We start from the raw sequence: 46901 nt of genomic DNA on the forward strand, positions 1-46901 counted from the left end.
CATGATGCCGATGGTCAGGCTTCTGCGACGGCGGAGCGATCGCGCCGAGGCATCCGGACGGTAGCCAAGCCGCTTCGACGTCTCCTTGATCAGCAACTTCGTCTTCGCCGCGACGTAACGAGAAAGCGGCGCTTCATTGAGAACGATGGATACCGTAGAGGAGGAGAATCCGCACTCGCGGGCTACATCGGCGAGCGTAATTCTTCCAGTATTTGTTGTTCTGCGCATAAACCAATGAGTCGTTACGTTAAGATGCTGAAGTTATAGCACACTGCTTTTGCATTGATCGAAAGTCGCTTACTGTTGCGCTGCACTCTGTGCATCGGCAGACTGGTCTCCCGAGGGATCCTGTTGCAGCCTGTCGTTGAAGGATTTGAGCAGTTGCGCAGCGTTGTCAAACTCCTTTCGCGATTGGTCACGTTGTCCAAGATGGCTTAAAACCTGGCCTCTGGCATAGTGCACGCTCGCACTCTGCGGCGCAAGCGCTTCGGCATGGTCCAGCATCTCCAGCGCGTCACTGTAACGCGCAGCGTCTCTGTATAACCTGGCAAGTCCGAAGTAGGAGTTCACCAACTCGTAGTTGAGTTCGACTGCCTTGCGAAGATATGTCTCGGCCTTCTCCATCTGCCCGAGCTTGAGGTAGAGAAGGCCTAGCTCTTCGTAGTTATAGGCAAACTCCGGTTCAATGGCGGCGTCTTTCTTCAGCTCTGCCTCCGCTTCGGGATAGGCATAGCGTTCGAGATAAGTCCGACCGAGAAAATAATGCACCAGAGGAAGCTCCGGCTTTGCCGCGGCAGCCATTCGAAACTCTTCGAGCGCCTGATCGGTACTATGTCCTGCCAGCCACGCCTTTCCCACGTACAAATGAAACTCCGGCGTGTTCTGTCCTATGGCGATCATTCGATCGAATGCTTGTTTTTGCAGCGGCGCATTGGACGATTTGCTGGCCGCAATGCTGAGGGCGTAAAGATAGTTGAGGTTAGTCGACTCGTGCTCCCATAGCGGAGCCAGAGTGTCTGCGGCAAGCTTGTATCGATTCGTAAAAAAGTAGCACAACCCCAGGAGATAGCTTGCCTGCAAAGAATCTGGTTGCAACCGCAAAGCCTTTGAAAAGGGCTCGATCGCTGCGTCGAAATCACTTTTGCGATAGTAAGTCAGTCCGATGTTGAGCGCGATGCCTGAGACATTGGGCGACAGAGCCTCTGCCTTATGCAGTTCCTTCAGGGCATCCTCCCATCGTCGCTCGCGCATGTACGTCACGCCGAGGTTGATGTGTGCCGCGCCTGACTTCGGATCCAGCGCCACGACCTGTTGAAACAACTTCTCCGCTTTGCTGAACTCTCCTGCCTTCATCGCCTGCACCGCCTGCGAGAAGAGAGTTGCCGCATCCTGCCGGGAGTTCGCGGCACTCTGCGCGTTGCCAGGCACCATCGTGCTGAAGGCACCTCTGGCTGTCGGTGTGGCCGCGCAAATGATTCTTCCGCTCCCTGCGATCAGCGGACAGAACAATACGGCACAGCGAGATAGATTGTCGAATCGCACGGTAATTTCAGTCCAAGATATCCCGGCAGGAGAAGCTATCGCCAAAATCGGAGATTTTTATGCAAATAAAACTTTTTCTTGACAGACTATTCAAACGTTCTAATATGAGCACACCGAAGAACGAGAATCATTCATCTGGGCCGCGTAGCCTGTTGCAACAGTGTTCTAGAACTGCCAGCTTCGTCATCTCCTGCGTCGTTACGGAGGCATACTCTGATGCGTTTCCCTCGTTCTCTCTCATTGCCGAAGCCGTGGGCCTCCGCCTTCGCAAACACTGTCGCTGGCCAGTCTACTGACCTCTCACCCCGCCACATCGTCTGCTATCTGGTTGCTGTTCTCGTTCTTTTGATTCCAGCCACCGTCGTAGCGCAACAGTCCAGCGCGATCAATGGCGCGGTCACAGATCCAAGCGGAGCAGCGATCCAAAATGCCAAGGTAACGCTCGCCAACACGGCGCAGGGAACGAGCCTCACCGCGATCACCAACACTGCAGGGGAGTACTCTCTTCCCGGCCTCGAAGCAGGAACCTACAACCTTGAAATCACTGCGACAGGGTTCCAGAAGTTCGCAGCAACTGGCATTATCGTGCGCGTCTCCCGCAAGGAGAGAGTGGACGCACAACTCACAGTCGGCAGCACCACCACCGAAGTTCAGGTAAGCGGCAGCGACCTCGGCGTCGTACAGACAGAGTCGCCTGAAGTCTCATTCACCATCACCGGAAAGCAGATCACGCAGCTGGTTCTGAACGGCCGTAACTTCAGCCAGCTCGTCACGCTCTCTCCCGGTGTCGTCAACCAAACCGGACAGGACGAAGGCGAGACGGGTGTCGCGGGTAGCGTCGAATACAGCATGAACGGCGGTCGCCCGCAGTACAACAACTGGGAGCTCGACGGCGCGAGCATCATGGACAACGGCAGCAACACCACCCTCAACGTCTATCCCAACGTTGACGCCATCGCCGAGACTCAGGTACTCACCTCTAACTACGGCGCGCAATACGGACGCAACGCATCCGGCACCGTGCAGGCGCAGACGAAGTCCGGAACCGACCGTCTTCATGGCGATGTGTTCGAGTTTCTTCGTAACGATGCCTTCAACGCAAGAAACTACTTCGCGCAGTCCGTCCCTACCTACAAAAAACATGACTACGGCTTCACCATCGGCGGCCCCGTTTACATCCCCAACTTCTACACTCCCGCGGTGCGCAAGACCTTCTTCTTCTACTCGCAGGAGTTTCGTCACGAAAACGTACCGGGCACTTACTTCAACCAACAGGTCCCTTCCGACGCCGAACGGACGGGAAATTTTTCTGATCTTTGTCCCGCCGCCGGCAGTGCTGTAGACACGGCAGACTTCCCTGACTGTCCAGTCAATCAGGCCACTGCTTCGTACTTCGCGAACAATCAAGTCCCAGTCGATCCCAACGGTCAAGCTCTACTCGTCCTCATCCCCGCGGCGAATACAGGCTCCGGAACCTCATCCTTCTACGTAGCCTCTCCGTCGCAACTGACGACCAACCGCGAGGAGCTCTTCCGCATCGATCAGGTCGTCAGCGAAAAACTACGCGGCTTCTATCGCTTCATCTACGATTCGTGGTCGACCGTCAGCACCCCTCCCACCTTCCAATCCGGCTCTTTCCCCACCGTTCAAAACAGCTTTGCCGGTCCCGGCATCGACATGGTGGCCAGCCTCACTTACGCCGCTTCTCCATCGCTGGTCAACGAGTTTGTGGCCGACTACACCACCGACCACATCACTCTCACCAACACCACGAAGAACATCGACCGTAGCAGCTTCGGTGGAAACGGATTCTTCGACAATGGCTACGGCAACGTTCTGCCGTCCATCGCCGTCACGGGAAATGCTGCCTACGGTGGCGGATTCAACGTCAGCACCGGATACTTCCCCTGGCAGAACTCGAACCCGACCTACAGCTATCGTGACGATCTCACCAAGACACTGAAGCGGCACACTCTCATCTTCGGTGCCAGCATGATTGCGGCGCAGAAGAACGAACCCTCAACAGGCAACAACCAGGGAACCTTCAACTTCAGCAACTCTTCGGCCGTCACAACCGGCAACGCCTTCGCAGATCTGCTCACGGGACAAGTCGCAAAGTTCTCACAGACCTCCGCCCAGCCCAAGTACTACAACCGGTACAAGATCGTAGAGCCTTACATTCAGGACAACTGGCGCATCACGCAGAAGCTGACTCTCAACATGGGCCTTCGCCTCAGCCTCTTCGGCACCTATCACGACATCAGCAACCAGTCCGGCAACTTTGAACCAGGCACGTGGCAGGCCTCTGCCGCGCCCACCATCGACGTAGATGGATCCATCACAGGACAGCAAGGAGCCCTGGTCCCAGGATCAGGAAATATCTTCAACGGCGTTGTCTCCTGTGGTCTCAACGGCGTCTACGCCGGTTGCATGACAGGCCATCTCTTCAATCCCGCCCCTCGTCTCGGCTTCGCGTATGACGTCTTCGGTAATGGAAAACTCTCAGTCCGCGGCGGCTATGGCATCTACTTCGAACACACGAATGGAAACGAGAGCAACTCCGAAGCGTTGGAAGGCTCAGCACCCGTCGTGCAGACCCCGAGTAAGTACAACTTCACCGGCTACGACAACGCAGGTGGTACCCAATTGGAGTTCCCACTTCAGGTATTCGCAATACCAACGCATGCAGTCTGGCCTTATGTGCAGCAATATAATCTTGCCGTTCAGGGCGAGCTCCCAAGCCACACCGTCTTGCAGGTTGCATACGTTGGCAGCGTCGGCAGGCATCTCCCGACCTGGTACGACCTCAACCAACTCAGACCGCTTACCTCGACACAGAACCCATACGGCCCGGGCCAGTCGATATCAGCGAATGACTGTAGCACGAGCACTGTGAATGGACAGGCGGTTACGGGAGATGTTCTAAACCGTCTTAGCGTCGCCTGCGGCAACTCCGCCGATCCATTCAGGCCATTCATCGGTCTCGATGGAATCAACAACGCCACCAACGTCGCCACCTCACACTACGACGCATTGCAGATCGGGCTCAGCCGCTACTTCGGCGGCCTGAATGGTAGCGCGGCCTACACCTACGGTCACTCGATCGACGATGGTTCAAGCGGCGGCTATGGCTCCACTGAAGTCGTCAATAGTTACAATCTCAGACAGAGCAAAGCGAGTTCGGTCTTCGATGAGCGTCATATCTTCGAGGGCAGCCTCGTATACGATCTCCCCATCTTCATCAAGCCGGGTCTTATGCACTCGCTCCTCGGCGGATGGCAGATCTCTGACCTGACCACCTTTCAAACCGGCACGCCCTTCAGCGTGATCAACTTGATCAACGCCGACAATGCCGGAACCGGAAATTCTTTTGCAACCTCGCAGGGCAATTCGGTGCAGTCATATCCAGATATCGTTGGAAATATCCACGGTAAAGTCGATATCAGGCATCCCGCCGGACAGCAGGGGCCAAGGCTTTACAGTGTCGATGCCTTCACTGCGCCGCAGGGACTTACCTACGGCAACGCCGGAAGAAACGTGCTCAATCTTCCCTCTCGCACGAACTTCGATATGGGCGTCTTCAAAAACTTTGCCGTACGCGAAGGGATGCACTTCGAGTTCCGCACCGAGGCATTCAACGTCTTCAACCACACCCAATGGAGCACGATCAACTCCACCGCCGACTGCTACGGCTCCTCTGCTTGTTCCGCCGATGGCTTCCTGACCGCGACTGCAGCGCACAACGCGCGTATTCTGCAACTGGCAGGAAAGTTCGTCTTCTAACCCGTACGGTGTCTTGGAAAGCAGCCGCCGAACGACATCAGAGTAATCCCGTTATTGGAGGCGATTCAGAATGCCGTCTGTCCGCACATTGCCCGCTGTCTTCACCTTTGCTCTGCTCTTTGCAAACGTACTTCTACCGGCCCAGACTCCGCTAGACATCATGCCGCTCCCGGCCCACGCAATCGTCGGGACAGGCAGCCTGACCCTCGACGGTAGTTTTCAGATTGCAATCGAGGGCTACACGGAGCCGCGTCTCGAACGTGCGCGGGATCGCTTTCTCACGAACCTCAACAGCAAGACCGGTATTCCGTTTCGACTCGCTCCAGCAGGGCGACCAACACTCATCATAAAAACCGGCGGCCCATCAAAGCCGGTCCAGCAACTCGGGGAAGACGAGTCCTACCATCTTGAGATTTCAACTTCTCAGGCAATCCTCACTGCGCCAACCCCGCTTGGCACCCTGCACGGCCTGCAGACCTTTCTTCAACTGGTAAAGCCAAAGCCGCAGGGCTTTGCTGTTGTCTCGGCTACCATCGACGACACTCCTCGATTCCCCTGGCGGGGGCTCATGATCGACGTAGGCCGTCACTTCATGCCACTCGGCGTCATCCGTCAAACCCTCGATGGAATGGAGGCTGTGAAGTTGAATGTCTTTCACTGGCATCTCTCGGAAGACCAGGGCTTTCGCGTTGAAAGCAAGCTTTACCCGTTTCTGCAGCAGAAGGGATCAGACGGAAACTACTACACGCAGGACCAGGTTCGGGACATCATCGCCTACGCACGCGACCGCGGCATCCGGGTCATTCCGGAGTTCGACATGCCGGGCCACGCCACGTCGTGGTTCGTCGGCTACCCTAACCTCGCCAGCGGCAAAGGGCCATACTCCATCGAACGGAAGTGGGGTGTATTCGACCCTGCGATGGATCCGACCCGCGAAAGCACCTACGAGTTCCTTGATCGCCTTTTAGGAGAGATGACGGCGCTCTTTCCCGATCCCTACTTCCATATCGGCGGCGACGAGTGTAACGGAAAAGAGTGGGACGCGAACCCACGCATCCAGCAGTACATGCACCAGCACGGCCTCAAGGATGACGCAGCCCTGCAAGCCTACTTTACAGGCCGCGTTCAACGACTGGTGACGAAACGCGGCAAGGTCACCGTTGGCTGGGATGAAGTGCTGCAGCCTGACACTCCGAAGGACGTTGTCATTCAATCATGGAGAGGCGCGGACTCACTCGCGCAAGCAGCACAGCGCGGTAACCGCGGCATCCTCTCCGCCGGTTATTACATTGACCTCAATCAACCCGCATCCCAGCACTACGCCGTCGACCCGCTCGCCGATGCTGCTGCAAAACTGACCCCTGAGCAGCAAAGCAATATCCTCGGCGGAGAGGCGACCATGTGGTCGGAGTACGTCACGCCCGAAAGTATCGGTGGCCGCATCTGGCCACGCACCGCAGCTATCGCGGAGCGGCTATGGTCTCCAAAGCAAGTAGCTGATGTCGACTCGATGTATCGAAGGCTGGCAATTGTCTCGAACGATCTCGAATACAGCGGTCAGACCTATGAAGCGATGAGAGAACAGATGCTGCGCCGCATGGTCGAAACTCCTGAGATCACCCCACTGAAGGTTCTCGCAAGTGTCGTCGAGCCGCCCAAGGAATACGCGCGCGAGTCGTTGGCCAGCTACGACAGCTTCACTCCACTCAATAAGATGGTCGACGCAGTGCCCGCCGAAAGTGATCGCGCTCGAGAGTTCCATCATCTGGCCCAGGCGATTGCAGAAGGAAAGGCTACCTCGGAGCAGTGGCAACAGGCTCGCGAGTGGCTCATCCTCTGGCGTGACAATGATGCAACGCTGCAACAGGTCTTGCCACTGTCTTCAATCACCTCAGAGCTGGAGCCGGTCTCACACTCCCTCTCCCTGACTGCAACCATTGGCCTGTCGAGCCTGGACTCTCTTCAGACTCACAAACCAGTAAGCGCCTCCGTCCGGCAGGAACAACTCACCTTCTTGAAATCTGCGGAGGCTCCGCAAGCCGTTCTTCTGGACATGGTCGTGCCATCGGTCGAACTGCTGTTACAGGCAACGAAGACCGAATGACACGCGCCGTAAAATAAATCCAGAAACGGTGGCGTATCTTTCACACCTCAAAAATGCGTTGTCAACGCACCATCTTTACCACGCATTCCACCACGTTCACACCAGCAAAAAACCACGTCCAAACACTCGTTTTTCGCAAAATCCCCTGCAAAAAACCACAAACGCCTTCGCAAAAAAAAGTATGACGCAAGTTTCAGCGTCACAGAAAACGAATTACTCGTTAGCGATGATCTCGCGGAGTTCGGCGATGTGCTGCTTGAGTTTAGAGATCCTGCTGGGCCACGCGCCTTCAATAGGATCGGGATAGGGCTCTCCCGCAGCGTATCTCTTCTCGGCTTCGGCAAGTCCCATGGTCAAGTGGTCCAGTCGCTCCTGGAGGGTAGGGCCATTCATGATCAAAAGCCTATCACTATGCACGGCGGCCTGAAAGAGGATGCTCTTATCTTGAAATTATGAAGGATTTGAGGTGGGTGCCGTCGTAGTAGAACTGACTGGCTGGGCCCGCAAGCTTCTCATAAATAAAGGACTCGCGGGAGATGGAAGCTTTGGTACCGTCGATGCCCATGTAGTGGCCGGGATGAATCTTCCAGACGACCATTGGAGAGGTGATTTGCGTGGGTGGAACGACTATTTCGCTGGCCGGCGCGTCTTTTCTGAGGTAGACGAGGGTTAGCTTTTCGGTGAGGTTTTGATCTGTGCCGTTTCGTTGGATAAGTGCCACTAAATAGGAGGGTTTGCCTTTGGGGTAGAAGTCGCCGGAGGTGATTCCGGGGCACTCGCCGGGGTGCTTTACCTTCCAGGATTGAAGGTCGGCGGCTGGTAAGTCGTTTGGTTGGAGGATGTTCCAGTTGTCTTGTTCTACGGTGGAGCGGAGGGATTGGGGTAGGTTGCTAAAGCATTCCTGGGCATGACTTAGTGACGGGAGGGAGAGGGTTAGTGCGAGGAGGGTCCCTTTGGTAAGGCTCATAGGACTAGCTTTACCTCTCGCGGGTGGTTTAGCGATACGACGTTTAGGGGATTATTTATTTGATGGTGAAGGTGGTGTTTTTGCTGGGGATTTTGCGAAAAGTGCGTGTTTCGACATGGTTTTTTGCTGGTGGGAACGTGGTGGAATGCGTGGCTGACGTGGTGTTTAGGCAGCGCTTATTTTGGAGCTAAAAATGTGCCACGTTTTGACTATTTATTTTTGACGCCTTCTTGTTTCGGGAGATGAGGGACGGCGGGGCGGAAGTTGAGGACGTTAGCCGAAGAGGCTGGACGGTTACGTCCCCCGATCTAGACGACAAGGCGAAGATGTACCCGTGGACCTACTTTCAACTCCTGCGCGTCCACGATGGCAAGATAGTGGAGCATTGGGATCAGGAGAGGAATGGGTACACCTGTTCGACTGTCACGCTCTTACGAGGGTTGTGAGGTCGATCCACATTGGCGGAGGCGCACGGAGGGTTTTTACGGAAGAGGGAAGATGGTTCGCGCCTTCGCGCGAATGCCCACATCTCAAAATCGAGATATGGGGCACCCAGTAGCTAGATGGGGCCACCCGCAGGTAGAGAGAGGTTCGTGCTTTCGCACGCGATTTTGTATCGATGGGAAGTGGAAGGCTGCCCGAGCTATCTTGGACGTGCTTCCGCATGGGGTTGCGGCTGCCGTTGTTGTAGTTGCTGTTGCTGCTGGGTATGGCGTTGTTCCATCTGCTGAGTCTGCTGCTGGTGTTGCTGTTCGACCTGCTGTTTTCTCGCATCGCTCGCGTTCTTTTGTGCGAGCTGTTGATGTTGTGCTTCCTGCTTTTGCTGAAGCTGCTGGTGTTCCTGGTTCTGCTTTGCGATCAGCTTAGCCTGCTGTTGCTGATACTTTTGATCGAGTTTGGCATTGCCTGTATTGGGTGGTGCAGGTGCCTGGTGGGGTTGTAGCTCGCTCGCGTGCGCTGGATTCACGGAACGAGAGTCGGGGGTTGCGGGCCGAGCTTCTGCGTTAGGACGGTTGGCTGGCGGGTGATAGGGGGCGCCGGCTTCGTGAGCTGCGACGACTCCCTGTCCGCTGAACTGCGTGGGCCTGGCGGTCGCGGCGATGGGCGGCTTGCCCTGATTGACCGAGGCGCGAAGCTGCGGATTGGAGCGCGCGGTCTGGACGTGCTGCACCTGAGCCTGCACGGGTGGGATGTGCCGCTCCTGCGCTATCGCTTCCTGTTGTGAGGTAGCACGTGCCTCGATGCCGCCATTGCCGCCGTTGTAGCTGACGCGGTTGATGATGGTGGTGTTGTGAACGATGGTGGTGTTGTAGGTGTTGTGAATGTTTACGATGTTCACGTTATTGACGGTGCGGTTGTAGAAGAAGTGTCCGCCATCCCATCGGCCGCCCTCATAGCCGTCGCCGAAGTAGCCGAAGCCGTAGCTGATGCCTCCGTAGAAGCCAACGTGGGGACCCCAGTACCCGGTATGAAAGAGGTATGCTCCGTCGCCCCATCCCCAGTAGCCGGGGGTCCAGAGATAGCCGACCTCGGGGGCCTCGACCCAGGTGCCGGGTACCCAGTAGTAGTCGCCGTTGTCGTTGTCCCAGGCCCAGTAGCCGGGGGTCCAAATATATCCATCGCCGGGGCAGAGTGGCTGCTCGTAGACGGGGAGCGCTGGTGGCCCAAAGGAGACGGAGATGTCGACCTGCGCGAGTGCGGAAGAGGAGACGACCATCAAGAGAAGGGCTAGTAACAGATGCCGAATGGAAGGTTTCGTGCACATGATGTTTGCTCCTGTGAGACTAGCGTTGCCTTTATGAACAGACGGATCGAGTTTTAGTTGTTGCTTCTTTTCGCTGGAATAGAAGTTGGAGGAGGGATGTGGTGCGGAGGTGGGCGGCGGATGGTTCCTCTGGGTACTCCTCAGCGGATTGCTATCTGGCCCGGGGAGGAGTTTAGCACGGTGGGGTGGGGTTCGCGCCTCGCACGAATGCCCACATCTCAAGATCGAGATACGGGCACCAAGGGCCAGAGGTGGCCATGCGCCTACTCGTAGTTCCCTTTGCTGTGCCCTTGACATCCTCCCGCACGCTTGATACGAAAGTATCGTCGATACCATTGTCCGATTGTTTTCCTCCCTCCCCTCTGGCTTAATTGCAATCGTTCCAGACGCACGTTAGACCGGGCCTGAAACTTTCTTTGTGAAGGAGAACGCATCATGCCTGAACTGATAGGGGAATCTGTGGGTCGGTCGTGGATTGGCGGGTGGGGCGGAGGTGATCGCAGCGTGGCGCTAAAACGCAAGCTGGTGCTTGGAGTGATGCTCGGCGCTATGCTTCAGGGTTGCACAGCGGGCAAACCTCCTTCTCAGGGAGAGACCAGTCTGGCCGATGCTGCGAAAGACGTTGCGATTCCATTGGAGGCGGGAAAGATGAAGAACCCGCTGCCTGAGACTAGTGAGGTCGTGAGCCAGGGCCAGGAGATATTTCTTGGGTCTTGCGCCCAATGCCACGGAGCGGATGCGCGCGGAGACAGTGACCTCGGGCGCAACATGACACCGCCTGCCATGGACCTGACCTCAGCCCACGTGCAGCATTGGAGCGACGCAGAGCTGTTTTGGATCGTACAGAACGGAGTTCGCCTTACGGGCATGCCTGCCTGGAAGTCGAGCATCTCAGAAAACGACACCTGGAAGCTTGCACGTTACATCCATAGCCTTCCTCGCGTCGGGGCTGCCTCCGCCTCAGCAACTGTCCCGTCGCAGGCACCAGCTGCTGCTTCCGCTCAGGACAAGTACACCCTCAAAGTACCGAATGGCCTCGCGTTCGCTGAGTTCAGAGGATACGAAGGCTGGCCGGTGATCGCCATCAGCCATAACGGAGGTGCGGTCGCTGCGATCCTCGGGAATGCTGAGATGATCAACGCCTATAAGGCGGGCATTCCCGGGAACGGCAAGCCGTTTCCGGATGGTGCCAAGATGGCGAAGGTCCATTGGGTCGCGAAGGTGGATGCCGGTGAGCCCGGTGCGCCGACAGTGCCAGGAGTCCAGCATGACGTTGACTTCATGGTGAAGGACAGTAAGAGGTTCGCCGACAGCGGAGGATGGGGTTACGGCGTCTTCGAGTTCGACGCCGCGGCGGGTAAGTTCAGGCTCGGCAACTTAGGTGATAAGCCGCCGCAAGGGAGCGACGCCAAGTGCGGGTTCGCTTGCCATACGGCGGTGAAGACAAAAGACTACGTATTCACTGCTTATGGGCAGAGGTGATGCGGAATCGCCAGGGGAGTGCTATTCCGTTTGTAACTTTGGGAGTGCAGATGGTGGGTTAGATGCGGGTCGTTTTGCGAAAGCTATCGGAGGTTTTTTTGTACGGGGAGTTGTGGTGTTTTTCAGGGAGTTTTGCGAAAAAAGGTGTTTTTTGTGGTGGTTTTTTGATGGTGAGAACGTGGTGGAATGCGTGGTGAACGTGGTGTTTTGGCAGTCAGTTTTTCGGGGTGAAAAAATGCGCCAGGTTTTTGGGATTTATTTTTGAGGGTTCCTGTTTTGGGAATAAGTGGGGTCTGGGAAATCGGTGCGATGGGGCGCCCGAGGTTTTGTGTCTGGTTTGGAAGTGGAAGGGTGGGCCACCCGCCCAGATGGTTAGGTTAGATGCGGTTTGTGCTTTTCGCACGAAATGCTCACAGCTCAGAATCGAGATATGGGGCTCCTGACTGCTCAGGCTTCGGCGATGGCTGCGATGGAGATCTTCATGCCGGGGATGCGGACCGGTAGTTTTGCGCCTTGGCGCGCGGGCGGGTTTTCCGGAAACCATTTGATCCACTCTTCGTTCATTCCGGCGAAGTCTGTCTCTTCGAGGAGGATGACGGTGGCACTGACGATGCGGTCGAGGGAGGTGCCTGCGGCTTTGAGGATGGCAGAGATGTTCTCCAGGCACTGTCTGGTTTGCTCCTGAATGGTCTCGCCGACGATCTTGCCGGTGTGTGGATGGTGCGGCCCGGTGCCTGAGACGAAGACCAGACCCGCTGCCCGTACCGCCTGGCTGTAGGTCGGCGGGGGAGATGGGGCGTTGGGGGTTTGGATGATGTCTCTGGCCATACTTCTCCATGGATGGTTGCGGGGACAGTTTACATCCCACCCTTCGCAAGTGCGCGAAGGATGGGGCACCCGCCCACTCGTGGTTGGGAGAAGAGTTATTGATTGCAGGTTCGGATATATTTCACACGGCGTCGCAACATGCCTGCCACTCCAACTAACCCAGTGCCTAGCAGGACGAAACTCGATGGCTCTGGAGCGATGTTTACTGCATCCTGAGTTATTGTAAAAGTGCCGCCATTCGGGTTTAGGTCCTGAACTGCAAGATAGATGTCGACCTCGTCTAGGCCGGCGGTGTTGTAAGGCAACGAGACATTAGCGTAGTTGCTGCCGCTACTTCCTGTCAGATCTTGATCGAACGAGTAACAGTAGTTTCCAGTGTTTGGATTATCTGCAGGGCACGAGGAAAGTCCCGAAGACGGCGGTATCCCAATATCCGGAATGCCTTGCGGTGCCCCGGCGAGATACAGCGATGCGCCCGTAATTCCCAGATTTAAGACTAAGCCTTGGGGTTGAAGCATGTATCTGAGGATCAGACGATCGCCCGGGCCAGTTGATGAGTAGTCGAAATCGAAGTCGGGGCCGTAGGTGAACGTAACGTTGGATGAGCTGGCGTCCTCGAATATCGTGATCGGAACGATCGAAGCGCCAACGATGCAAGGGCTTACTCCGCCGCAGCCACCCGGGTTCCAATTTGTGAAATTTACAAGACCGTTTGTTACTGGTCCTGCCACGTAGGAATCATGTCCTGGGCTAGTCACGGAGATGATGTCTGCCTTACAGGAGTTAGCTACAAGTAAGGTGAAGCCAAGGCAAAAAAGAGCTTGCAGCGATCTTTTGGTAGTAATCATCTAGTTCTCCGAAATTTGGGTAGCCGCGACACAGTTCTGGAATAAGAAGTGGGACGGATCAAAGTTACGTCTATGCAATCCAACAGCCAAATGGCTTATGCTAAAAACCGGAGATTATTGAGAGTATTTCTTGATTTTGAACTCGCTGCTGCATTAACTTGCGGCAAAAGACGAACGGATTTGCTCTTTAGGTGAATGGCCAGAGAATCTGGAGTCAAGTTCTCTTAAGTAGCCTGGTTATGTTTTGGGAAGCGGAGGCGGTTCGTGCTTTCGCACGAATGCCCACTCATGCGGTGAGACTGCATGAATGGGGCACCCGAGGTTTGGTTGGTTTTATGTATGGGCCACCCACCGCCGAGGCTTAGGACGGGTCTGGAGGGGGTGAATCGAACAAATAGAGGGTGTTGACGTCTGGTAATCCGAACTCACCAAGAACTCCCTCAAGGTCGGAGAGTTCTAAGCCCACTAATCTGCCTTGCCTTTGCCTGAGAGTCACTGAGACTAGATGGCCTTCGACCTTTCCGATTAGATCGACCAACATGTGGTCGTGCGGCGACGTTACGATCTTGTCGTCTCCCTCGACATGCAGTGAGATGCTTGGGCATCCGCAGGGACACCATTGTTTAGCGAGGATCCCCTCTAGTTGAGGAAGAAATGCGTTTGAGCCAGTAGCACCGTGCCCAAGAAGCCAAGTCAGGAACGAGTGCTCTTCGGGGTTGAGAGCGCGATACTCGGAGAGATCGGTTGTGACTGGGGCCGTTTGTGTGGCATCCGTTGAAGCTGGGCGATCCTTCGTCGGAATTGCCCTGCGTACTTCTGCCAGATACTCTGAGAGGCTTCGCTGCATTGTGTCCTACGTTATACCTCATGATGAAAGAAAAGCGGTTCGTGCTTTCGCACGAATGCCCACATCTCAGAATCGAGATATGGGGCACCCGCCCAACAATCCAGATAAATTCCGTGATACATTCTCTCCACTATGTTGAGTTGGTTGATGTTATTTGAGGTCTTGCAAGTTACTGAGGGACCGCTGAAGTGGACTTACGTTCTCACGACATTTGCCGTTGCTGTAATTCCCTTGCTTCTCGCTGGAATCGGAGGGCATTTGGCTACGTTAGCATTGCCCGGAAACGACAGATCCAGACGCAGATGGAAACTTGGGATTTGGATTCTGGCTATTGTCGGCATCCTCGTGTTTGCTTTTACGCAAGTGCTGGCATATCAAGCAGACCGGGAGAGAGAAGCTTTCCAAACGTCAGTATTAGATCAACTGAAGATAATCGCCAATGAGCCCAATAAGGCGAAACGTCAAGAGGCTGTTGACAAGTTGGCTTCATCTTTCCCGGGAGCTGTAAACCCAAAGACCTCAGCGCGAACTCAGTCAAAAGCGTCATTGCCAAATACTCCTGCCCAAAATGTTCAACCGACAACGCAGCCTACTCCTGCACCCACCACAGCCACTGGTACCAAGCCGGACTTACCAATAGCTTGTCCGCCAGAGGGAACTCTAGCATACGGATGGGTTGCGACTCCGACAGGGCCTAATGAGGGTATTAACTTTACCTACTTGCCCAAACCTTTGAATCCAACGCTGGACATAGAACGGTGGGTTAAGCTACCTGCAAATCAACAACAACAAGCTCAGGACCTTTATGCCGAGTTGCTGACACATCTCGAAAAACCAAAATCGCTCGATACAAGTGCTGGAGCGATTGCAACAGAAAATGTAATCAAGTCGATCTCAGTACTTTTTTCTAACGATGGGTTCTTATCTGTAGGTTATGAAGTACACACGCACAGCGGAACATCAGTGACAGCTAAATCATCCGATATTCCAGTAAGTAGTCTTTCCAAGTCTGGCCGTTTAGCCATCGCCGATTTTCGCTCGTTCACTAATTCAGCGGCTGATAACGCATGTAATGAAGCCCTGCATAAGCTAACAGAAACTCCTAAATGACCAGGTCGCTTAGCGGAGTTACTAGCTTCAGTAGGCACTTACCCAAAGCTTGACCTCAAAAAAATGTGGACTTAGTCAAAAAAAATAGCAATTCCAAGAGCAGTCTGATTCTCAGCACAAGCTAGAAGTACTCACAACCCCGAGTAAAACGAGCGGGATGTTTTGATCATTCGACAGTAACTGACTTGGCTAAGTTTCTGGGTTGGTCTACGTCGCAGCCTCGGCGGACGGCGATGTGGTAGGCGAGGAGTTGGAGGGGGACTACTTCGAGGATGGGTAGGAGTAGTTCGGGGGCCTGGGGGATGTAGATGGTCTGCTCGACGAGCTGGCTGATCTCGGTGTCGCCTTCGATGGCGATGGCGATGACGCGGCCAGAGCGGGCGGTGACCTCTTGAATGTTGCTGAGGGTTTTTTCGTACTTGAGGACGCTGGAGGGATCGTTGGGGTCCTTGGTGGCGATGCAGACGACGGGGAGGGATTCGTCGATGAGGGCGTTGGGGCCGTGCTTCATCTCGCCGGCGGGGTAGCCTTCGGCATGGATGTAGGAGATCTCCTTGAGCTTGAGTGCGCCTTCGAGGGCGATGGGGTAGTGGATGCCGCGGCCGAGGAAGAGGAAGTCGTCGGAGGTGTGGAAGAGGCGGGCGAGCTCTTCGCACTGGGCTGAGAGGGGCCGGCGGGTGGTGGCGCGGCGGTCGTAGCCTGCCCAGCTTGAGTTCAGTTCGGTGGGGTGAGTGGGTAGAGAAGCGGGTTTCTCCACTCCGGCGCTTTGCGCCTCCGGTCGAAATGACGAATTTTTGTTATGCCCGGGATTTCGGGTGGGAGCTGTGGGGGCGGCGACGCCTTCGGAGGCGCCGGGGGAGTCGGGGGAGGTGATGTTGAGCATGGAGGCGAGCTTGCCGGGGAGCTTGGAGAGCTCGGTGACGAGGTGGAGGGATTCGGCGTCGGAGATGGTGCCGCGGACCTGGGCGAGGTGGAGGGCGAGGACGAAGAGGGCGGTGAGCTGGGCGGTGAAGGCCTTGGTGGAGGCGACGCCGATCTCGGGGCCGGCGTTGGTGGTGAGGGTGCCCTGGGCTTTGCGGGTGATGGCGGCGCCGACGACGTTGCAGATGGCGAGGGTTTTGGAGCCTTTGGCGGCGAGCTCGGCCTGGGCGGCGAGGGTGTCGGCGGTTTCGCCGGACTGGGTGATGAGGAGGCCGATGGCGCGAGGGTCGGCGATGGGGTCGCGGTAGCGGTACTCGGAGGCGTAGTCGACTTCGACGGGGAGGCGGGCGAGGCGCTCGATCATGAACTTGCCGGCGAGGCCAGCGTGCCAGGAGGTTCCGCAGGCGGCGATGGTGATCTGGCTGGCGTTGCGGAGGTCGTCGTCGGAGATCTGCATGGCTTCGAGGAAGACTTTTCCTGTTTCTAGGGAGACGCGGCCGAGGGTGGTGTCGCGGATGGCGCGGGGCTGCTCGTTTATTTCCTTGAGCATGAAGTGCTTGTAGCCGGCCTTTTCGGCCTGGATGGGGTCCCAGGTGATGCGCTGGACTTTCAACGGAAGCGGCTGGGCGTTGAAGTCGGTGAGGGTGACGCCCTCTTTGGTGAGGATGGCGACTTCGCCGTCGGCGAGGAAGTGGATGTTGCGGGTGTGGTGGAGGATGCCGGGGACGTCGGAGGCGAGGAAGAACTCGCCGTCGCCGATGCCGATGACGGCGGGCGGGCCCATGCGGGCGGCGACGAGCTTGTTGGGCTCGTGCGCGGAGAGGACACCGATGGCAAAGGCTCCGGTGATGCGCTTGACGGCGCGGCGGACGGCCTCTTCGAGTGGGATGGTGGGCTTATTGGGGAGGGTGAGGACGGCTTCAGACTCGTTGGCCTCCGTGGGTGCTTGCCGCACGGGCGCTGAGCCTTCGGCGTGGCTGTGCTTGCCGCTCCCGTTGGTCGCTGTTTTGGCGGCGAGGTTGAACTCGTCTTCGATGAGGTGGGCGATGATCTCGGTGTCGGTCTCGGAGACGAACTTGTGGCCCTTAGCGACGAGGGCGCTCTTGAGGGAGAGGTAGTTTTCGACGATGCCGTTGTGGACGACGACGAGGGTGCCGGTGCCGTCGCGATGGGGATGGGCGTTCTCTTCGGTGGGGCGGCCGTGCGTGGCCCACCGGGTGTGTCCGATGCCGAAGGTGCCGTCGATGGGGGAGTCGTGGATGACGGTTTCGAGGTTGCGGAGCTTGCCGGGAGCGCGGCGCAGCTCGAGGCCGCTGGGACCTCCCGCTACGGCTATGCCGGCGGAGTCATAACCGCGGTACTCAAGACGGCGGAGGCCTTCAATGATGACGGGGACGACGGACTGGGGGCCAATGTATCCAACGATTCCACACATGGAAAGAGTTTAGATGGCGGCGGAGGATTTTGCGCGGGAGAAGGTGTGTGACTTTTGGGGGAGGGTGCGATTTGGGACGGCTGCCGGTTAGAGGTTGTCGGTACGGACGAAGATGCCGTCTACCTGGAGAAGCCTTCCCGTAGCGGAGTCGCGGAAGGAGGGCTCAAGGTCCCACAGCTGAAAGCCGTGGCTAGACATGATGGCGGACATCTCCGGCATGAGGGTTTCACCTTGATAGAGGGGTATGAGGGACATCTCCAACTGAACGGCGAGGGCCTTCGAGAGGAGCTTCGGGGCTCCGCTGAGTACCTGGAGCTCGAAGCCCTGGACGTCGAGTTTCAGGAAGGCGCGGCTCTTGAAGGCAGCAGGAGGGAGGACGTCGTCGAGGCGGCGGATAGAGACTTTTTCCTTGTGAAGGTATCCGGAGTGAGGGGCTGCGGCGAGATGGGAGTCAAGCATGGGGAGGATGGAGCTGCAGAAGGAGTCCGCGGAGATATTGATCTGCGCTTCGCCAGATTCCGCTCCGAGGGCGATTCCGGCTACGGTCCATAGGGAATCGGACGCGGAGGCGTGAAGGAGTTTCTGATAGGCGGTGTTGCTGGGTTCGAAGGAGAGAATGGGGCCATGGTGGCCGAGAGCGCGACAGAGTTTTGCGAACTGACCTGCGTTCGCGCCTACATCGAGAATGATGTCGAGATTGAGCAGGGAGAAGAGTCGACGGTAGCGGAGTTCCTGGGAGCTGTAGACGCTGGTCCTGCGGATCTGGTGGCCGGTAGCTTCTACTGCGGATCGGATGGAGTGCTTTAGCAACTGAGTCATGTGGTCGAAGTCTCCAGATGTAGCGCCTCTGCCGGCTGTGAGGAGTGAGTGCGGACCGAGAGCAGAATGGAGAGCATCGTCAAAAGCCAGAGAGGATAGGAGAGGTCGATGATCTGGGTGTCGGTCAAGCCATGGACGAGAGCGAAGAGTAGGAGGGTGCCCGTCAACGTTTTGAGGGAGGAGGAAGGAGCGCGACGAATCTGCCGGAAGAGAGACCAATAGAGACCGATGATGAGGATGACTCCAACGATCCCAAAGGAGAAGAACTGTTGAAGGAGCTCATTGTGGGCTTGCTGGGCTTCGAACTTTCCTAGAGGAGGGATGATGAAACGATAGGAGTAGAAGCCATATCCGAGGAGAGGTTTCTTGATCGCGTACTCGAAAGAGACGGCCCAGATGAAGGTTCGTCCAGTGAGGGTTTCGGGATCGGTTCCTGCGGTGTAGCTGGTGAAGTACGCCTGTAGAAGGCCAGAGAGAAAGGCCAGAATGATACCGGCGGCGATGCCGATTCTGGTTTTGATTTTGCGGGTCAAGGTGGAGTCCCAAAGGAGATAGAACCCGAAGGCGACAAGGAACCCGAAGATGGAGCTCTTGCTGATGGTGCGCAAGAGGGTTGTGGCGAGGAAGAAGGCAGGCCATCGCCAAAACGTGGTTTGGTGAGCAAGATGTATCGCGAGAAGCGTCGCTATGCTGAAGAGGAAGCCGAGCGCGTTTGGATGCAGGAAGTCTTCATTGCCGAGGCGTAGATCGTCCATTGCCGGGATGATCCAGGCGATGATTGCCACGAGAACCGCTCCGCAGACGAAGCCTTTCATGATTGCCGTGGCCTGAACTTCAGCATTCCTTTCACGCAACAAAAGCCATACGGCGGCGACATCAGCGGTCCAGGAGAACCAGTAGCCAACCGATGCGTCGAGTGGCGCCTCTGACCAGAGGAGACTGATGAGACTGAGGGCGAGGATCGCGATGGACCAGCGAACGGGGGGTGTAAAGAGTGAGGAGGAGGATACGCTGGATACGCTGCCGATAGAGGACATTGCCGCAAGGGTAAGAAGAGAAAGGCTGAGTGCAACGAAGGCGACGGTTCCGTGAAGGGGCTCGTCTTGAAACCAAAGGAAGGTCAAAGAGATTCGGAAGGCGAAGATGAAGCCAGTCAGAATGGGCAAGAAGAAAAAGCCGCCACGGGATTTATTGACTGTCGATTCCATAAGCTGCTGCGTATCTCGATACAGCGGAGGGCGATGTCTTTGGACTCTGCTGGGCCGTCGTCCTGATGTGAGTTTAGGTCGTGCAGGACGTTGTGAGCTGGTGGCTGGGTTGATGCGGCAATCTTTTTACAACTGCGAGACAAATGCAGGACACTCCGTGGTTATTTCAAGAACGAGGAGCTTTTCGAGGGGTTTCCTGGGGATTTATGGGTCTTTCTCTTTAGACAAGGAGCGAGGTGTAACGTAGGCGACAGATGTTTTGAGATAGGGGTGTCATGCGCGTACTTGTGATTAATAGTGGATCTTCTTCTATCAAGTTTTCCCTATTTGAAGCAGAGCATGATGAGGCTCGATCGCTGTTTGAGGGGGAGGTGGCTGGGATTGGCGCGGCAAAGAGCGGCTTCAAATTTTGCGACGCCGGTGGTCGTGACCTGAGTGGTGGACGCAACGAGGTGAAGGCGCAGACCCCGGTAGAGGCGATTGGGTTAGTGGTGGAAGCGGTGAGCGGACAGGGCCTGCCCGCTGTGGAGGCAGTGGGCTATAGGGTGGTTCATCCAGGAGCAAAGCTGGATCGGCATCAGAAGATTACCGAAGAGGTGTTGCGAGATCTTGAGGAGGCTGTGCCGTTTGCGCCGCTGCATGATCCGGCCGCGATTGAAGTGATCAAAGAGATGATGGCGAAGTTCCCGAAGGTAGCGCACTATGCGTGCTTCGATACGGTGTTTCACCAGACGATGCCTGAGGAGGCGACTACCTATCCGATTCCGTTGGAGTATCGCGAGCGGGGAGTTCGGCGGTATGGCTTTCATGGGTTGAGCTGTGAGTCGATTGTGCAGCAGCTGCGAGCCGACAAGGAGATTTCGTTTCCTAAGCGGATGGCGATTGCGCACCTGGGGAGTGGATGCAGCGTTACTGCGGTTGTGGATGGGTGTTCGATCGATACGACGATGGGGCTGACTCCGACGGGCGGGGTGGTGATGGGGACGCGGCCGGGGGATCTCGATCCTGGGCTGGTGCTCTATCTTCTCCGCCAGATGAAGGGGGATCAGGCAGCGGCACTGGAGAAGATGCTGAACCACGATGCGGGGATGGTGGCGCTTTCCGGCATGTCGAACGATATGAAGGAGGTTCGGGAGGCGGTTGTAAAGGGCGATGCGCGGGCTCGGTTGGCAGTGGAGATCTTTACTCGGAGCGTGAAGAAGGCGTTGGGCGGGTTTATTGCTTTGATGGGCGGACTTGATGCAGTGGTATTTGCGGGCGGGATTGGCGAGCATGATACGCGCTCGCGAGCAGAGATTGTGGCCGGGATGGAGGGGATGGGGGTCTCTATTAATTCTGTGTTGAACGAGGCCCAGGGAGACGCTGTTCGAAAGATTAGTGCATCTGACTCAATGACAGCAGTGTTTGTCGTTCCGGCCAAGGAAGACTGGATGATTGCGATGCATGTGCATCGGATGGCTGAGCCTAGTAAATAGCTCACCTTTGGTTACAATCCAGGATCCTTCTCAGCGTATTCCCGGTTTCATTTGAAGGAGTTTTATGAGCAGCGTATCTAGCGTATCGAAGGCGGTTAGCAAGACGAAGAATGAGGGTGGCAAGCCGCTATCGGCTGAGGAACTGCGGAAGATGGACGCTTACTGGCGCGCGTGTAATTTTTTGTGCGTGGGTATGCTCTATCTGCGGGCGAATCCGCTGCTGCGGGAGCCGCTGAAGCCGGAGCATATCAAGAACAGGCTGCTTGGGCATTGGGGGTCTGATCCGGGGCAGACGTTTGTGTGGGTGCATCTGAATCGACTGATCAAGAAGTACGATTTGGATCTGATTTATATCTCGGGGCCGGGACATGGAGCGCCTGCGACGCTGTCGAATAGTTACCTGGAGGGCGTTTATTCAGAGGTGTATCCAGATAAGAGCGAAGACGTTGCGGGAATGCAGAAGTTTTTCAAGCAGTTTTCGTTTCCGGGTGGGATTGGCAGTCATTGCACACCGGAGACGCCGGGTTCGATCCACGAGGGCGGTGAGCTTGGGTATAGCTTGTCGCATGGTTTTGGTGCGGCGTTCGATAATCCCGACCTGATTGTGACTGTGGTGGTGGGAGATGGAGAGGCTGAGACGGGTCCGATGGCTACGTCCTGGCACTCGAATAAGTTCCTGAATCCGGTGCGGGACGGGGCGGTGCTGCCGATACTGCACCTTAACGGTTACAAAATAGCGAACCCCACGGTACTGGCGAGGATTTCTCCAGAAGAGCTGGAGTGGATGTTCAAGGGATACGGATGGGATCCGCGTGTCGTTGAGGGAGACGATCCGGCGACGATGCATCAGCTGATGGCGGGAGTGATCGAGGATTGCGTGAAGGAGATTCGCGCGATCCAAGAGAAGGCACGGAGCGCGCCGAAGGGGACAGATCCTGAACGGCCGCGCTGGCCGATGATTATTCTGCGTTCGCCGAAGGGATGGACGTGTCCAAAGGAGATCGATGGACATAGGCTGGAAGGGTCGTGGCGGGCGCACCAGATGCCGATTTTGGATCCGGTGACTAATCCGAAACACCTGAAGATGGTTGAGAAATGGATGAGGAGCTACAAGCCGGAGGAGCTGTTCGACGAGGCGGGGAAGCTGATCCCGGAGTTGAAGCAGATGGCGCCGGTGGGACAGCGGAGAATTACGGCGAATCCCCATGCGAACGGCGGACTGCTAAGGAAGCCGATGGAGCTGCCGGATTTTCGCGACTATGCGGTGAAGGTAAAGAAGCCTGGGCAGATAGAGGTTTCGCCAACGGATGTGCTGGCGCACTTTCTGCGTGACGCGATGAAGATGAATATGACGAGCTTTCGCGTATTTGGGCCGGATGAGACAGCTTCGAACAAACTGCAGGTGATCTACGAGGGCAGCCACGGGAAGACGTGGATGGCGAAGATGCTGCCGGAGGATGCAGATGGTGGCGATCTTGCGCGTGACGGTCGCGTGATGGAGATTTTGAGCGAGCACACTCTGGAGGGATGGTTCGAAGGATATGTGCTGACGGGACGACATGGATTCTTTTCGACATATGAGTCGTTCGTGCACATCATCGATTCGATGTTCAACCAACATGCGAAGTGGCTGGAGAAGAGCAAGCTGGAGCTAAGATGGCGTGCTCCGATTTCGTCCATCAATCTTCTGATTACTTCGCTGGTGTGGCGGCAGGATCACAATGGATTCACGCATCAGGATCCGGGGTTTCTGGATGTTGTGACGAATAAAAGTCCGGAGGTGACCAGGATCTATCTTCCGCCGGATGCAAACTGTCTTTTGAGCGTGGGGGATCACTGTCTGCGCAGCTCGAACTACGTGAATGTGATTGTCGCGGATAAGGCGCTGCACATGCAGTACCTCAACATCGATGATGCGGTGAAGCACTGCACGAAGGGAATTGGGATATGGGATTTCGCGAGTAACGACGCTGGAGATGAGCCGGATGTGGTGATGGCTTGCGCAGGGGATATTCCAACCGAGGAGGCGCTGGCGGCAGTGGCGATTCTGCGCGAGCGGTGTTCGGATGTGAAGATCCGGTTTGTGAATGTGGTCGATCTGTTTCGACTCATGCCGGAGACGGAGCATCCGCATGGTTTATCGGAGAAGGAGTTCGATAGCTTGTTTACGAAGAACAAGCCGGTGATCTTCAACTTCCACGCATATCCTTCGCTGGTTCATAAGCTGACTTACAAGCGGACGAATCATGAGAACTTTCATGTACGCGGGTACAAAGAGAAGGGGAACATTAACACTCCGCTAGAACTGGCGATTCTGAATCAGATCGATCGATTTGACTTGGCGATCGATGTGATTGATCGGGTTCCGCGACTGCAGTTGACGGCGGCGCATACGAAGGAGTGGTTGAAGGGGCAGATTATCGAAGCAGTGAACTACGCGCATGAGAATGGGATCGACCGTAAAGAGATTCGAGAGTGGCGGTGGCCTGTGTAGATTTGTGTGCAGACGTGAAAAAGCCCCATCCTGCGATGCTCTGCGGATGGGGCTTCTTTGTTGCGGGGTTTGGGTTAGAAGATGATCTTTCCACCGAATTGGGTGTTGAAGGCTTCGCCGGCTCCGATTCCAGGTGCGCCGTTGAAGTCTCCGATGGTGTCGCTGAGTTGCGAGCTTCCGCCGACGGACGGGGAAGGTGGAGCGAAGTTATTGCGGTTGAGGAGATTGAACATCTCGGCGCGGAACTGGATGGTGACTCGCTCACCGATCTTCGTGTTCTTGAAGACGGAGAGATCGACGTCGCTATAGCCAGGCGCGTAGAACGAGTTGCGGCGGACAGTACCGAATGTTCCTGGGGTGGGATCCTGGAAGGCGCTGAGATCGATCCAGTTTGCGGTGGTGGACTGGCCCTGATAACCGGTGTGAGCAGGAGCAATCTGAACCGCGCGGTCGTTGCCCTCGTTGGTGCCACTGATGTCTCCAGAGGCATGAACAGTAAAGGGCGCGCCACCATGGAAGCTAAGCAGACTGTTGACCTGCCAGCCGCTAGTGAGGCGCTTGAGATGCTGCGAACCGGGAACCTCGTAGCTCATGAAGCTGACGAAGGTATTCCTAGTGTCGAAGTCTGAGTTGCTGTAGTCGCCTTTGAAGTTATTGTTGTCTTGAGGGAGAGCGCCTCGATAGGCAGTGACTTCGTCAAGGGCGTGCGACCAGGTGTAGACGGTTTGGGTGGAGAAGTGATGCCAGTTGGTGATGCGCATCTGAACCTGTAGAGAGTTGTAGTTTGCCGTGCCGATGCTCTCGATCTGGTTGATGTTGCCGTACTGCGGATAGAGGCCGTAGAACGGACGGGTTACCTGACGATTGATGTCGGCAGCATAGACGCCGGGAGCAGCCTGGTTGATGTCGAGAAGGCTAAGGAGATGACGGGCTGAGGAGCCTACATAACCGAGTTGAAAGATGACGCTGGGTGCAAGGGTGTGCTCGAGGTTTACGTTGTAGTTCTCGTTATACGACGGTCGGAAGTTGGGGTTGACGGAGAATACGCCGCAGGGCGAGGTCGCTGAGCAAGGATAGCCAACCGAGGAGGGGAAGATGGGAACGCCTGCAACGATGGTTGTGTTTGATCCGCCGTTTGCCGCAGAGACGGAGTACACAGGGCTTGCGCCGCCGGGGTTGCCTTCTACGCCGTTGGGAGCCTGGTTCCCGGGACGGTTGTCGAGGAAGGGGTTGAGGTTGGGAGTATCTGCGTACCAGCCGTAGCCAGCACGGATTACGGTGTTGCTGTCAAGCGCATAACTCAACCCGAGACGAGGGCTTATGTTCTTGTAGTACTTAGGCAAAAGAGAGTCGATCTGATTTCCCTGGAAGGCGAGACCGTTCGACGCGATGAGCGCTGGGCGGAATACGGACATGTCCTGGTAAGAGTTATGAAGGGGCCCTTCATAGTCATAGCGAACACCGTAGTTCACGTTGAGCTTTGGTGTGAGCTGCCAGGAGTCACCGGCGTTGAGGAACCAAGTATTGACGAAGACCTGACGCTCGGGGTTTCCGATGGTGATGCTGGCGGCTGATGTTGTTCCGGCCAGGAAATCAGCGAGAGAGTAGCGATACCCGTCGAGACCGTCTGCATTCGGTGTAGGTGCAACTCCTCCGTTTCTTGCGGTAGCGACAGCCTGGGTTTGAGTTCCGTCGAAGGTGAAGGAGCCAGTGGCATGACGGTGATAGAACTCATCAAGTTGAGCTTGCCGATATTCTCCGCCGAAGCGCATCTGATGCTTGCCTTTGGTCCAGGAGAGCTGGTCTGTGATGTGACCGGTGATGTCATTGCGTCCTTCAGGGGGTGTGAGACCGACCTGATCGAAGTTGCTGCTTGCACTGTTGGTGCCGCCGCCGGTTGTTGCGGGTCTTCCGATAGTGATGTTCGGAGCGTTCGGTAAGATAGCGCCTGTGATGAAGCCGAGGCTTTGAACATCCTGCCCGGTCTGATTGTCATTGAAGACCTGATTGAAGTAGTTGACTCCAGCGAGCACCTGGTTGGAGATGCTGGAAGAGATGACGCGGTTATAGACGATAGCGATGTTCTGCACGTGAATTGGCGCGACCTCATAGTATGCGAGAAGTTGAGATCCGACTGGCGCGACCTGACTCCCCTGGCCCACGAACCAGTGGGCGCTGAGGTTATCTTTGTCGCTGAGACGATAGTCGACTTTTCCGAGGCCGTTCCAGCTGTAGCCGAACTCGGGATCGTTGGAGTGGAAGTTGTTGACTGTGCCCACGGTGTCCTGGCTGAGAACGTTGGCGCCCCAGAGCCTGTTGAGGACACTTACCATGACGGGATTTACGGCAAGTCCGTTCTGGGCAAGGACTGCCGCGGCTTGATTCTGCCAGCCGACGGAGGGCTCGGTGGCGGTTCCTGATTGGCCGATAACGAAACGCTGATGCTCAAAGGTGAGGAAGCCGAAGAGTTTGTCTTTTAGGAAGGGGCCGCCGACGGAGAAACCAGTGTTGTAGTTGCGGACCTTCTGCTTGGTGTCGGCAAAGGGGCTTTTGGCTCCGAAGAGTTCGTTGCGGTTGAAATAGTAGGCGGTTCCGTGAAGCCCATTGGTGCCAGAGCGGAGGGTCAGGTTGACGGTGCCCCCTGGGTTGCGGCCGCCTTCGGGGCCCGACTGGGTCTGTGCGGAGAACTGATCCACTGCATCGAGTGGGAGGATGATGCCGGCGATGCCGGAGACACCACCCTGGTTGACTGCGGGAATGTTATGCCAGAGGTCGTTGTTATCGACGCCGTCGATCTGCCAGTTCATCTGATTGGCGCGGGTTCCGTTGAGGGAGCCGTAACCGCCGCCGCTGTAGCCGGCGTAGCCCGCAGTGAGAGAGATCATCTGGGTGAAGTCGCGACCGTTGAGCGGGAGGTCGGCGACTGCTTTGGCGTCAAGGACAGTGGTCTGGGTGGTGGTGGTGGTGTCGAGGGCGACTGCGGCGGCATCTACTTCAACTGTAGTTGCCGAGCTAGAGAGAGGGAGAGAGACGGGCAGAGTGTAAATGACACCAGCCTGAACGGAGATCTTATCGGTCTTGACCGTTTGGAAGCCGGAGAAGCTAACAGTAACGCTGTAGGTGCCGAGGGGAAGATCCTGGAAGAGGAACTCTCCGCCGCTGGAGCTGGTGGCGGTGTGCTTGACGTCGGTGTCGGTTTGAACAGCGACGACGGTGGCGTTGGCGATGGCTGCGCCGGTGCGGTCAGTCACTGTGCCGTTGATCCCGCCGCGGAAGGTCTGGGCGTGAGCGAGAGGCATTGCAAGGATGGTGAGGAGAATGGCGGCGAGGCTGTAGAGAACAGCCTGTAGGGGTCGTACTGATAACCGTTGCATATAACCTCCGAAAAAAGACAAAGACTCTCCTTGATCGCTCTAGAGCGATTTTTTAATGTCGATTTAGACAACAAGCCGGCGTCGCAGCGGAATGCTACGGGTACGTCACTGTTTTCCAAGGGCCGAACGGCTGCTAGAAGTGTGGCGAAAACGGCAAATTAAGAAAGAGTGAGCCAACCTTAAATGGCTTTCACGAATATTGCAAGAATTTTTTTGAGATATCACACGAGGGACGCTTGCGTCAGAAGGTGTGCGAGGTGACGTTTGTGGGGTTAGAAATTTGTAACTTTGAGAGTTCCTAATGAGTCTTATTGGTGCTCGCGGCTGCATGGGAGCGGGCAACGAATTGGAACCAGATGGATCTGTGAATCCTGCGACGGTCGCTTCGATTTCGGACTGGCATGTGAGACGAGTTTGGAGTGCGGCAACTTTGGGATCGTAATGGTGCCTGGTTTCCAGACATGAAAGTTCACCTAAGGTCATGCCTGCCACTGTGGGTTTGGTTCATTGAGCCTGATTCAAATAAATTATGATTGTCATATAAATCTTTGATTCGAGTAGAGGGCTGATCGGGCATAGAGTTCCGGGTAATGGATGTGTCGGCAGATTATCGCCGCAAAAGAAGAGGAGCTACGTGACTTTGAAGATCGGGATGAAGGAGCAGTTTCGCGTCGTTGTGACCGGGGTTGGGTTGGTGAGTCCAGTAGGAGTCGGCACCGAAGAGACTTGGGCCGCGCTGCAGCGAGGGGAGTCTGGTATCGACAGGATTTCGCTGTTCGATCCGGAGAAGTTCAGCTGTCGGTTTGCCGGGGAGGTGAAGGGATTTTTCCCGGAGAACTATGTCGATCGCAAAGATGTGAAGAAGATGGGCCGCTTCATTCAATTTGCGATGGCGGCGGCGCAGTTCGCGATGGAGCAGTCGGGATTGAATATGGCTGCAGAGGATGCGGAGCGCGTAGGGGTTTATGTAGGGAGTGGAATCGGCGCCTTTGAAGTGATCGAACGAGAGCATACGAAGCTGCAGACTGGCGGACCCGAGAAGCTATCTCCGTTCTTCATCACGGCAACGATTGCGAATCTTGCGGCGGGTCAGATCTCTATACGGTATGGGGCTACGGGGCCGAATCTGACATGCGCCACTGCATGCACGACTGGAGCGCATGGAGTTGGGGAGGCGTTTCGAATATTGCAGAGAGGCGATGCAGAGGTGATGATCTGCGGTGGAAGCGAAGCTGCTGTAACTCCACTTTCGGTGGGTGGGTTTAGTGCGATGCGGGCGCTGTCGACAAGGAATGACGATCCGTCGCGGGCTTCGCGGCCCTGGGATCGCGGGCGTGATGGGTTTGTTGTGGGCGAGGGCGCGGGGATTCTTGTGCTGGAGGAGCGCGAGCATGCGCTGAGGCGCGGAGCGAAGATACTCGCCGAGGCTGTGGGGTACGCGGCGAACTCGGATGCGTTTCATACGAATGCTCCGCCGGAGGATGGGCGGGGAGTTCGGAGGGTGATGCAGCTCGCATTACGGGATGCTGGGCTGGAGCCAAATGCGATTCAGTATCTGAATGCGCATGCTACTTCTACCCCGCTTGGAGACAGGGCGGAGGCGCGAGCTATAAGAGAGACGTTTGGCGATCACGCGAAGAGTCTGCTTGTGAGTTCGACGAAGTCTATGACGGGGCATCTGCTGGGTGGGGCGGGGAGTCTGGAGGCAGGGATTACGGTGTTGGCTCTGCGGGACCAGATGGCTCCGCCGACTACGAACATCGAAGATCTTGATGAGGTTTGTCAGTTCGGATTAGTGAGAGATAAAGCGGTCAGCGCGCCGATGGAGTATGCCATGTCGAACTCCTTTGGCTTTGGAGGGACGAACGCTTCGCTGATCTTCCGGGCCCACCACGCCGAGGAGTAGGCTACGCTCCGCCGCGACGAAGTTCTTTCGTCTTGAGGACGATGAGGTACTCGTAGAAGGCTTGCAGGGTGGCGTAGGTGAGGCCGGCACCCCCGTCCAGGATGGCGCCCCGGATGAAGGCCATGTAGAGCCACTTGAGAAGGGGCCTGCCGGGGAGGCGGTAGAAGATGGCCTTCTGGTGAAGGCGGCGGGTGTGGAAGTCGGGGCCGCGCAGGGCAGTGAGGAGGGATGGGTTCTGCAGGCCCTGGTTGCGGACGATCAGCTCGGCCTCCATGGTGGAGTAGAGGTTGTGCTTTTCCACCCAGTGGGCGATGCCCTTCGAGAAGGGGTAGTGATCGAGGGGATAGCTGAGTTCGGCCACGGGGCCATCTACTTCGAGGACCTCGTTGATGGCGCGGGTGTATCGCGCTCGCTCAGGGCGGATGAGGCGGATGTAGAAAGGGGAGATCTGGGCGTGTTTCAGCCAGGTGTCGAAGAGGAAGTCTCGGCGGCGGAGGCGAAAGGCTGAAGTCTGGTCGGGTGCGGCGAGGGTGAGTTGCTGCATCTCGCGGGAGAGCTCGGGGGTGGGGCGTTCGTCGGCGTCGAGGAGGAAGACCCAGGGGTGCTTGAAGGGGATGGTGGTCAGCGCGGCGTTGCGATGGGTGGCGTAGTCGTCGAAGGTGCGGGTGTGGATGGTTGCGCCTGCTGCTTTGGCAATGCTCACCGTGTTGTCGGTGCTGTGGGAGTCGAAGACGTGGATGTCGTCGGACCAGGAGACGGAGGAGAGGCAGTCAGGGAGGTCGTGCTGCTCGTTGCGGGTAAGGATGAGGACGGAGATCATCGTTTCCCTGCCGACCTATGTTGTGGGTTTACCGGATTCGACGGCATTGGGTAAATGTGAGAGAGTGTTCGTACCTGGGCCAAAGCTATTTCCATCTCTTCCAAACGATACAGGGAGTTGGGGGCATTTCGTGAAAAAGACGCCTATGTTTCTGGGTTCAGCGATCGCGTTGACGCTGGTGTTTTATATGGCGGCGTACTACCTACTGCCTCCTCCTCCTCCATCCGGAGCGATGGTGGCACTGTTTGCTGCGGTTGCGCTGGCGATCGTCTGGGGAGTGGGGGCTCTGCTGAATAGACGACAGTCTTCTTCGGAGAAGAAGGGCTCTCCGCCGACGGTGCGCAGCATCTTTCTTTGGGCAGTGCTGGGATTCGTTGTGGCGCTTTCGGGATGTAATGCGGCTCCACCGACTGCGGCCCCTGCGCCTGCACCCGCTCCCCCACCCTCGCCACCACCACCTCCGCCTGCACCACTTCCTCCTCCCGCACCTGCTCCTGCACCACCACCTACTGCTCTCCCCGTCCCTTCTGCCGACCCGGACGAGCCTGCCTCTACGGCCCCTGCGCCACTTCCCCCTGGGCAGTCCGCAGGCATGGATGCGGCTACGAGCCGTGTCACCGGAACTGCGATCCTGCTTCCGCAGGAGAAGGAGGCGGTTGGGTATGGACTCTACAGCTACGCTCTTCTCTCTCATCCGCCTGAGGCAGGCGAGGTTGCACAATATACCGCGTTCCTGAAGGCTCTGGTCGATCTGCCGACGGCTGAAGGACTAGCGCGCTACGTTCCCAAGAGCCGCATCAATATCACTTCCATCCTGCTGACTGCACCGGACCCGGGATGGGATGGTACAGATGCGGACGCGAAGGTGGCTTTTATCCTGGCGCATTACGACTATGCGCGCAGTGCGGCGATACGCTCGAGCCTGTCGAGCAAGACGGGAGCGGGACCGGTTCTGGTCTCTGTGCTGCATCCGATCGATCCGGCGATGCATCCCCATCCTGTGCTGGTGCAGGATATGTCGCTGGCTCAGCCGAGCCTGATGTCAGCTTACGTTCAGGCATTTGTGAGTCAGGTAGCCCATGACCGTTTCTGGCAGGAGAGCGCGCTAAGTCAGTTTGCTCTCGGGCTGCGCAACTCTCTCGAGGTTGCAGCAACCGGGCTGAACCTGAGCAAAGCGGCCGTGGATGGCTGGGTGAAGTTCTTCAAATGACGAGTCACTCGGCGTAGGGGCGGAGCGCGAGGACAGCGTTGAGTCCTCCGAAGGCGAGGGAGTTTGAGAGGGCCAGCTTCGGAGAGGCTTTGCGCGGGGCGCCGAGGATGATGTCGAGATCGATGGTTGGGTCGATTTGTGTCACTCCCGCGTTGGCGGGGAGGAGATCTTCGTGAAGCGCGAGGATGGTGGCGAGAGCTTCGAGGGCTCCGCTGGCTCCGATGGAGTGGCCGTGGAGGGATTTGGTGGAGCTGATGGGGATCTTTGTGGCACGCGTGCCGAAGACCTGGTGGATGGCGGCGGCTTCGGTGGTGTCGTTGACCTGGGTGCCGGTGCCGTGGGCGCTGAGGTAGCCGACCTCGTCGGGTGAGGCGTTGGCGTCTTTGAGCGCGATGCGCATGGCAGCGGCTGCGCCGTCGGGGTGGGGCTGGGTGATGTGGCTGGCGTCGGCGGAGCTGCCGGTTCCTACGATCTCGGCGTAGATGTGGGCGTTGCGAGACTTTGCGGATTCGAGGGTTTCGAGGGTGAACATGGCCGCCCCCTCGCCGAGGGTCATGCCGTCGCGGTCGGCGGAGAAGGGGCGGCACTGGGTGGGGGAGACGACGCGCATGCTGTCCCAGGCGCGGAGGAAGCCGAAGGTGAGCGGGGCTTCGTGGCCTCCGGTGATGGCGGCGTCGATCATGCCGGCGCGGATCATCTGGAAGGCGAGGCCGATGGCGTGGGTGCCGGAGGCGCAGGCAGTGGAGATGTTGATGGATGGTCCGGTGATCTTCTGGTCGATGGAGATGTTGCTGGCTCCGGCTGAGGCCATGGTGCGGACGACGGTGAGGGGATGAACGCGGGCGTCGCGGGTGTAGAGCTTGTTGGTTTCGGTCTCTTCGGCCTGACGGCCGCCACAGGCGCAGCCGACGATGATGGCGATCTTGTCTGGTGCGTAGTGGCTGGTTAGCTGGGATTCTGCGGCGGCCTGACGGGCGGCTACGACGGCGAAGTGGACGGTGCGGTCGGTGGCGGTGAGGATGCCGGATTCGAGGTGCTGGCTGGCGTCGAAGTTTTTGACGGCGGCAGTCTGGGTGAAGCGGAGGCCCTGGGTGTTGTCGTGAGCTTCGCGGGCGGGGGCTTCGGGATAGGGCGGGAACGGGGAGATGCCGGTGGTGCCGGCGAAGAGCGAGGTGCGGAACTCCGCGACGGTGTTGCCGATGGGGGTGATGCATCCGAGGCCGGTGACTACGACACGATTCACTTCTTCTCCTGGTGGTGCTCTGGTGATTGTAGTTTCTTGGAGGGGCGGGTACCCCCTCCCCCCTCTCGTTGAAGGGGTATTTTGCAGCGAAGACGCTTGTTTTGTTTGGTTTGCAGGAGAGGTATGCCGGTAAAATACTCTATTGAAAGGGGTTGATCGCAAAATACTTGTTATCAACAGGTTAGGGACTTTATTTTTGTGGCTCGTTAGTATGGTTCGTCTTGCATCTATTTTATCTAGTCGGGTGGAATTGATGCGCCACGTGATTGTGCAGTGGGGAGAGGCGTTTGGGTGTTTCGGGTCTTGACAGCGATTGTGGGTGGTCGTGGAGCGAGGCAGTGATCAGGCGGCGCCCTGAGTGGCAAGCAACTGCAGATTCCTCCGCTTCGCTGCGGGATGGACAAACAAGAGGACAATCAACTGCAACTGCGGGGATCCTTCGACTGCGCCTCTCGCAAAGTGAGCGAGAGGCTTCGCTCAGGATGACGGTTGTGGGGTTGGGAGGGAGGTGGCGGGGGCAACCGCAGATTCCTCTGCTTCGCTTCGGAATGACAACAAAAGAACAGGCAACTGCAACTGCGCAACCGCAACCGCAACTGCAACTGCAACTGCAACTGCAACTGCAACTGCAACTGCAACTGCAACTGCAACTGCAACTACGGGGATCCTTCGACTGCGCCTCTCGCAAAGTGCGCGAGAGGCTTCGCTCAGGATGACGGTTGTGGGGGCGGGGATGTGGTGGCGGGGGTAACAGCAGATTCCTCTGCTTCGCTTCGGAATGACAACAAAAGAACAGGCAACTGCAACTGCTTTAGAGGCAAAACAATGCGGGGGCTCTCCACTTCGCTGCGCTTCGGTCGAGATGACGGCTTTTTGGTGGTGGTGGTGGAGGTGGTGGTGTAGGGGCCGAGGGGACAAACGCTTTAGGGAGTTGTCGGGGCGGTGGGGTGGTGGCTTTGATAGTCGCAGATGAGGAGGGTGAGGTCGTCGTTCTGGGATTGGGAGGACCAGCGTTCGAGGGACGAGATGATTTGGGTGGAGGCTTCTTCGGCGGGAAGGTAGCCGGTCTCCTGCAGGAGGGCGTGGAGGCGGTTCGATCCGAACTCTTCGCCTTGCAGGTTGACGGCTTCGAGGAGGCCGTCGGTGTAGAGGAGGAGGCGGTCGCCGGGTTCCAGGAGGTAGTCGGCGGTGGTGTAGGTGGCGAAGGTGAAGGCTGCCAGCATGAGTCCGTTCTCGGTGAGCTCGATGACGTCTCCTCCGCGCAGTAACAACATGGGTGGATGCGCGGCGGCGGAGTAGCGCAGGGTCGAGGATTCGGCGTCGAGGTAGACGTAGGCGGCGGTGACGAACTGCTCCTGGGTGTTGCCGCAGAGGACTGTGTTCATTCCGGCGAGGAGCTGGGCGGGGTCGGCTGCATTGGCGCGCTGTGAGGTGGCGGCGAGTTTGACCATGGAGGCGATGAGCGCAGCGGGGACGCCGTGGCCGGAGACGTCGGCGATGAGCAGGCCTGCCTGGGCCTCGTCGGTTATGAGGAAGTCGTAGAAGTCTCCTGCGACGGCGGTCATGGGGACATAACGTGCGGCGACGTGGAAGTGAGCGGATTGGGGGTAGGCCGGTGGGAGGATGGAGGTCTGGATGCGGCGGGCGATCTCGAGCTCTTTCTGGAGAGCGTTGAATTGTTGATCGCGATGGAGGCTGCGCCTTGCAGCGACGTAGCCGAGAGCTGCGAGGAAGAAGGCGAACCCGACGGGCTCTTTCTGCGGGAAGCGGGCGAAGACCCCGGCGATGTTGTCGTAGAGAGCAAATGCGACGAAGACCAGAATGCCCAGCCTGACGATAGTGAAGTCTTTGTCGACCTGCTTGCGCCGGATCGATTCCATGGTCAGGGCGGCGAGCATGGTGATTACGATCGCGTTGTTGATGTAGACGAAGATCAGCGAGTTGCCGAGCCAGAGGTTTCCTATGCTGATGCAGAGAAACGGAATTGTAAGGAACGTGGCGATCCTGCGACCGCGAAGGCCTATAAACCCTGCTTCAGCGAAGTAAAAGAAGCCCGGGATGGGGACCAGAAAATTAGCAGCGTTCGGCAGCCGGTAGAAGAAGGCTTCGTGTGGCATGAGCAGACGAGAGAATCCCGCATTGAGCCATAAGCGCGTTCCGTAAAAGATTGCGAAGAGAGCGAGCCAGAAGAGTACGGCGTCGAACTTGCGGCTGAGGAAGGCGAAGGCCATCGAGACCAGTCCCATGGTGATGAAGGCCGCGCCAAGGAAGAGGTAGAGCTCGTTGTGGCGGAAGATTTCGAGGACCTGGGTGCCGGTCAGATGAGGTGGCCTCCGTGTACGAGCGAATGATACACGGGGTGGGCGTGGTCAGGGTGTGGTCAGGGCGTGGACGTTGGGTGGCGGAGGTAGCCGCAGATTCCTCTGCTTCGCTTCGGAATGACAACAAGAAAACGGGCAACTGCAGATGCAACTACAACTGCAAGTACAGATGCAACTGCAACTGCGGATGCAAATACGGGGATGCTTCGACTGCGCCTCTCGCGAAGTGCGCGAGAGGCTTCGCTCAGGATGACGGTAGTTGGGGGAGGGTGGGTAAAGGTGGTGGCGGGGCAAACAGCAGATTCCTCCGCTGCGCTGCGGAATGACAAACAAAAGGGAATGACAACAATAAAACACACAACGGCAGATGAAATTGCAAGCAGGGAAAGCTATTGAGGGAACGCTAGGGGGTGGGGATGGGGGCGGGAGCGGAGGTAAGTTTGGTGACGCCTTCGACCATGTCGCCTACGGTGCGGAGGGTGCTGAGGGCTTCGTCGGGGATCTCGATGTTGAAGGCCTCTTCGACCTCGAAGGAGATGTTGATCTTGTCGAGGGAGTCGATGTTGAGCTCGTCGAAGGTGTTGGCGAGAGAGATGGAGTCCGCGGGGATGCTCTTTGATTTGGCGATGATGTCGATGCAGCGCGTGGCGATTTCGTTCATGTGGTTCGGCTTCCTCGGGGATACCTCAACTTACAGGGTGTCGTGGGCCACTGTAAAGGTTGTGGGGCTGCCCTGATTAACTTTAGCTGTCAGCAGGTGTAATCCGGTTGGAGGCGGTTCGTCAATACCGCGAAGGGGCAGTTGCGATGGCCGATATGGACGTGGAGCAGATGTTCGAAGAGAAGCGGGTGGCGTTCGAAGGTGTTGAGGGTGAGGGTGCGGAGGTGAGGGAAGCGGTCCAGCAAGAGGAGACTGCGGGACATGATACGGGCAGGACGCTGGATGCTGCTGTGAGCGCGCTGGTAGGAGGCGAGGTTGCCGGTGTGAAGGGCGTGTGCAAGAGCTGCGGCTTGACTGAAGCCGAGGCCGAGTCCGGAGCCGGTGATAGCGTCGACGGAGCCGGAGGCGTCTCCTATGAGGGCGATGTTGTTTGCGGTGACGCGGCGGAGGGTGCGGTTGAGGGAGATGGATCCGCGGGGCGAGCCACTGGGAGTTGCCGCGGTGAGTTGATGCTGGAGAGCGGGGAACTGGGCTAAGGCGTGTTCCGTGGAGGGAGTTTTTTGGTTGGAGACGAAGGCTACGCAGACCTCGTGCGGGGAGGTGGGTGTGACGTAGGCCTGGCCGTAGTTGCTCCAGTAGACCTCGACGAAGTTGGTCCAGGGGGCGATGGTGTAGTGCTGACGCAGGCCGATGCGGCGCGAGTGGGTCGTCGATGCGGTGAGGCCGGACCAGGCAGCGATGCGGGAGTGGTGGCCGTCGGCACCGATGAGGTAGCGGGTGCGGAGGGTTTGGCGGTTGGTGCGGATGAGGTGGCCGGAGGTGGTGGGTTCGATGCTTTGAACGGAGTGCTGCCAGTGGAAGCGGACGCCGAGGCTGAGGGCGCGATCGAGAAGGAGTTGATGGAGGACGGTGCGGCGAATGCCTCGGCCGAGAGTTGCGGGAAAGCTGGCTTCGGTGGTGGTTTGCTCGTTGAGGAAGCGGATGCCACGGAGGGGGTGGGTTTCGATACTGCGAAGATCGTGATTGAGATTGAAGCCGAGGTTGGTGAGAGAGCAGAGGGCGTCGGGAAGGAGGCCTTCGCCGCAGGCCTTGTCGATAGGAGGCTGCATGGCGTCAACGACTTCGACGTGTAGGCCTTTGCGTGCGGAGGCGATAGCAGCAGCGAGACCGGCGGGGCCTGCGCCCACGATGAGGACCTCCGGTTGCGTTGGAGAGGTGTTGAATGGCATGGAGAGCTGCGTCCTTCCTGAGATATGACGCGATAGGAGGGGAGAAGATACGGGGGGTTACAAGCAAATGACGAAAGTGAGACCAGAGTGTGACGGGAGGGGAACGATCAGGGAGTGGTTGTTCATGGAGTGCAAACAGAACGGCTGAATCCTGTGTGGATTCAGCCGCTGTGCTTTGATGCGAGGGTCTTAGTTGGCTGCTACCACTGGAGGAGAACGAGCTCAGAGCAGAAGGCGGGACCCATGGCAGCGAGGATGCTGTAGGTGCCGGGTTTGCCGGGGTTGTTGACGAGCACGTCTTCGAGGACGGCGAGGACGGAGGCGGCGGAGAGGTTGCCGACCTCGCGGAGGCTGCGCCATGAGGCCTCGAGGGCGTTTTCCGGGAGGTTGAGGGTGGTCTCCATCGCTTCGAGGACCTTGGGGCCACCGGAGTGGAAGATGTAGCTCGAGATGTCGTCGAGGGCGAGGTTGTTGTCGGTGAGGAAGGATTCGACGTTTCCGCGGAGATGTTCGTTGACGACCTTGGGGACGTCGGGGGAGAGGACGATCTTGAAGCCCATGTCTCCGATGTCCCAGCCCATGATGTGTTCGGTGTGGCGGTAGAAGGTGGAGCGGGTGTCGAGAATCTTCGGGCCGGAGATGCAGGTGGCACAGGTGCGCTTGGCGAGCGCGGTATCGCTGCCTGCGATGACGACGGCTGCTGCGCCGTCGCCGAAGAGGCCGCAGGAGATGAGGTTGGCGATGGACTGGTCGTTGTCCTGCCAGGTGAGGGAGCAGAGCTCGACCGAGAGGAGCAGAGCGTACTGGTTGGGGAAGGCGCGGACGTAGTCTGAGGCGCGGGAGATGCCTGCTGCTCCGGCGACGCAGCCGAGTCCGAAGATGGGCGTGCGCTTGACGCTGGTGGGGAAGGGCATGCGATTGATGAGGCGCGCGTCGATGGTGGGGCTGGCGATGCCGGTGACGGAGGCGAAGAAGATGGCGGAGATATCGGCGGGGGTGAGGCCGACGCGGGCGAGCGCGGTGTCGATGGCCTTTTCGCCGAGCTCGACGGCGGCTATGATCCAGGCGTCGTTGGTGGGGCCGAAGCCGGAGAGGTTCTCATAGACATCGAGGGGGAAGACGAGGTTGCGGAAGTCGACGCCGCAGTTGACGAAGAGCCGGTTGATGAGCCGGGGCTCTTCCATGCGGTCCTGCCAGCGGGCCGTGAGTGCTTCAGAGATTTGTGACTGGGAGTAGCGATGAGGGGGGTAGGCCGTGCCGACAGATGCAATACGCATGCTTATGAGAACCCTTTGGAGTGCTTGAATTGGACTTCGTTGATGATGCGCGGTTCATGCTACACGTCTGCGGCCATCTTCGCATGCATGGATGGATCGATGGGTTAAAGGTACACGTTGAGGGGGGTTCAGTGTTGAATTTCAGCTGGCGTCTAGTGAAGCCGGGCGATCTGACGCTGATAGAGGGTGTTCTGCGGGAACTCCTGGGAGAGGCCGATGAGAATCTGCTTGCCGGATTGGGTGCGGCCGTCGCGGAGTTCTCCGACGGCAAGCATGAGGCGGGCGAAGGGGGCGAGGTAGTGGCCTTGCTCGGCGGTGAGCTTGAGGAGGCGAACGCCTTCTGCCTTGTTGGTGCCTGCTCCGGCCATGCCGAGGAACCAGCGGATGGGCGCGGCTTTGAGGCTGAGCATGTAGTTCTCGATGCCGACGGCGAGGTTGGCGTCGTAGAGGGTGGGATTTGCGGCGAGGGCTTGCTTTGCATATTTGCTGGCCAACTCGCTGTATTTGAAGGCACCGTACTCATGGCGATCGATAAGGGAGGCCCAGTCGGCCTGCATGCCTGAGGTGACGGCCTTGCAGTAGAGTGCGTTGGCGTCGCCGGGATTGTGCTGGAGGGCAGTGTCGGCGATGCGGTTGGACTGGTCGATGCGATTGTTGAAGCCCTGCTTGAGGGCTGGGTCGATGGGGGGACGGGTGCGGGAGGTGAAGCGGTTATCGTCGGCGAAGAGCTCGATGTCGAGGACGCCGAGGAGGTTGAACTCGTTGAAGATGTATGCCGCTGCGTCGGAGGCGGAGCCGAGGCAGTCGTCCGGGTGGGCGCTCATCCACTCTCCAAAGTGGGCGTGGGCGGCGTTGAAGTCGAGGTTATAGAGGGCGTAGTAGCCGTCGTTGAGAGGCGTGCCGTGGAGAGGGGCGCTGTAGGCGCGGGTGGTGGCGGCAAAGATAGACAGCAGCAGAAGTCCGGAGAGCACGATCTTCGACGCGAACCGGGTAGCAAGCGAGCACAAGGCGGAGGGTATAAGTGCTGCCGGAGACGGGAGACGCATTCTTCTCTTTTACCTCATTGAGTGTTTTGCCTGACGGGTTGGGGGCTGTGAGGAACATACGGATGCGGTGGGGGTGAGTCCAGTTTTTGTTGAGATGCAGACTTTGCCCAGTTAAGGGGGGTTGGGCACATTTTTAAGCACAATCCCTGATTTGCATCCCTGTAAAGGATTACAGATGTGAGGGCGAGGCTGAAGCCAGTCGAGGAATTGTGCAAGTTTTTTTACATATTCCTGATTTGGAGATTACAAGTGGCCTATTTCGATGTATTTACTGTGGTCCGATCCCGGCTGCCCAGACTTTTGAGGCCTTTAGGGTGTTTCGTGCGTGATATCACTTCCCAGGGTTGGTGGGACAGGCTTATTGCCGCGGATGCGCGCGCGTTAGATTGTGCTTCGCCCTGTGAATTGAGTTTCCAGGCGCATTTTGCCGGAGGCACCGAGGGTTGAGAGTCAGGCTTTGAGAGTTGGGAGTTCCTTCTTCTGCTTCTCTTCGACGTACCAGGCTACGGTCTTCTTGAGGCCCTCGTGGAAGTGGGCTTTGGGCTGATAGCCGAGCTCGCTGGTGGCGCGGGTGATGTCGGCGAGCGAGTGCTGAATATCGCCAGCTCTTGCGGGCCCGTAGATGGGCTTTGCGGCGAATCCGAGGTGCTCTGCGATGGAGGCGTAGACCTCGTTGAGGGTGTGGCTTCTACCGGTTCCGATGTTGAAGACGCGGCCGGTGGCGACTTCGCTGGGCGCGAGGCAGGCGAGGAGATTGGCGCTGACGGCGTTGTCGACGTAGTTGAAGTCGCGGCTGGTGAGGCCGTCGCCGAAGATGGTGGGGGTGATGCCGTCCATCATCTTGAAGGTGAACTGTGCGATGACGCCGGAGTAGGGTGAGTCGGCGGCCTGACGGGGGCCGAAGATGTTGAAGTAACGAAGGCAGACACCTTCGAGGCCATAGGCGCGGTAGAAGGACTGGATGTAGTACTCGCAGGTGAGCTTCTGGACGGCGTAGGGAGAGAGCGGCCGGGGGAGCATGTCTTCCTGCTTGGGCTGGGTGGGCTGGTCTCCGTAGGCCGAGGAGGAGGCTGCGTAGACGATGCGGCGAACCTTGGCATCGCGGGCTGCGATGAGGAGGTTGAGGGTTCCGTTGATGTTGGACTCGTGCGAGGTGAGGGGATCTTTGACGGAGCGGGGGACCGAGGCGAGGGCTCCCTGATGAAGGATGTAGTCGACGCCTTCGCAGGCGGTTTTGACTCCTGCAACGTCCTGGAGGTCCGTCTCCTGAAAGTCGACGGAATGGCGGATGTCGGCGAGGTTTTCGAGATTGCCGGTGGAGAGATTGTCGATGCCGCGAACTTCGTGTCCCTGTTCGACGAGAGCGTGGGCGAGCGACGAGCCGATGAAGCCTGCGATTCCGGTGATGAGATAACGAGCCATCTATTTCCTCCACCCAGACGTACCGTACTGGGGTGTATAAATCCTGTGCCGTGAGGCAATGTCTCCCTTATTATCAGGGTTCGCAGGACGAAAGCTACTTCGATTGTTTGAAAGGCAGCATGGGTTGAGTGTGGTGAGGGCCGAGGTGCGAGTCAATGCGACTTTCGTGCAAGAACAAAGACGGAAGAGGGTGCAGGATGGCTTCGGCGATGAGTTAGAACTTGAAGGCGTAGTTATATTTCGACGAACTTCTCCGCATGGTGCCGTATTGTTCCATGTGGGCTGACTGTGCGATGTGAAGCCGAGGTTGCGAGATGAATAATTTACCTGAGATTCGATATTACGATCGGGTTTCGGAGATGGAAGCAGGGAAAGGGTGGATGCGATAATCGAGACTATGTCGACACAAAGCCAAGTTGTTTTACCGAAGATTGCGCAAGAGCGCATGGCGCGTCTGGAGAGTCGTACCGCGAAGATCGGTGTGATCGGGCTCGGGTATGTAGGGTTGCCGCTGTCTCTGCTGTTGTCGGAGGCTGGGTTCAAGGTAACGGGATTCGATATTGACACCAAAAAGGTTACAGATCTGGAGGCGGGCCGGTCGTACATCTTCCGGATTCCCGCGGAAGAGATTCAGAGCGCGAAGAAGCAAGGCTTTACGGCTACCGCGGACTTTGCCGGTTTGTCGGACCAGGACGCGATTATCATGTGCGTGCCGACGCCGCTGACGGAGCATCGCGAACCGGACTTGAGCTACGTGGAGAATACGGCGAAGGCGGCCGCTCCGTGGTTGAAGGAGGGGCAGCTGGTGGTGCTCGAGAGCACGACGTATCCGGGGACGACGGAGGATCTGATGATCCCGATCCTGGAGGCGGAGAATCGCGAAGGGCTGAAGGTACAGAGCAAGGGAACCGCGGCAGAACATGGCGTTTTTTATGTTGCGTTCTCGCCAGAGCGTGAGGATCCGGGCAATACGACGGTGGCGCGGCGCGATATTCCGAAGGTCGTTGGCGGCCACGAAGAGATTGCAACCGAGCTCGCGGCGGTGATGTACGAGGGTATCTTTACGCGGTCGGTGCGGGTGTCTTCGACGCGCGCGGCGGAGATGACCAAGCTGCTGGAGAATATCTATCGCTGCGTAAATATTGCGCTGGTCAACGAGTTGAAGGTGCTGTCGCTGCGGATGGGGATGGATATCTGGGAGGTGATCGATGCGGCTTCGACGAAGCCGTTCGGATTTCATCCGTTCTATCCGGGGCCGGGGCTGGGCGGACACTGCATTCCGATCGATCCGTTCTATTTGAGCTGGAAGGCGAAGGAGTACGACTTCAACACGCGGTTCATTGAGCTGGCGGGTGAGGTGAATGAGGCGATGCCTGCGCATGTGGTGCAGTATGTCGCGAAGGGTCTGAACCAGCATAAGAAAGCGCTGAACGGGTCGCGCATCCTGATGCTGGGGATGGCATACAAGAAGGACATCGATGACCTGCGCGAGTCGCCTTCGCTGACGGTGATTGAACTGCTGCGCGAGCAGGGAGCCGAGGTGCAGTACAACGATCCTTACTTCCCGACGGTGGGGAGAGGACGGAAGTACAACCTGAATATGACCTGCACGCCGCTGGATGATCTGGGGCAGTACGATTGCGTTCTGATCATGACCGACCATACGGACTACGACTACAAGGATATTGTGAACAAGTCGAAGCTGGTGGTGGACTCGCGGAATGCGACGAAGGGGATCAAGTCGGACAAGATCGTTCGCTGCTAGACGGTATTTGTTGCGAGACGGGGTTCGTTGCCAGAGGCGGGATTCGAGGTCACGGGGAAGCGCTGCATGCCGAAGGTCGATGTGATCATACCCGCGTATAACGCGGCGAAGTATCTTCCTATCGCGATTGAGAGCGTAGAGGCGCAGACCTTCGACGACTGGCGGATTCTGCTGGTGGACGACGGCAGCACGGATAATACCGCTGCCGTTGTCGCACCTTATGCGGAGCGGCTAGGGCCGAAGCTGAAGTACATTCACCAAGCAAACAAGGGTTTGCCAGGGGCGCGCAATACAGCGATTCGTAACTCTTCGGCAGAGTTTCTGGCGCTGCTGGATGCGGATGATGTGTGGTTTCCTTGCCGGCTGAAGGAGACGCTGAAGATCTTTGAAGCTCATCCGAAGGCCGGCCTCGTGTATGGTTTCACGACCCTGATCGATCCTGAGGGGAAGGTGACCGCTGTCTTCGATCGCAGACAGAAGAACGGCGAGGGCGCGGTGGCGCCGTACATTTATATGCGGAAGATCGATCTGCCTTGTCCGACTGTGACGTTCCGGCGGGAGTGCGTGGATGAGGTGGGACTGTTTGACGAGACGCTCCGGGCGACGGAGGATCGGGATCTGTGGCTGCGGATTGCGTTGCGATACGAGGTGGCGGTGGTGCCGACGTTGATTGCGCACTACAGGACTTCGCCGGGTTCGATGTCGACCGACCCGGAGAGAATGCTACAGGCGCAGTTACAATTTATCGAGAAGCACTATGGCGCGCCGGGATGTGGGCCGAAGGAGAGAAAGATCGCGCTGAGCCAGGTTTACAAACAGCATGCGGTGGCGCTGGGGGCGAAGCGTCGACCGTGGGCGGGGCTGATGAGTTCGCTGCGGGCTTTTGCGATCTATCCTCTCGATAAAGGAAATGTGAGAACTACCGGATCGCTGTTGCTGCAGTGCGTTGGGCTCGGGACTTCTTCTTCCTAACTTTGCTGAAGGACTCGAGGGTGCGATCAGTGTTGGTGGGCGCCTAGATCATAGTTGCCGGAGGATGGACGCGGTTTGCCATCGATGTCCGTCTGAACCTGGGGGACGCTTGTTCCGGCGTGAAGCGCGGGGCTGCCGTCGGAGAGGCGGAAGTCGAATTTGTCGAGGTCCTGTTCAGTGTTGAAGCGGGGCAGCGAGATGAATTTGGGGTCGGCGCAGTGCTCGCCCGGCTGGCCGGTGGGGCAGCGAAGGCCACGGACGTTGTAGTAGAGATTGTTGCTGCGAACGATGTGTCCGATGACCTGATCGTTATAAAAAGCGCCGGGGCCGCCGGGTTTGCCGCCGAGGTTGTAGGTCTTGGGATTGTCGATTCCCATGACGATGTTGTTTTTGAAGGTGAGGGTGCTGTTGGCACAGGTTCCGTCACCCTGATTCTGCGGAAAGGTGCCCCAGCAGCTGACATCGAGGGTGGTGGGGGAGTAGCTGACGATGGTGTTGTTCGCCATGAAGAGACTACCTCCGTCACGGAAGCCGAAGGCGATGGCGTCTTCGGCACGGCAGAAGTCGCTAAGGTTTGCGTTGTAGTTCTGCGGGGCGCCGGGGAAGGGCTGTGAGAGGCGCAGGCAGTTTCCGAGGACGGTGTTGTTGTTGAAGACCATGGGGCTATCGTTTGGTCCCCACTTGAACTGGGCGCCGTTGTTGCCGTAGGCGGTGGAGTTGGTGATCGACATGGAGCAGTTGCCCTTGTCGTTGTGGAGCATGTCGTAGCCGTCCTGGGTGTTGTAGCGGAAGGTGGAGTGATCGACGTGCGCGGAGAGGCAGGTGCCGGTGGCGGTTCCGATGCCGTCGCCGTAGCCGCCACTGCTCTGGCTGTAACAGGAGATGACGCCGGGGCCGGGATAGGCCTGGTTGCAGCCGTTCCACTCGATGGTGGTGTAGGTGAGATTGATGGTGCCGTTGCGGTTGGGGGTGGAGTTGCCGTCGTCGAAGTCCCATCCGGCACCGCCGTTGTAGGCGATGTTGACCCGGTTCGCGGTGACGGTGCCCCCGATGGGTCCGATGATGCCGCGGGAGACGAAGCCGTGAATCCACATATCCTGAAGGAGGATGTCGTGCGTGTTGACGTCGGTGATGATGCCGTTAGAGGCGTAGTCGTCGAGGGGATAGCTGGTGTTGCAGCCACTGGGGAGCGCAGGCGAGCCGATGCGGATGCACTGGGAGTGACGGGTGAGGTCGATGCATTGAATGTCGACGAATTTTGCGCCGCGAAGGTTGATTGCGCTCCAGACGCCGTGACCGCCGTAGAGCTGGGTGAGTTTGGAGCGGTCGGTGACGCCGACGCCGTCGCTGCAGCTAGCGTAGTTTTCGCCGAGGATGCGGGTGTGCTGGGCGGCGGTTCCGGCGGGAATGGTGGGGTTGCTGCAGGCGTAGGGGTCGCCCTGACCGGAGCACCAGGCGTCGTAGGGCTTTGCTCCTTGTTCGTAGCCTATTCTCCAGGGGCCGTTGCGGATGATGACGGTGTCGCCGCCGGCGATCACCCAGGAGAGATCATGGGAGCTCAGGTCGTCCCAGAGGAAGCGGACATCTTTGAAGGCACAGTGCTGATTTGCGCCTTTGCCGTCGTAGGCTGCGTCGGCTTTGCCGTCGCACTGCCCGTTGTGCTTCTTCGCGGAGTAGCGGGTTCCGCCATCTTTTCGAACAAACCACGTTTCGCCGGACAGAGGTAAGGCCACGAGCAGAAGTAACAGAATCCACAGTACCCGGCTACGCATTTTACGGCTCCAACGCGCCTAAAGATGGAGGATTGGGGCGCGTTGCACCACTATAGTCGAGAGTGAGGGACGGAAGAAATAGTCCTGATCCGACGGCCGGGCTTCCCGAGGTGATGTTGAAGTTGAAGTTGTCCAGGCTGGCCTCGCCGCTGAAGACGGGTTCGTTGACGAAGTCCGGATTGGAACACTGCTCGTTCGGATAGCCGGTGGGGCAGGCGAAGTTGTGCCCGATTCCGAAGTAGAGGTTATGGTTTTGCGTGATGTGCCCGATGCCTCCGCCGTAGTAAAACAGCCCCGGGCCTCCGGATTGTCCGCCAAGGCTATAGGTGGCTGAGTTGTCGTAGCCGCGGACGACATTGTTTTCGAAGGTGAAGCTGGCGTTGTTGCAGGTTCCAGTGCCCTGCCCGTCAGGGTAGGTGCCCCAGCAGCTGATGTCGAAGGTGGTGGGAGCGTAGGTGACGATGGTGTTGTTTTCCATGGTGAGGGAGCCTCCGTCACGGAAGCCCATGGCAAGCGCATCTTCGGCGCGGCAGAAGTCCTGCAGGTTTGCGTTGTAGTTGCTGGGCGCTCCGGGGAAGGGCGCGGAGAGCCTGAGGCAGTTGGCGACGACGGTGTTGTTGGTGAAGACCATGGGACTGTCGTTGGGTCCCCACTTGAACTGCGCTCCGTTGTTGCCGTAGGAGGTGGAGTCGGTGATGGACATGGAGCAGGAGCCGGTGTCGTTGTGGAGCATGTCGTATCCATCCTGCGTGTTGTAACGGAAGGTGGAGTGATCGACGTGGGCGGTGAGGCAGGTTCCGGCGGGAGTGCCGATGCCATCGCCGTAGCCGCCGGTGCTCTGGCTGTAGCAGGAGGCTACTCCGCCTCCCGGATAGGCCTGGTTGCATCCGCTCCACTCAACGGTGACGCTGCTGAGGTTGATGATGCCGTTCTTGTTGGGGGTCTCCTGACCGTCGTCGAAGTCCCATCCGGCGCCGCCGTTGTAGGCGATGTCGACTCTGGTGGCATTGACGGTGCCTCCGATGGGTCCGATGATGCCGCGCGAGGGGAAGCCGTGGATCCACATATCCTGCAGGGTCACGTCGTGGGTGGAGGTGTTGGTGATGATGCCGTTGGTGGCGAAGTCATCGATGGGGTAACTGGTGCTGCAGGTGCTTGGGTAGGCCGGGCTGCCGAGACGAATGCAGTCGGAGTGGCGGGTGAGTTCGACGCACTGGACAGTGACGAACTGAGCTCCGTCGAGGTCGAGGGTGGTGTAGAGACCGAAGCCGCCGTAGAGCTGGGTCATGTTCGACTGGGTGCAGCTTCCGTAGTTTTCGCCAAGAATGCGAGTGGGCTGGGTGGCAGTGCCGGCGGGTATGACTGGGTTGGTGCAGTCATAGGGGTCGCCGGAGCCGACGCACCAGGTGTCGGAGGCACTCTTGCCCTGGTTGAAGCCGACGCGCCAGGGGCCGCCGCGAAGGATCACTGTGTCGCCGCCGGAGATGACCCAGGTGGAGTAGTTGCCGTAGCTCTGGTCGTCGTAGAGGAAGCGGTAGTCGTTGAAGGCGCAGTGTTGATTGGTTCCGGTACCGGGGTAGGCTACGTCGGCTTTTCCGTCGCACTGGCCGGCCGTCGCATGAGCGGAGTAACGTGTGCCGCCGTCGGCGCGGATGTACCACGTGGTTCCAGGGCCTGTTGGCGCTGCCGCGGAGACAGTGATGGAAACCGATGCTGATTTGGTCTGGGGCGTTGGGGTGCTGTTGTCGGTGACGGTGGCGGTGAAGGAGGTAGTTCCGGTGCCGGTGGGCGTGCCGGAGATGATGCCGGTGGTAGCGGCCAGGGTGAGGCCAGCGGGAAGGCTGCCGGAGGTGATCGACCAGGTGTAGGCCGGGGTTCCTCCGGTTGCCGACATTGGGGCAGAGTAGGCGGTGCCATCAGTGCCGGAGGCTAGCGTGCCTGTGGTGATTGTGAGTGCAGAGGCTGTGATGGAGAGCGAGAGGGTTGCGTTCGCGGTCTGCTGGGTGGTGCTGGAGTCTTTGACGGTGAAGGTGAGGGCGAAGCTGCCGGTGGCAGTGGGGGTACCCGAGAGGCTGCCGGTGGAGGCGTTCAGGGTGATGCCAGAGGGTAAGCTGCCGGAGGTGATCGACCAGGTGTAGGGTGCGGTGCCGCCGGTTGCTGCGAGGGTGGCGCTGTAGGCTTTGTTCGCGGTGCCGGAGGCGAGCGAGGAGGAGGTAATGGTGAGCGTGGGGATTGCTGCGGCGATGGTGAGCGAG

General features: G+C 58.0%; 31 protein-coding genes (1 of these 31 only partly in view). 10 read left to right on the plus strand and 21 right to left on the minus strand.

The window, feature by feature from the left end:
* Together GSQ94_RS01820 and GSQ94_RS01825 are read right to left on the minus strand one after the other, a co-directional pair.
* Positions 1-228, minus strand: partial view of a LacI family DNA-binding transcriptional regulator gene (locus tag GSQ94_RS01820; protein WP_158941591.1) — the 5' end (the start) only. 852 nt of this gene lie to the left of the window's left edge; 228 of the gene's 1080 nt are visible here — the first part of the coding sequence; the start codon lies at positions 226-228; its stop codon lies beyond the left edge, outside the window.
* Between the two features lie 69 nt (positions 229-297).
* Entirely contained in the window at positions 298-1431 is a 1134-nt protein-coding gene (locus GSQ94_RS01825) for a lipopolysaccharide assembly protein LapB (RefSeq protein ID WP_158941592.1), read from the minus strand.
* A 327-nt stretch (positions 1432-1758) separates the two neighbouring features.
* Between GSQ94_RS01825 and GSQ94_RS01830 the strand changes: the two genes are divergently transcribed.
* Positions 1759-5325: a carboxypeptidase regulatory-like domain-containing protein gene (locus GSQ94_RS01830; protein ID WP_158941593.1), complete on the plus strand. Its 3567-nt coding sequence runs from the start codon at positions 1759-1761 to the stop codon at positions 5323-5325.
* 70 nt (positions 5326-5395) lie between these two features.
* The gene (locus tag GSQ94_RS01835; RefSeq protein WP_158941594.1) at positions 5396-7429 is read left to right on the plus strand and encodes a beta-N-acetylhexosaminidase; all 2034 of its coding nucleotides are present in this window, start codon (positions 5396-5398) and stop codon (positions 7427-7429) included.
* A 213-nt stretch (positions 7430-7642) separates the two neighbouring features.
* Here GSQ94_RS01835 and GSQ94_RS01840 read toward each other — a convergent pair whose 3' ends face one another.
* The 3 genes from GSQ94_RS01840 to GSQ94_RS01850 form a co-directional block, all read right to left on the minus strand.
* Positions 7643-7822, minus strand: a complete 180-nt coding sequence (locus GSQ94_RS01840; RefSeq protein WP_158941595.1) for a hypothetical protein — start codon at positions 7820-7822, stop codon at positions 7643-7645.
* Between the two features lie 46 nt (positions 7823-7868).
* Positions 7869-8396, minus strand: a complete 528-nt coding sequence (locus tag GSQ94_RS01845) for a hypothetical protein (protein ID WP_158941596.1) — start codon at positions 8394-8396, stop codon at positions 7869-7871.
* A gap of 643 nt (positions 8397-9039) precedes the next feature.
* Positions 9040-10161, minus strand: a complete 1122-nt coding sequence (locus tag GSQ94_RS01850; protein ID WP_158941597.1) for a YXWGXW repeat-containing protein — start codon at positions 10159-10161, stop codon at positions 9040-9042.
* Between the two features lie 435 nt (positions 10162-10596).
* On the opposite strand from GSQ94_RS01850, the gene GSQ94_RS21030 reads away from it, so the two are divergent.
* Positions 10597-11643 carry a cytochrome P460 family protein gene (locus GSQ94_RS21030; protein ID WP_216842986.1) on the plus strand — a complete coding sequence of 349 codons (1047 nt, stop codon included), beginning with the start codon at positions 10597-10599 and terminating at the stop codon, positions 11641-11643.
* A gap of 447 nt (positions 11644-12090) precedes the next feature.
* Here the strand turns inward: GSQ94_RS21030 and GSQ94_RS01860 are convergent, their stop codons facing one another.
* Both GSQ94_RS01860 and GSQ94_RS01865 read right to left on the minus strand, forming a co-directional pair.
* Entirely contained in the window at positions 12091-12471 is a 381-nt protein-coding gene (locus GSQ94_RS01860; RefSeq protein WP_158941598.1) for a RidA family protein, read from the minus strand.
* 95 nt (positions 12472-12566) lie between these two features.
* A complete protein-coding gene (locus GSQ94_RS01865; RefSeq protein WP_158941599.1) occupies positions 12567-13319 on the minus strand; it encodes a PEP-CTERM sorting domain-containing protein in 753 nt (250 codons plus the stop codon).
* Positions 13320-14313: 994 nt separating this feature from the next.
* Here GSQ94_RS01865 and GSQ94_RS01870 point away from each other — a divergent pair.
* Entirely contained in the window at positions 14314-15276 is a 963-nt protein-coding gene (locus GSQ94_RS01870; protein ID WP_158941600.1) for a hypothetical protein, read from the plus strand.
* A 166-nt stretch (positions 15277-15442) separates the two neighbouring features.
* Here the strand turns inward: GSQ94_RS01870 and GSQ94_RS01880 are convergent, their stop codons facing one another.
* The 3 genes from GSQ94_RS01880 to GSQ94_RS01890 all read right to left on the minus strand — a co-directional run bounded on the left by GSQ94_RS01880 (position 15443) and on the right by GSQ94_RS01890 (position 19659).
* Entirely contained in the window at positions 15443-17632 is a 2190-nt protein-coding gene (locus GSQ94_RS01880; protein WP_254063535.1) for an SIS domain-containing protein, read from the minus strand.
* A gap of 87 nt (positions 17633-17719) precedes the next feature.
* Entirely contained in the window at positions 17720-18451 is a 732-nt protein-coding gene (locus GSQ94_RS01885; RefSeq protein WP_158941601.1) for an FkbM family methyltransferase, read from the minus strand.
* On the minus strand, positions 18448-19659 hold the full coding sequence (locus GSQ94_RS01890) for an O-antigen ligase (protein WP_158941602.1): 1212 nt from the start codon (positions 19657-19659) through the stop codon (positions 18448-18450). The genes GSQ94_RS01885 and GSQ94_RS01890 overlap by 4 nt, the downstream gene beginning before the upstream one ends.
* Before the next feature lie 275 nt (positions 19660-19934).
* On the opposite strand from GSQ94_RS01890, the gene GSQ94_RS01895 reads away from it, so the two are divergent.
* The gene (locus GSQ94_RS01895; protein WP_158941603.1) at positions 19935-21134 is read left to right on the plus strand and encodes an acetate/propionate family kinase; all 1200 of its coding nucleotides are present in this window, start codon (positions 19935-19937) and stop codon (positions 21132-21134) included.
* 64 nt (positions 21135-21198) lie between these two features.
* Positions 21199-23628, plus strand: a complete 2430-nt coding sequence (locus GSQ94_RS01900; protein ID WP_158941604.1) for a phosphoketolase — start codon at positions 21199-21201, stop codon at positions 23626-23628.
* A gap of 74 nt (positions 23629-23702) precedes the next feature.
* On the opposite strand, the gene GSQ94_RS01905 is transcribed toward GSQ94_RS01900, so the two are convergent.
* Entirely contained in the window at positions 23703-27002 is a 3300-nt protein-coding gene (locus GSQ94_RS01905; protein WP_158941605.1) for a TonB-dependent receptor, read from the minus strand.
* A 652-nt stretch (positions 27003-27654) separates the two neighbouring features.
* Between GSQ94_RS01905 and fabF the strand changes: the two genes are divergently transcribed.
* Positions 27655-28908: a beta-ketoacyl-ACP synthase II gene (gene fabF, locus GSQ94_RS01910; protein WP_158941651.1), complete on the plus strand. Its 1254-nt coding sequence runs from the start codon at positions 27655-27657 to the stop codon at positions 28906-28908.
* A gap of 1 nt (position 28909) precedes the next feature.
* Here fabF and GSQ94_RS01915 read toward each other — a convergent pair whose 3' ends face one another.
* Positions 28910-29728 (minus strand): glycosyltransferase family 2 protein, encoded by an 819-nt coding sequence (locus GSQ94_RS01915; protein ID WP_158941606.1) that lies wholly within the window; start codon positions 29726-29728, stop codon positions 28910-28912.
* 145 nt (positions 29729-29873) lie between these two features.
* On the opposite strand from GSQ94_RS01915, the gene GSQ94_RS01920 reads away from it, so the two are divergent.
* A complete protein-coding gene (locus tag GSQ94_RS01920) occupies positions 29874-30938 on the plus strand; it encodes a hypothetical protein (RefSeq protein ID WP_158941607.1) in 1065 nt (354 codons plus the stop codon).
* A gap of 4 nt (positions 30939-30942) precedes the next feature.
* Here GSQ94_RS01920 and GSQ94_RS01925 read toward each other — a convergent pair whose 3' ends face one another.
* The 7 genes from GSQ94_RS01925 to GSQ94_RS01955 form a co-directional block, all read right to left on the minus strand.
* Complete coding sequence (locus GSQ94_RS01925; protein ID WP_158941608.1) at positions 30943-32181, minus strand: beta-ketoacyl synthase; 1239 nt, start codon at positions 32179-32181, stop codon at positions 30943-30945.
* A gap of 923 nt (positions 32182-33104) precedes the next feature.
* Positions 33105-34427, minus strand: coding sequence for a PP2C family protein-serine/threonine phosphatase (locus GSQ94_RS01930; protein WP_254063536.1), 1323 nt, complete (start codon positions 34425-34427; stop codon positions 33105-33107).
* Between the two features lie 478 nt (positions 34428-34905).
* Complete coding sequence (locus GSQ94_RS01935; protein WP_158941609.1) at positions 34906-35163, minus strand: acyl carrier protein; 258 nt, start codon at positions 35161-35163, stop codon at positions 34906-34908.
* 89 nt (positions 35164-35252) lie between these two features.
* Positions 35253-36392 (minus strand): NAD(P)/FAD-dependent oxidoreductase, encoded by a 1140-nt coding sequence (locus GSQ94_RS01940; RefSeq protein WP_158941610.1) that lies wholly within the window; start codon positions 36390-36392, stop codon positions 35253-35255.
* A gap of 200 nt (positions 36393-36592) precedes the next feature.
* The gene (locus tag GSQ94_RS01945; protein ID WP_158941611.1) at positions 36593-37669 is read right to left on the minus strand and encodes a type III polyketide synthase; all 1077 of its coding nucleotides are present in this window, start codon (positions 37667-37669) and stop codon (positions 36593-36595) included.
* Between the two features lie 152 nt (positions 37670-37821).
* Positions 37822-38715, minus strand: coding sequence for a hypothetical protein (locus tag GSQ94_RS01950; RefSeq protein WP_158941612.1), 894 nt, complete (start codon positions 38713-38715; stop codon positions 37822-37824).
* Positions 38716-39165: 450 nt separating this feature from the next.
* Positions 39166-40137: an SDR family oxidoreductase gene (locus GSQ94_RS01955; protein ID WP_158941613.1), complete on the minus strand. Its 972-nt coding sequence runs from the start codon at positions 40135-40137 to the stop codon at positions 39166-39168.
* A gap of 397 nt (positions 40138-40534) precedes the next feature.
* Between GSQ94_RS01955 and GSQ94_RS01960 the strand changes: the two genes are divergently transcribed.
* Positions 40535-41902, plus strand: a complete 1368-nt coding sequence (locus GSQ94_RS01960) for a nucleotide sugar dehydrogenase (protein ID WP_158941614.1) — start codon at positions 40535-40537, stop codon at positions 41900-41902.
* 66 nt (positions 41903-41968) lie between these two features.
* A complete protein-coding gene (locus GSQ94_RS01965) occupies positions 41969-42874 on the plus strand; it encodes a glycosyltransferase family A protein (protein ID WP_158941615.1) in 906 nt (301 codons plus the stop codon).
* A gap of 26 nt (positions 42875-42900) precedes the next feature.
* On the opposite strand, the gene GSQ94_RS01970 is transcribed toward GSQ94_RS01965, so the two are convergent.
* Complete coding sequence (locus GSQ94_RS01970) at positions 42901-44646, minus strand: choice-of-anchor Q domain-containing protein (RefSeq protein ID WP_158941616.1); 1746 nt, start codon at positions 44644-44646, stop codon at positions 42901-42903.
* A gap of 1 nt (position 44647) precedes the next feature.
* The coding region (locus GSQ94_RS01975) for a putative Ig domain-containing protein (RefSeq protein WP_174240865.1) at positions 44648-46901 on the minus strand (2254 nt) is incomplete at its 5' end.

It is taken from the genome of Granulicella sp. S190 (assembly GCF_009766095.1).
In the GTDB taxonomy this organism is placed as follows: domain Bacteria; phylum Acidobacteriota; class Terriglobia; order Terriglobales; family Acidobacteriaceae; genus Edaphobacter.

Coding starts and splice junctions, on each gene's coding strand:
- GSQ94_RS01940 (WP_158941610.1), bottom strand. CDS start 36,392: ATGCCATTCAACACCTCTCCAACGCAACCGGAGGTCCTCATCGTGGGC.
- GSQ94_RS01960 (WP_158941614.1), top strand. CDS start 40,535: ATGTCGACACAAAGCCAAGTTGTTTTACCGAAGATTGCGCAAGAGCGC.
- GSQ94_RS01950 (WP_158941612.1), bottom strand. CDS start 38,715: ATGCGTCTCCCGTCTCCGGCAGCACTTATACCCTCCGCCTTGTGCTCG.
- GSQ94_RS01895 (WP_158941603.1), top strand. CDS start 19,935: ATGCGCGTACTTGTGATTAATAGTGGATCTTCTTCTATCAAGTTTTCC.
- fabF (WP_158941651.1), top strand. CDS start 27,655: ATGAAGGAGCAGTTTCGCGTCGTTGTGACCGGGGTTGGGTTGGTGAGT.
- GSQ94_RS01860 (WP_158941598.1), bottom strand. CDS start 12,471: ATGGCCAGAGACATCATCCAAACCCCCAACGCCCCATCTCCCCCGCCG.
- GSQ94_RS01945 (WP_158941611.1), bottom strand. CDS start 37,669: ATGCGTATTGCATCTGTCGGCACGGCCTACCCCCCTCATCGCTACTCC.
- GSQ94_RS01970 (WP_158941616.1), bottom strand. CDS start 44,646: ATGCGTAGCCGGGTACTGTGGATTCTGTTACTTCTGCTCGTGGCCTTA.
- GSQ94_RS01885 (WP_158941601.1), bottom strand. CDS start 18,451: ATGACTCAGTTGCTAAAGCACTCCATCCGATCCGCAGTAGAAGCTACC.
- GSQ94_RS01905 (WP_158941605.1), bottom strand. CDS start 27,002: ATGCAACGGTTATCAGTACGACCCCTACAGGCTGTTCTCTACAGCCTC.
- GSQ94_RS01830 (WP_158941593.1), top strand. CDS start 1,759: ATGCGTTTCCCTCGTTCTCTCTCATTGCCGAAGCCGTGGGCCTCCGCC.
- GSQ94_RS01865 (WP_158941599.1), bottom strand. CDS start 13,319: ATGATTACTACCAAAAGATCGCTGCAAGCTCTTTTTTGCCTTGGCTTC.
- GSQ94_RS01955 (WP_158941613.1), bottom strand. CDS start 40,137: ATGGCTCGTTATCTCATCACCGGAATCGCAGGCTTCATCGGCTCGTCG.
- GSQ94_RS01850 (WP_158941597.1), bottom strand. CDS start 10,161: ATGTGCACGAAACCTTCCATTCGGCATCTGTTACTAGCCCTTCTCTTG.
- GSQ94_RS01845 (WP_158941596.1), bottom strand. CDS start 8,396: ATGAGCCTTACCAAAGGGACCCTCCTCGCACTAACCCTCTCCCTCCCG.
- GSQ94_RS01840 (WP_158941595.1), bottom strand. CDS start 7,822: ATGAATGGCCCTACCCTCCAGGAGCGACTGGACCACTTGACCATGGGA.
- GSQ94_RS01870 (WP_158941600.1), top strand. CDS start 14,314: ATGTTATTTGAGGTCTTGCAAGTTACTGAGGGACCGCTGAAGTGGACT.
- GSQ94_RS01920 (WP_158941607.1), top strand. CDS start 29,874: ATGTTTCTGGGTTCAGCGATCGCGTTGACGCTGGTGTTTTATATGGCG.
- GSQ94_RS01965 (WP_158941615.1), top strand. CDS start 41,969: ATGCCGAAGGTCGATGTGATCATACCCGCGTATAACGCGGCGAAGTAT.
- GSQ94_RS01825 (WP_158941592.1), bottom strand. CDS start 1,431: ATGGTGCCTGGCAACGCGCAGAGTGCCGCGAACTCCCGGCAGGATGCG.
- GSQ94_RS01915 (WP_158941606.1), bottom strand. CDS start 29,728: ATGATCTCCGTCCTCATCCTTACCCGCAACGAGCAGCACGACCTCCCT.
- GSQ94_RS01835 (WP_158941594.1), top strand. CDS start 5,396: ATGCCGTCTGTCCGCACATTGCCCGCTGTCTTCACCTTTGCTCTGCTC.
- GSQ94_RS01930 (WP_254063536.1), bottom strand. CDS start 34,427: ATGGGACTGGTCTCGATGGCCTTCGCCTTCCTCAGCCGCAAGTTCGAC.
- GSQ94_RS01900 (WP_158941604.1), top strand. CDS start 21,199: ATGAGCAGCGTATCTAGCGTATCGAAGGCGGTTAGCAAGACGAAGAAT.
- GSQ94_RS01935 (WP_158941609.1), bottom strand. CDS start 35,163: ATGAACGAAATCGCCACGCGCTGCATCGACATCATCGCCAAATCAAAG.
- GSQ94_RS01880 (WP_254063535.1), bottom strand. CDS start 17,632: ATGTGTGGAATCGTTGGATACATTGGCCCCCAGTCCGTCGTCCCCGTC.
- GSQ94_RS01890 (WP_158941602.1), bottom strand. CDS start 19,659: ATGGAATCGACAGTCAATAAATCCCGTGGCGGCTTTTTCTTCTTGCCC.
- GSQ94_RS21030 (WP_216842986.1), top strand. CDS start 10,597: ATGCCTGAACTGATAGGGGAATCTGTGGGTCGGTCGTGGATTGGCGGG.